Origin of the sequence: Paracoccus sp. PAMC 22219 (genome assembly GCF_000787695.1) — a bacterium.
GTDB lineage: Bacteria > Pseudomonadota > Alphaproteobacteria > Rhodobacterales > Rhodobacteraceae > Paracoccus.
The window spans coordinates 1-55,042 of the sequence record NZ_BBPH01000001.1; the positions used below are offsets into that span (position 1 = coordinate 1).

General features: G+C 67.7%; 55 protein-coding genes and 2 pseudogenes (1 of these 57 cut by a window edge). 21 read left to right on the forward strand and 36 right to left on the reverse strand.

Going from position 1 to position 55,042, the window contains the following annotated elements; translation table 11 throughout:
* Window positions 1–29 precede the first annotated feature (29 nt).
* The 5 genes from ispG to TY51_RS00025 form a co-directional block, all read right to left on the reverse strand.
* The gene (ispG, locus tag TY51_RS00005; RefSeq protein WP_042244348.1) at window positions 30–1,163 is read right to left on the reverse strand and encodes a flavodoxin-dependent (E)-4-hydroxy-3-methylbut-2-enyl-diphosphate synthase; all 1,134 of its coding nucleotides are present in this window, start codon (window positions 1,161–1,163) and stop codon (window positions 30–32) included.
* A 63-nt stretch (window positions 1,164–1,226) separates the two neighbouring features.
* Entirely contained in the window at window positions 1,227–1,898 is a 672-nt protein-coding gene (locus TY51_RS00010; protein WP_042244350.1) for a thiamine diphosphokinase, read from the reverse strand.
* Window positions 1,898–2,107: a DUF2842 domain-containing protein gene (locus tag TY51_RS00015; RefSeq protein WP_042244352.1), complete on the reverse strand. Its 210-nt coding sequence runs from the start codon at window positions 2,105–2,107 to the stop codon at window positions 1,898–1,900. The genes TY51_RS00010 and TY51_RS00015 overlap by 1 nt, the downstream gene beginning before the upstream one ends.
* Window positions 2,108–2,194: 87 nt before the next feature.
* Window positions 2,195–3,487, reverse strand: coding sequence for an adenylosuccinate synthase (locus TY51_RS00020; protein ID WP_042244353.1), 1,293 nt, complete (start codon window positions 3,485–3,487; stop codon window positions 2,195–2,197).
* A 102-nt stretch (window positions 3,488–3,589) separates the two neighbouring features.
* Window positions 3,590–3,805 (reverse strand): SlyX family protein, encoded by a 216-nt coding sequence (locus TY51_RS00025; RefSeq protein ID WP_042244354.1) that lies wholly within the window; start codon window positions 3,803–3,805, stop codon window positions 3,590–3,592.
* Window positions 3,806–3,863: 58 nt separating this feature from the next.
* Here TY51_RS00025 and hisS point away from each other — a divergent pair, with 58 nt between their 5' ends.
* The 3 genes and pseudogenes from hisS (at window position 3,864) to hisG (ending at window position 7,094) form a co-directional block, all read left to right on the forward strand.
* A complete protein-coding gene (gene hisS / locus TY51_RS00030; RefSeq protein ID WP_042244356.1) occupies window positions 3,864–5,345 on the forward strand; it encodes a histidine--tRNA ligase in 1,482 nt (493 codons plus the stop codon).
* Window positions 5,342–6,402 (forward strand): annotated as a pseudogene (locus TY51_RS00035) (ATP phosphoribosyltransferase regulatory subunit). The gene hisS and the pseudogene TY51_RS00035 overlap by 4 nt, the downstream one beginning before the upstream one ends.
* Window positions 6,399–7,094 (forward strand): ATP phosphoribosyltransferase, encoded by a 696-nt coding sequence (gene hisG, locus TY51_RS00040; RefSeq protein WP_042244359.1) that lies wholly within the window; start codon window positions 6,399–6,401, stop codon window positions 7,092–7,094. Before TY51_RS00035 ends, hisG begins: the two are co-directional and overlap by 4 nt.
* Window positions 7,095–7,182: 88 nt before the next feature.
* Here hisG and TY51_RS24180 read toward each other — a convergent pair whose 3' ends face one another.
* Genes TY51_RS24180 through TY51_RS00050 form a run of 3 tightly spaced genes read right to left on the reverse strand, consistent with a single transcriptional unit; the run spans window position 7,183 to window position 8,770 of the window.
* A complete protein-coding gene (locus TY51_RS24180) occupies window positions 7,183–7,479 on the reverse strand; it encodes a hypothetical protein (protein WP_307533580.1) in 297 nt (98 codons plus the stop codon).
* Window positions 7,431–8,108 carry a nickel/cobalt transporter gene (locus TY51_RS00045; RefSeq protein ID WP_307533583.1) on the reverse strand — a complete coding sequence of 226 codons (678 nt, stop codon included), beginning with the start codon at window positions 8,106–8,108 and terminating at the stop codon, window positions 7,431–7,433. Before TY51_RS00045 ends, TY51_RS24180 begins: the two co-directional genes overlap by 49 nt.
* A complete protein-coding gene (locus TY51_RS00050) occupies window positions 8,105–8,770 on the reverse strand; it encodes a DUF1007 family protein (protein WP_042244360.1) in 666 nt (221 codons plus the stop codon). Before TY51_RS00050 ends, TY51_RS00045 begins: the two co-directional genes overlap by 4 nt.
* Before the next feature lie 157 nt (window positions 8,771–8,927).
* Here TY51_RS00050 and TY51_RS00055 point away from each other — a divergent pair, with 157 nt between their 5' ends.
* From TY51_RS00055 to TY51_RS00070, 4 genes are all read left to right on the forward strand, one after another.
* Window positions 8,928–9,887 (forward strand): alpha/beta fold hydrolase, encoded by a 960-nt coding sequence (locus TY51_RS00055; RefSeq protein WP_231558826.1) that lies wholly within the window; start codon window positions 8,928–8,930, stop codon window positions 9,885–9,887.
* A gap of 60 nt (window positions 9,888–9,947) precedes the next feature.
* Window positions 9,948–10,607 (forward strand): glutathione S-transferase family protein, encoded by a 660-nt coding sequence (locus TY51_RS00060; RefSeq protein WP_042244364.1) that lies wholly within the window; start codon window positions 9,948–9,950, stop codon window positions 10,605–10,607.
* A 103-nt stretch (window positions 10,608–10,710) separates the two neighbouring features.
* The gene (gene parE, locus TY51_RS00065; protein ID WP_042244561.1) at window positions 10,711–12,672 is read left to right on the forward strand and encodes a DNA topoisomerase IV subunit B; all 1,962 of its coding nucleotides are present in this window, start codon (window positions 10,711–10,713) and stop codon (window positions 12,670–12,672) included.
* Entirely contained in the window at window positions 12,669–12,995 is a 327-nt protein-coding gene (locus tag TY51_RS00070) for a YnfA family protein (protein ID WP_197054582.1), read from the forward strand. Before parE ends, TY51_RS00070 begins: the two co-directional genes overlap by 4 nt.
* Before the next feature lie 10 nt (window positions 12,996–13,005).
* Here TY51_RS00070 and hemF read toward each other — a convergent pair whose 3' ends face one another.
* On the reverse strand, window positions 13,006–13,872 hold the full coding sequence (gene hemF, locus TY51_RS00075; protein WP_042244366.1) for an oxygen-dependent coproporphyrinogen oxidase: 867 nt from the start codon (window positions 13,870–13,872) through the stop codon (window positions 13,006–13,008).
* Between the two features lie 62 nt (window positions 13,873–13,934).
* Here hemF and TY51_RS00080 point away from each other — a divergent pair, with 62 nt between their 5' ends.
* Complete coding sequence (locus TY51_RS00080) at window positions 13,935–14,351, forward strand: hypothetical protein (protein WP_042244369.1); 417 nt, start codon at window positions 13,935–13,937, stop codon at window positions 14,349–14,351.
* Here TY51_RS00080 and TY51_RS00085 read toward each other — a convergent pair.
* The 3 genes from TY51_RS00085 to clpS are packed head-to-tail and all read right to left on the reverse strand — an operon-like array spanning window position 14,348 to window position 16,486.
* On the reverse strand, window positions 14,348–15,154 hold the full coding sequence (locus TY51_RS00085) for an SDR family NAD(P)-dependent oxidoreductase (RefSeq protein WP_042244371.1): 807 nt from the start codon (window positions 15,152–15,154) through the stop codon (window positions 14,348–14,350). The two genes, TY51_RS00080 and TY51_RS00085, sit on opposite strands and share 4 nt — an antisense overlap.
* On the reverse strand, window positions 15,151–16,164 hold the full coding sequence (locus tag TY51_RS00090; protein WP_042244373.1) for a class I SAM-dependent methyltransferase: 1,014 nt from the start codon (window positions 16,162–16,164) through the stop codon (window positions 15,151–15,153). Before TY51_RS00090 ends, TY51_RS00085 begins: the two co-directional genes overlap by 4 nt.
* Before the next feature lie 4 nt (window positions 16,165–16,168).
* Window positions 16,169–16,486: an ATP-dependent Clp protease adapter ClpS gene (gene clpS / locus TY51_RS00095; protein WP_042244565.1), complete on the reverse strand. Its 318-nt coding sequence runs from the start codon at window positions 16,484–16,486 to the stop codon at window positions 16,169–16,171.
* Window positions 16,487–16,758: 272 nt separating this feature from the next.
* Here clpS and TY51_RS24185 point away from each other — a divergent pair, with 272 nt between their 5' ends.
* From TY51_RS24185 to TY51_RS00120, 5 genes are all read left to right on the forward strand, one after another.
* Window positions 16,759–17,922 carry a D-alanyl-D-alanine carboxypeptidase family protein gene (locus TY51_RS24185; protein WP_307533594.1) on the forward strand — a complete coding sequence of 388 codons (1,164 nt, stop codon included), beginning with the start codon at window positions 16,759–16,761 and terminating at the stop codon, window positions 17,920–17,922.
* A 142-nt stretch (window positions 17,923–18,064) separates the two neighbouring features.
* On the forward strand, window positions 18,065–18,442 hold the full coding sequence (locus TY51_RS20655; protein ID WP_042244375.1) for a hypothetical protein: 378 nt from the start codon (window positions 18,065–18,067) through the stop codon (window positions 18,440–18,442).
* 143 nt (window positions 18,443–18,585) lie between these two features.
* On the forward strand, window positions 18,586–19,152 hold the full coding sequence (locus TY51_RS00110) for a GbsR/MarR family transcriptional regulator (protein WP_042244376.1): 567 nt from the start codon (window positions 18,586–18,588) through the stop codon (window positions 19,150–19,152).
* 4 nt (window positions 19,153–19,156) lie between these two features.
* Window positions 19,157–20,542 (forward strand): cytochrome ubiquinol oxidase subunit I, encoded by a 1,386-nt coding sequence (locus TY51_RS00115; RefSeq protein WP_042244378.1) that lies wholly within the window; start codon window positions 19,157–19,159, stop codon window positions 20,540–20,542.
* A gap of 3 nt (window positions 20,543–20,545) precedes the next feature.
* Entirely contained in the window at window positions 20,546–21,559 is a 1,014-nt protein-coding gene (locus TY51_RS00120; RefSeq protein WP_307533598.1) for a cytochrome d ubiquinol oxidase subunit II, read from the forward strand.
* Window positions 21,560–21,609: 50 nt separating this feature from the next.
* Here TY51_RS00120 and ychF read toward each other — a convergent pair whose 3' ends face one another.
* The gene (ychF, locus tag TY51_RS00125; RefSeq protein ID WP_042244380.1) at window positions 21,610–22,707 is read right to left on the reverse strand and encodes a redox-regulated ATPase YchF; all 1,098 of its coding nucleotides are present in this window, start codon (window positions 22,705–22,707) and stop codon (window positions 21,610–21,612) included.
* A 130-nt stretch (window positions 22,708–22,837) separates the two neighbouring features.
* Here ychF and trpA point away from each other — a divergent pair, with 130 nt between their 5' ends.
* The 5 genes from trpA to TY51_RS00150 all read left to right on the forward strand — a co-directional run bounded on the left by trpA (window position 22,838) and on the right by TY51_RS00150 (window position 25,910).
* Complete coding sequence (gene trpA / locus TY51_RS00130) at window positions 22,838–23,635, forward strand: tryptophan synthase subunit alpha (protein WP_042244382.1); 798 nt, start codon at window positions 22,838–22,840, stop codon at window positions 23,633–23,635.
* Window positions 23,632–24,192: a VOC family protein gene (locus TY51_RS00135; protein WP_042244385.1), complete on the forward strand. Its 561-nt coding sequence runs from the start codon at window positions 23,632–23,634 to the stop codon at window positions 24,190–24,192. The genes trpA and TY51_RS00135 overlap by 4 nt, the downstream gene beginning before the upstream one ends.
* Window positions 24,192–24,683: a GNAT family N-acetyltransferase gene (locus TY51_RS00140; protein ID WP_042244386.1), complete on the forward strand. Its 492-nt coding sequence runs from the start codon at window positions 24,192–24,194 to the stop codon at window positions 24,681–24,683. The genes TY51_RS00135 and TY51_RS00140 overlap by 1 nt, the downstream gene beginning before the upstream one ends.
* Before the next feature lie 141 nt (window positions 24,684–24,824).
* Window positions 24,825–25,490, forward strand: coding sequence for a molecular chaperone DjiA (locus tag TY51_RS00145; RefSeq protein WP_042244388.1), 666 nt, complete (start codon window positions 24,825–24,827; stop codon window positions 25,488–25,490).
* 48 nt (window positions 25,491–25,538) lie between these two features.
* Window positions 25,539–25,910, forward strand: coding sequence for a hypothetical protein (locus TY51_RS00150; RefSeq protein ID WP_052649615.1), 372 nt, complete (start codon window positions 25,539–25,541; stop codon window positions 25,908–25,910).
* On the opposite strand, the gene TY51_RS00155 is transcribed toward TY51_RS00150, so the two are convergent.
* From TY51_RS00155 to TY51_RS00200, 10 genes and pseudogenes are all read right to left on the reverse strand, one after another.
* Window positions 25,907–27,781 (reverse strand): 3'-5' exonuclease, encoded by a 1,875-nt coding sequence (locus TY51_RS00155; protein ID WP_042244392.1) that lies wholly within the window; start codon window positions 27,779–27,781, stop codon window positions 25,907–25,909. The genes TY51_RS00150 and TY51_RS00155 overlap by 4 nt on opposite strands.
* Window positions 27,781–28,143, reverse strand: a complete 363-nt coding sequence (locus TY51_RS00160) for a response regulator transcription factor (RefSeq protein ID WP_042244394.1) — start codon at window positions 28,141–28,143, stop codon at window positions 27,781–27,783. The genes TY51_RS00155 and TY51_RS00160 overlap by 1 nt, the downstream gene beginning before the upstream one ends.
* A complete protein-coding gene (locus TY51_RS00165; protein WP_042244396.1) occupies window positions 28,136–28,639 on the reverse strand; it encodes a hypothetical protein in 504 nt (167 codons plus the stop codon). Before TY51_RS00165 ends, TY51_RS00160 begins: the two co-directional genes overlap by 8 nt.
* Window positions 28,636–30,450 (reverse strand): DUF294 nucleotidyltransferase-like domain-containing protein, encoded by a 1,815-nt coding sequence (locus TY51_RS00170; protein WP_042244398.1) that lies wholly within the window; start codon window positions 30,448–30,450, stop codon window positions 28,636–28,638. Before TY51_RS00170 ends, TY51_RS00165 begins: the two co-directional genes overlap by 4 nt.
* Before the next feature lie 60 nt (window positions 30,451–30,510).
* Entirely contained in the window at window positions 30,511–32,418 is a 1,908-nt protein-coding gene (locus tag TY51_RS00175; RefSeq protein ID WP_042244400.1) for a sodium:solute symporter family protein, read from the reverse strand.
* 10 nt (window positions 32,419–32,428) lie between these two features.
* The gene (locus TY51_RS00180) at window positions 32,429–32,686 is read right to left on the reverse strand and encodes a DUF4212 domain-containing protein (protein WP_042244402.1); all 258 of its coding nucleotides are present in this window, start codon (window positions 32,684–32,686) and stop codon (window positions 32,429–32,431) included.
* A 118-nt stretch (window positions 32,687–32,804) separates the two neighbouring features.
* Window positions 32,805–34,760, reverse strand: coding sequence for an acetate--CoA ligase (acs, locus tag TY51_RS00185; RefSeq protein ID WP_042244403.1), 1,956 nt, complete (start codon window positions 34,758–34,760; stop codon window positions 32,805–32,807).
* A 178-nt stretch (window positions 34,761–34,938) separates the two neighbouring features.
* A complete protein-coding gene (locus TY51_RS00190) occupies window positions 34,939–36,474 on the reverse strand; it encodes a SulP family inorganic anion transporter (RefSeq protein ID WP_042244404.1) in 1,536 nt (511 codons plus the stop codon).
* 61 nt (window positions 36,475–36,535) lie between these two features.
* The gene (locus tag TY51_RS00195; protein ID WP_042244406.1) at window positions 36,536–38,830 is read right to left on the reverse strand and encodes a glycosyl hydrolase family 28-related protein; all 2,295 of its coding nucleotides are present in this window, start codon (window positions 38,828–38,830) and stop codon (window positions 36,536–36,538) included.
* Between the two features lie 154 nt (window positions 38,831–38,984).
* Window positions 38,985–40,570: pseudogene (locus tag TY51_RS00200) on the reverse strand (lysine--tRNA ligase).
* Between the two features lie 87 nt (window positions 40,571–40,657).
* On the opposite strand from TY51_RS00200, the gene TY51_RS00205 reads away from it, so the two are divergent.
* Entirely contained in the window at window positions 40,658–41,080 is a 423-nt protein-coding gene (locus tag TY51_RS00205; protein WP_042244408.1) for a tellurite resistance TerB family protein, read from the forward strand.
* Here the strand turns inward: TY51_RS00205 and TY51_RS00210 are convergent.
* The 3 genes from TY51_RS00210 to TY51_RS00220 all read right to left on the reverse strand — a co-directional run bounded on the left by TY51_RS00210 (window position 41,077) and on the right by TY51_RS00220 (window position 44,742).
* Complete coding sequence (locus TY51_RS00210) at window positions 41,077–42,462, reverse strand: D-alanyl-D-alanine carboxypeptidase (protein WP_042244410.1); 1,386 nt, start codon at window positions 42,460–42,462, stop codon at window positions 41,077–41,079. The genes TY51_RS00205 and TY51_RS00210 overlap by 4 nt on opposite strands.
* Window positions 42,459–43,052 carry a nicotinate-nucleotide adenylyltransferase gene (locus tag TY51_RS00215; protein WP_042244412.1) on the reverse strand — a complete coding sequence of 198 codons (594 nt, stop codon included), beginning with the start codon at window positions 43,050–43,052 and terminating at the stop codon, window positions 42,459–42,461. Before TY51_RS00215 ends, TY51_RS00210 begins: the two co-directional genes overlap by 4 nt.
* Window positions 43,053–43,140: 88 nt before the next feature.
* Entirely contained in the window at window positions 43,141–44,742 is a 1,602-nt protein-coding gene (locus TY51_RS00220; RefSeq protein WP_042244414.1) for a bifunctional UDP-sugar hydrolase/5'-nucleotidase, read from the reverse strand.
* A gap of 140 nt (window positions 44,743–44,882) precedes the next feature.
* Between TY51_RS00220 and TY51_RS00225 the strand changes: the two genes are divergently transcribed.
* Both TY51_RS00225 and TY51_RS00230 read left to right on the forward strand, forming a co-directional pair.
* Window positions 44,883–45,218, forward strand: a complete 336-nt coding sequence (locus tag TY51_RS00225) for a DUF952 domain-containing protein (RefSeq protein WP_042244416.1) — start codon at window positions 44,883–44,885, stop codon at window positions 45,216–45,218.
* A complete protein-coding gene (locus TY51_RS00230; protein WP_042244418.1) occupies window positions 45,215–46,273 on the forward strand; it encodes a quinone-dependent dihydroorotate dehydrogenase in 1,059 nt (352 codons plus the stop codon). Before TY51_RS00225 ends, TY51_RS00230 begins: the two co-directional genes overlap by 4 nt.
* On the opposite strand, the gene cysE is transcribed toward TY51_RS00230, so the two are convergent.
* The 10 genes from cysE to TY51_RS00280 all read right to left on the reverse strand — a co-directional run.
* A complete protein-coding gene (gene cysE, locus TY51_RS00235) occupies window positions 46,270–47,097 on the reverse strand; it encodes a serine O-acetyltransferase (RefSeq protein ID WP_042244420.1) in 828 nt (275 codons plus the stop codon). The genes TY51_RS00230 and cysE overlap by 4 nt on opposite strands.
* Before the next feature lie 77 nt (window positions 47,098–47,174).
* Window positions 47,175–47,885: a DUF2793 domain-containing protein gene (locus TY51_RS00240; RefSeq protein WP_042244422.1), complete on the reverse strand. Its 711-nt coding sequence runs from the start codon at window positions 47,883–47,885 to the stop codon at window positions 47,175–47,177.
* Window positions 47,875–51,756, reverse strand: coding sequence for a glycoside hydrolase/phage tail family protein (locus TY51_RS00245; protein WP_042244424.1), 3,882 nt, complete (start codon window positions 51,754–51,756; stop codon window positions 47,875–47,877). Before TY51_RS00245 ends, TY51_RS00240 begins: the two co-directional genes overlap by 11 nt.
* Before the next feature lie 24 nt (window positions 51,757–51,780).
* Window positions 51,781–52,206 (reverse strand): NlpC/P60 family protein, encoded by a 426-nt coding sequence (locus TY51_RS00250; protein ID WP_042244425.1) that lies wholly within the window; start codon window positions 52,204–52,206, stop codon window positions 51,781–51,783.
* Entirely contained in the window at window positions 52,199–53,032 is an 834-nt protein-coding gene (locus tag TY51_RS00255; protein ID WP_042244427.1) for a DUF2163 domain-containing protein, read from the reverse strand. Before TY51_RS00255 ends, TY51_RS00250 begins: the two co-directional genes overlap by 8 nt.
* Window positions 53,029–53,661, reverse strand: a complete 633-nt coding sequence (locus TY51_RS00260; protein WP_042244428.1) for a DUF2460 domain-containing protein — start codon at window positions 53,659–53,661, stop codon at window positions 53,029–53,031. The genes TY51_RS00255 and TY51_RS00260 overlap by 4 nt, the downstream gene beginning before the upstream one ends.
* A 13-nt stretch (window positions 53,662–53,674) precedes the next feature.
* Window positions 53,675–54,319, reverse strand: coding sequence for a phage tail tape measure protein (locus TY51_RS00265; RefSeq protein ID WP_042244431.1), 645 nt, complete (start codon window positions 54,317–54,319; stop codon window positions 53,675–53,677).
* Window positions 54,306–54,560 carry a rcc01693 family protein gene (locus TY51_RS00270; RefSeq protein WP_042244432.1) on the reverse strand — a complete coding sequence of 85 codons (255 nt, stop codon included), beginning with the start codon at window positions 54,558–54,560 and terminating at the stop codon, window positions 54,306–54,308. Before TY51_RS00270 ends, TY51_RS00265 begins: the two co-directional genes overlap by 14 nt.
* Window positions 54,557–54,871 (reverse strand): gene transfer agent family protein, encoded by a 315-nt coding sequence (locus tag TY51_RS00275; protein WP_042244434.1) that lies wholly within the window; start codon window positions 54,869–54,871, stop codon window positions 54,557–54,559. The genes TY51_RS00270 and TY51_RS00275 overlap by 4 nt, the downstream gene beginning before the upstream one ends.
* On the reverse strand, window positions 54,871–55,042 hold the final stretch of the coding sequence (locus tag TY51_RS00280; protein ID WP_042244436.1) for a phage major tail protein, TP901-1 family. It continues 242 nt past the right edge of the window; only the last 172 of its 414 coding nucleotides appear in the window; its start codon lies off the right edge, out of view; the stop codon is at window positions 54,871–54,873. Before TY51_RS00280 ends, TY51_RS00275 begins: the two co-directional genes overlap by 1 nt.

Sequence of the window (55,042 nt, forward strand, 5' to 3'; positions counted from 1 at the left end):
AGCGCCCCCGGCCGTCGCGGGACGCAATCCTACTCGGCGGCGGCTTCCGCGGCGCGCGCTTCAGCGTCCAGCACCTCGGCACGCTCCTCGACCAGCTGCACGATATGATCGACCATCTGGTCGTTGGACAGCTTGTGGCTCTGCTTGCCGGCCACATAGACCATCCCCGACCCCGCCCCGCCGCCGGTGAACCCCAGATCGGTCATCAGCGCCTCGCCGGGTCCGTTGACAACGCAGCCGATGATCGACAGGCTCATCGGCGTCTTGATGTGCTCCAACCGCTGTTCCAGCGCCTCGACCGTGCGGATCACGTCGAACCCCTGCCGCGCGCAGCTGGGACAGCTGATGATCTGAACGCCCCGCGTGCGCAGGCCAAGCGACTTCAGGATCTCGAACCCGACCTTGACCTCCTGCACCGGATCGGCGGACAGGCTGACGCGGATCGTGTCGCCGATGCCGTTCCACAACAGGTTGCCAAGGCCCACCGCCGACTTGACCGTGCCGCCGACAAAGCCGCCGGCCTCGGTGATGCCCAGATGGATCGGCGCATCGGTCGCCTCGGACAGCATCTGATAGGCCGCCGCCGACAGGAACACGTCGCTGGCCTTCACGCTGATCTTGAATTCGTGGAAATCGTTGTCCTGCAGGATCTTGATATGATCCAGCCCGCTCTCGACCATCGCGTCCGGGCAGGGCTCGCCGTACTTCTCCAGCAGATGCCGTTCCAGCGATCCGGCGTTCACGCCGATGCGGATCGAACAGCCGTGGTCCTTGGCGGCCTTGATCACTTCGCGCACGCGGCTTTCGTCGCCGATGTTGCCGGGGTTGATGCGCAGGCAGGCGGCCCCCGCCTCGGCGGCCTCGATCGCGCGCTTATAATGGAAATGGATGTCCGCCACGATCGGCACCGGGCTCTCGCGACAGATCTCGCGCAGCGCGTGGGTCGTCTCCTGGTCGGGGGCGCTGATGCGCACGATGTCGGCACCGGCATCGGCACAGGCGATCACCTGCGCCAGCGTGGCGCGCACGTCATGGCCGTTGGTGTTGGTCATCGTCTGCACGCTGATCGGGGCATCGCCGCCGACGGGGACTTTGCCCACCATGATCTGGCGCGACTTGCGACGCTCGATGTTGCGCCAGGGACGGATCGGGTTCAGCGACATGGACAGCCTCCGGGGGTTCGCCCTCTCAGATAAGCCATGCGGGCCGCAACGACAACCGCCCCCTCAGCGCTGCATCGCCGTCAGGACCGTTCCCAGACAGTCGCGGGGCAGCATCAACAGCATCGGCCCCTGCATCCGCAGGCTGACCAGCCCCACCGCCCGGTTCGACGTGCCGACACGGCTTCCCGGCGCGAACTCGATCCCGTCGATCGGCCATTCAAGCCCCTGACTGCTGCCGCGCGCGGGCCCCATCGGGTACAGCGACACCCGCGTTCCGGGCATCAGCGGCAGGGTCAACCGCGGCGGGCACACCACGACCACGTCGTCGCTGGCCAGCATGACGACCCGCGGCATGCCGGGCTGGACCATCACCGTCAGCGCGGCCAGCGTATGATCCAGGCGCAGCCCCGCAAAACCCACGGCCATCACCAGCGGCGCGTCGATTCGTCCCAGGCATTTCGCGAAATCCGTGCTGTCCTGCTCGGCCACCTCCAGCACGCGGGCGGCCGGAACAGACCGCCGCGCCGGGTCCGAGATGCTGTCCAGATCGCCGATCACCCAGTCAGGCGGGTGCCCCAATGCCAGTGCCCGGTCCGCCCCGCCATCCGCCGCGACCAGCAACGGCGCAACCGAAAGCGACACCGCCAGGTCCACGGGCGCCACCATGCCGCCGCCGATCACGGTGACCCCGCGCAGGTGGCGGACCGGTCGATGCTGGTCCGCCACCCCCGCCATCAGCCCTTGCCGACGCCGCTGAAGACGCGCTTGAACGGCAACGCCCACAACACGCCAAGCCCGACATAGATCAGCAGCTCGATCCAGATCGGCTGACGCCCGAACCGACCGTCAAGCCAGTTCATCAGCGACACCGCCACGATGACATAGATGGGCATCCCGATCACCAGGATCAGGATCGACAGCCGCTTGCGTGTCTTCAGTTCCATGTCGTCGGGCTCTTTCCTCGGTGTTCCCGTACGCCCCCCAAGGGGGTCCGGGGGACAGGATGTCCCCCGGCACGTCGCGGGACGCAATCAGTCGGCAAACGGGTCGGTCACCAGGATCGTGTCGTCACGTTCCGGGCTGGTGGACAGCATCGCGACGGGGCACTGGATCAGCTCCTCGACGCGCCGCACGTACTTGATCGCGGCGGCGGGCAGGTCGGCCCAGCTGCGCGCCCCGGCGGTCGATTCGTGCCAGCCGTCCATTTCCTCATAGATCGGGCGCACCTTGGCCTGCAGCGCCGCCGCCGTCGGCAGATAGTCATAAGTGACGCCGTCGATCTCATAGCCGGTGCAGATCTTCAGCGTGTCGAACCCGTCCAGCACGTCCAGCTTGGTCAGCGCGATGCCGTTGACGCCGCTGATCGCGCAGGTCTGGCGCACCAGAACCGCATCGAACCAGCCGCAGCGCCGCTTGCGGCCCGTCACGGTGCCGAACTCGTGGCCCCGCTCGCCAAGGCGCTGGCCGTCGGCGTCCTCCAGTTCGGTCGGGAACGGACCTTCGCCCACACGGGTGGTATAGGCCTTGACGATGCCCAGCACGAAGCCGATCGCGCCCGGTCCCACGCCCGTCCCGGAGGCCGCGGCCCCCGAGGTCGTCGTGGAGGACGTGACATAGGGATAGGTCCCGAAATCGATGTCCAGCAGCGACCCCTGCGCACCCTCGAACAGGATGCGCTTTCCGGCCTTGCGGGCGTCGCCCATGATCTTCCAGACGGGCTGGGCATAGGGCAGCAGCTTTGGCGCCACTTCCATCAGCTTGGCCTTCAGCTCGGCGCGGTCGATGGGCGTGGCGCCCAGACCGGCGCGCAACGCGTCGTGATGGGCCAGCAGGCGGTCCAGGCGGCTGTCCAGCGTCTCCTCGTCGGCCAGGTCCGCGACGCGGATCGTGCGGCGGCCGACCTTGTCCTCATAGGCGGGGCCGATGCCGCGGCCGGTGGTGCCGATCTTGGCCTTGCCGGCGGCTTCCTCGCGCAGCTTGTCCAGGTCCTGGTGCAGCGGCAGGATCAGCGGCGTGTTCTCCGCGATCATCAGGTTCTCGGTCGAGATGGCGACGCCCTGCCCCGCCAGCTTGTCGATTTCCGAAAACAGCGCCCAGGGGTCCAGCACGACGCCGTTGCCGATCACCGCCAGCTTGTTCTCGCGCACGATGCCCGAGGGCAGCAGCGACAGCTTGAACACCTTGCCGCCGATGACCAGCGTGTGGCCGGCATTGTGACCGCCCTGAAAGCGCGCGATGACGTCGGCGCGTTCCGACAGCCAGTCGACGATCTTGCCCTTGCCCTCGTCGCCCCACTGGGCTCCGACAACCACAACATTGGCCATGAGCGATCCTTTTCGTTGTCCGAAGTTCTTTTCAGCCCGGCATTAGCGCATCGCGGGGGTCGGGGAAAGCCGCTTTGTCCGCACCCCGCCCGGCAGCCCGGATCAGTAGTGCGGCGGCCGCTGGTCGGCCAGGGCGACGCTGCCCGCCGCATCGGCCTGACGCTCGGCCTCGGCATGGGTCAGGCGGTCGACGCGTCCGGTCAGGCGGATCAGGTCGCGGTCCTGGCGGGCGATCACCTCGGACAGCTCGTCCGTCAGGCGGGTCAGGTGGGCCAAAGCCTCCTCCAGCTGATGCAGGCGGTCCTGCTGCTTGTCCATGTCGTCACCTTCCGTTACAGCGGCGCCTGAATATGGGCCCGAAAAGGCGACTGATACCATGGCAAAAGACAAGAAGCAGCCCCGTCCCAAGGCCGAGACGCCCAAGGGGTTCCGCGACTATTTCGGGCAGGACGTGACCGAACGGCGCGACATGCTGGACCGCATCGCGCAGGTCTATCACCGCCATGGCTTCGACCCGCTGGAGACCAGCGCCGTCGAGACGGTCGAGGCCCTAGGCAAGTTCCTGCCCGACGTGGACCGCCCCAATGCCGGCGTCTTCGCCTGGCAGGAGGAGGCGGTGCCCGGCGGCGGCACCGCGGGCGACTGGCTCGCGCTGCGCTATGACCTGACGGCACCCTTGGCGCGTGTCGCGGCGCAGTACCGCAACGACCTGCCCAGCCCGTACCGCCGCTTTGCGATGGGTCCCGTCTGGCGCAACGAGAAACCGGGGCCGGGTCGGTTCCGCCAGTTCTATCAATGCGACGCCGACACGGTCGGATCGGCATCAGTGGCGGCGGATGCCGAGATCTGCGGCATGCTGGCCGACGCGCTGGAGGCCGTGGGCATCGACCGCGGCGACTATCTGGTGCGGATCAACAACCGCAAGGTCCTGAACGGTGTCTTGGAAGCCGCCGAGGTCCGCGAGGATCAAGCCGAAGACGTGCTGCGCCAGATCGACAAGTTCGACAAGGTCGGCCGCGACGGCGTGCTGGCCCTGCTGACGACGGGCCGCCTGGACGACAGCGGTGCCCGCATCGACGGCGTGGGCCTGTCCGAGGGACAGGCGGCCCCCGTGCTGGCCTTTCTGACCTCCAAGGGCACGGACAATGCCGCGACCCTGGAGAACCTGTCGGCAGCGGTCGGTGGATCGGCCATCGGCGCCGAAGGCGTGGACGAGTTGCGCCAGATCGCCGCGATGCTGGCCGCGATGGGCGTGGCCGAGGATCGCGCCGTCATCGACCCCGCCGTCGTACGGGGCCTGGGCTATTACACCGGCCCGGTCTTCGAGGCCGAACTGACCTTCGAGATCCTGGACGACAAGGGCCGCAAGCGGCAGTTCGGGTCGGTCGCGGGCGGCGGCCGTTACGACGGCCTGGTCGAGCGTTTCACTGGGCAAAAGGTCCCGGCCACGGGCGTCAGCATCGGCGTCGACCGCCTGCTGGCCGCGCTGCGCGCCAAGGGTCTGGCCGGGGCGCAGGTCGCCGGCCCCGTGGTCGTGACCGTGATGGACCGCGACCGCATGTCGGATTACCAGGCCATGGCCGCAGACCTGCGCGCCGCCGGCATCCGGGCCGAGGTCTATCTGGGCAACCCCAAGAATTTCGGCAACCAGCTGAAATATGCGGACAAGCGCGGCGCGCCCGTCGCGATCATCCAGGGCGGGGACGAGGCCGAACGCGGCGTAGTCCAGGTCAAGGACCTGATCCTGGGCGCAAGGATCGCGGCCCAAGCCTCTGTCGAGGAATGGAAATCCCAGCCCGCCCAGACAGAGGTCGCGCGCGCCGACCTGGTGGCCGAAGTCCGCAGGATCATCGGATGATCCCCAAACAGGCCAAGCAGGCGGTCGGACAGCGGCTGCTGTCGCGGTTCCGCGACGCCGGCGCGACCGAGATCGCGCCCGACATCCTGCTGCCCGCGGGCGACCTGCTGGACCTGTACGGAGAGGACATCCGCGCCCGCGCCTATGTCACCCCCGACCCGATCCGCGGAGAGATGATGCTGCGCCCCGACTTCACCGTGCCGGTGGTCCAGGCGCATATGCAGAACGGCGCAGACCCCGCCCGCTACTGCTATCTGGGAGAGGTGTTCCGCAAGCAGGACACGGGCGACACCCGCCCCGCCACCCCGCGCGACCACGAATACCTGCAATGCGGGTTCGAGCTGTTCACCCGCGACCCCCAGGCCGATGCGAGGTGTTCGCCCTGTTCCACGACGCGCTGGCACCCCATGGCCTGCAGGCGCGCATGGGCGACATGGGACTGCTGCTGGACGCCGTGCGGGGCCTGCCGTTGACCGAGGCGCGGTCCGCGGCGCTGATCCATCACATCTGGCGTCCGGGCCGGTTCGCCCGGCTTCTGGCGCGGTTCTCGGCCCCGTCGATCGCGCGGGAGTTTCCCGACGGAACCGCGCCCTGGGCCGGGATGCGGACCGAGGAAGAGATGATCCGCCGCATCGTCCGCCTGCAATCGGATGCCGCGGTGCCGCCGCTGGCCTTGGTCTGGACCGACCGCCTGGACCGCCTGTTCGCGCTGCGGGCCCCGGCCCCGCAGGCCCTGATGGCGCTGGCCGATCTGGCCCGCGACATGCCGGCCATCGCCCCGGCGGTCACCCGCATCCGCGCGCGGCTGGATACCATCGCCGCGCGCGGGATCGACCTGCAGACGGTGATCTTCGACGCCAGCCACGGGCGCACCACGATGGAATATTACGACGGTTTCACCTTCACCTTTCAGGCGGACCGGGCCGGGTGGCCGCCCGTCGCGTCGGGCGGGCGCTATGACGCACTGACCCGCGTGCTGGGCCGGGGCCGGGAAATTCCCGCCGTCGGCGGCATCATCCGCCCCGGCCTGGTGGCCGAACTGGAGGCGCGGGCATGATCCGTCTTGGCGTGCCGTCCAAGGGGCGGCTGATGGAACAGACGTTCGACTGGTTCGCGGATCGGGGCGTGCGCCTGTCGCGGGCCGGATCGGACCGCGAATATGCGGGCCGGGTCGAGGGGGTGGACGGGGTCCAGCTGGTCCTGCTGTCCGCCGGAGAGATCCCGCGCGAACTGGCCGCGGGCCGGATCGAGCTGGGCGTGACCGGGACCGATCTGGTGCGCGAAAAGCTGGCCGGATGGTCGTCGGACCTGGTCGAACTGGCCCCGATGGGGTTCGGGCATGCCGACCTGATCCTGGCCGTGCCGGAGTGCTGGCGCGACTGCACAGACCTGGACGATTTCGCCGCCATCGCCCGCGATTTCCGGGCCGAACACGGGTTCCGCCTGCGCATCGCCACGAAATACCACCGCCTGGTCCGCGCCTGGCTGTCCGCGCACGAGGTCGCGGACTATCAGCTGGTCGACAGCCAGGGCGCGACCGAGGGCACGGTCGCCAACATGACCGCCGAGGCGATCGCCGACATCACCTCGTCAGGCGAAACGCTGCGCGCCAACAACCTGCGCATCCTGAACGAGCCCCCGATCCTGCGGTCGCAGGCGACGCTGTTCGCCAACCGCGCGGCGATGGGTCCGGCGATGGACGCGCTGATCGCCCGGCTGGCAGCGCCGGAGGCCGGTCGGTCCGCCTAGTGCTGCAGCAGGATCGGGTGAGATCGGGGCAATGACGTAAGACGCGCCGGTATTTCGCCTGTAGCGGCACCGCCGGCGCAGGACGGGATCAAACCCAAGGCAGCAGCACCGCGACTGAGATCGCGGCGATCAGTGCCCCTGCGCCCAGCTGCATCGCGCCGGGCAGCCAGCGCGCGGCGCCCGCCCAGGGGCCGTGCTCTGGCAACAGGGCAAAGCTGCCCCGCCGCGCCCACACTGCCAGACCTGCCACCGCCACGGTCACCACGGCGGTGCCCAGCCCCATGGCCACCGTCCCCAGGATGCCCATCCCGAAGATGCCCATCCGCCAGGTCAGGATCAGCAGGAACAGCGCCCCGGTGCAGGGCCGCAGCGCGATGCCCGCCACGACCAGCACCCCGTCTCGCAGGGACCGCGTCTGCGCCACCTGCCAGGCGTGGGGCCATGCGCGTGCCCGCAGCCGCAGGCGTCGCCGTGATGATGGTGATGGTGATGGTGATGGTGATGGTGAGAATCCGCCCGCGCCTGCGCGCGCAGCATCGTCACGCCGCGCCATGCCAGCCACAGCCCGACCAGCGCGACCAGGGCGGTGCTAGCTTGGACCATCGCGACCTCTGACAGGTCGGTCAGGGTCTGGCGTCCCAGGTCCAGGACGGTGATGCCACCCCAGACCAGCGCGACCGCCGTGCCCGCCTGCGCCAGCGATGATGCCACCGACAGCCCGGCCAGCCGTGCCAACGGCACCTGCGCGCCGAAACCATAGCTGCCGATGATCACCTTGCCATGCCCAGGCCCCACCGCATGCGCGACACCGTAAGCAAAGCACAGGCCCAGCAGCGACGCGACCGCCCCCGGCTGGCCGGACCGCAACGCCCGCAGCGCGCCCGCCATCGCGTTCTGAACCGCACGCTGCTGATCGGTGGCCCACCGCTCGATCCCGGCCAGACCGCCGCCCAACCACAGCGCCACCAGCGCCAGTCCGACGACCAGGCCTGTCAGGGCAACCGCGCGTCTCATGACTGCGGACCGCAGCGGACCTGTACCGAATCCGCGCCGGTGGCGCCGATGTCCACGGTGATCAGGTCGGCCTCATCGGCGCTTTGTCCGTCGCCCAAGGCCTCGCCCACGGCGCGGGCATAGGCGTCGGCGGCGGCATAGGGGTCGCCCATGCGCAGATCGGCGGTGCAATCCGCCCGTGCGATGGCGGGGGGTTCGGGTATGCTGAACTGCACGTAATATTCAGGGTCATAGACCTGGATCGTCAGCGGCTCGGCCCCGTCCAGCGGTTCGGCCAGCGGCCGCACATGGGCCGAGATCAACCGCCCATCCTCATAGCGCGCGGCAAAGTCCTGCGGTCCGTCCAGGGTCAGCCGGCGACCGCCCGCGTCCAGGAACAGCCGCCCGTCGAAACCCGGCTCCCAATCCGCGTCAAAGCCCTGCAGCGCCGCCTGTTCGTCTGGCGTCAGGACGCCGTCGCCATCGGGGTCCAGGCCCAGATCCTCGATGATCAGCAAGGAATAGAATTCGTCATAGGCCCATTCGACCGCCACATGCGTCAGCGCCCCGGACGCGTCATGACGCAGCGACAGGCCCGCGTCGATGAACACATGCGGGTGGGCCAGCGCGCCAAGCGGCATGGCGATCAGCAGGGCGGACAGGCAGGACACGCGCGGCGACATCGGCAGGGCACCTTGGCAAGGACGGCGGTTCCAGTTACCCGCGTGCGGTCCGGCTTGCAAATCACCGCTTTGCCAGCCCGGCGAAAAACGACGCACGCAGCGCAACCCCGGCGCGGGTTCGCGCGTGTCTGGGTTCGAACGAACGAGGGATGACGGGATGAAACGACGGGCATTCACGATGGCGGGGCTGGCCTTGGCGCTGACCGGCTGCGGGCGGATCGTCGATGCCCGCGCCACCGCACGCGAAACCGCATTCGAGGCGCAGTTCCCCCCGACCGGCCAGCTGATCGACGTCCAGGGACGCACCGTCCACGTCGACATCCGCGGCAGCGGCCCCGACCTGATCCTGCTGCACGGGGCCAGCGGCAACAGCCGCGATTTCACCTTCGCCCTGGCCGACCGCCTGGCCGCGCGGTACCGCGTGCTGGCCTTTGACCGGCCCGGGCTGGGATGGACCAACGATATCGGGCCGCAGACCGACAACCCCATCGCCCAGGCCGAACTGCTGCGTGCTGCCGCCGGCCAGCTGGGCGTGCGGCGCCCCGTCGTGCTGGGGCACAGCTATGGCGGCGCAGTCGCGATGGCCTGGGGCCTGCGCGCGCCGAGCGACACGGCGGCGCTGGTGATCGTGTCGGGCGCGACGATGCCTTGGCCCGGCGATCTGTCGGGCTGGTTCGCGTTTCTGGACACGCCGCTTGGCGACCGGGTCGGCCCGCCGCTGCTGACGGCCCTGGCGCCGGTGTCGCTTGGCGACCGGATCATGGCCGACATCTTCAAGCCGCAGGCGGTGCCCGCAGGCTATGCCGATTACATCGGCGTGGGGCTGGCCGCACGGCGCGGCAACTATCGCGCGAATGCGGCGCAGATCACCGGGCTACGCCCCTATCTGCGCGTCATGGCGCCCGGCTATCCGCAGCTGACCCTGCCGGTCGAGGTGATCCACGGCGGCCGCGACACCATCGTGCCGGCCGGCATCCACGCCCTGCCCCTTTCCGACGCGCTGCCCAATGCCGCGCTGACGATCCTGCCCGATCAGGGCCACATGCCCCAGCATGGCGATCCACAGGCGATCATCGACGCCGTCGACCGCGCCGCGGCCCGCGCCGGCATCCGCTAGGGGGTTGCGGGTCGCGGGCCTGCGTCCCAAGGTGGCCGCCAGATCAATCCGGGGGCCATCATGCTGACCATCCACGGCGTCACCCGCTCGCGCGCATCGCGCGTCGTGTGGCTTTGTCACGAACTGGACCTGCCCTTCCGGCAGGTGCCCGTCATTCAGGCCTATCGCATCGGCAATGCCGACGCGCCCGACGCTGCCCCCAACACCCGCAGCCCCGATTTCCTGGAACTGTCCCCCGCGGGCGCCATTCCGGTGATCGAGGACGAGGGGCTGGTGCTGTCCGAATCGCTGGCGATCACCCTGCACCTGGCGCGCAAGCACGGCGGCCCGACCGGGCCCCAGGACTATGCCGAGGACGCGCTGATGACCCAGTGGTCGATCTATGGCGCGACCGCGATCGAACCCGACGCGCTGACCATCCTGATGCTGCACAACCGCGGCACGCTGCAATCGGCCGATGACGTAGGCATCGTGGCGGACGCGTCCGAACGGCTGGTCCGGCCGCTGAAGGTGCTGGAGGATCATCTGGCGACCCACGCCTATCTGGTCGGCGGCCGGTTCACCGTGGCCGACCTGAACCTGGCCGAGATCGTGCGCTATGCCCAGGGGCACGGCGCGTTGATGGAGGGGTTTCCTGCGATCCGCGCCTGGCTGTCGGCCTGCCAGGATCGCCCGGCGTTCCAGGCGATGTGGGCCGCCCGCATGGCAGAGCCCGAATAGGCGGCGCAATCCTTGGGGTCGGGGCGCGCGGGGGACACAACCCCTTGCCGCCCGCCCCCGCCCCATGAGATAAGCGCCCCGACCCAGATCAGTGAGCGACCCCATGGCCGACGACCTTCTTTCCGGCAATGCCGCCAGCGACGCCTATTCCGCATCCTCGATCGAGGTGCTGGAGGGGCTGGAGCCCGTGCGCAAGCGTCCCGGCATGTATATCGGCGGCACCGACGAGCGCGCGCTGCACCACCTGGTCGCCGAGATCCTGGACAACTCGATGGACGAGGCCGTGGCGGGCCACGCCACCCGCATCGAAGTCGAGCTGATGGCCGATTTCAGCGTCGTCGTGCGCGACAACGGTCGCGGCATTCCCATCGACCCGCACCCCAAGTTCCCCGGCAAATCCGCGCTGGAGGTGATCCTGTGCACGCTGCATGCAGGGGGCAAGTTCTCGGGCGACACCTATCAGACCTCGGGCGGGTTGCACGGGGTCGGCGCATCGGTCGTGAACGCCCTGTCCGACTTGATGGTCGTGCAGGTCGCGCGCAACAAGGAGCTGTTCGAGCAGCGTTTCTCTCGCGGCATCCCGCAGGGGCCGGTGGCCAAGATCGGCGCGGCCCCGAACCGGCGCGGCACCACCGTGACCTTCCACGCCGACGAGGAGATCTTTGGCCATCACCGCTTCAAGCCCGCGCGGCTGATGAAGATGGTGAAATCCAAGGCCTACCTGTTCAGCGGCGTCGAGATCCGCTGGAAGACAGAGATCGACGACGGCGAAACCCCGCGCGAGGCCACGTTCCATTTCCCCGGCGGCCTGGCCGATTACCTGACCGAGACTCTGTCCGGGGCCAGTACCTATTCCGACCGCCCCTTTGCCGGCAGCATCGATTTCAACGCCAAGTTCGGCGTGCCGGGCAAGGTGGACTGGGCGATCAACTGGACGCCCGCGCGCGACGGCTTCATCCAGTCCTATTGCAACACGGTCCCCACGCCCGAGGGCGGCACGCATGAGATGGGATTCTGGGCCGCGATCCTGAAGGGCATCCGCACCTATGGCGAGCGCGTCAGCAACAAGAAGGCCGCCCAGATCACCCGCGAGGATCTGATCATCGGCGGCTGCGCGCTGGTCAGCTGTTTCATCCGCGAACCGGAATTCGTGGGTCAGACCAAGGACCGCCTGGCCACGACCGAGGCTGCCCGTCTGGTCGAGGGCGCGGTGCGCGACCATTTCGACACCTGGCTGGCCTCGGACACGAAATCGGCCGGCGCGATCCTGGATTTCCTGGTGCTGCGCGCCGAGGAACGCCTGCGCCGCCGTCAGGAAAAGGAAACCGCCCGCAAGACGGCCACGAAAAAGCTGCGCCTGCCCGGCAAGCTGGTCGATTGCAGCGCCACGAACCGCGACGGGACCGAACTGTTCATCGTCGAGGGTGACAGCGCCGGCGGATCGGCCAAGATGGCCCGCGACCGCACCAAACAGGCGCTGCTGCCCTTGCGCGGCAAGATCCTGAACGTGCTGGGCGCGGCATCGTCCAAGATGGGCGCCAACCAGGAAATAAACGATCTGTGTCAGGCGCTTGGCGTCAGCATGGGAACCCGTTTCAACGTCGATGACCTGCGTTACGACAAGATCATCATCATGACCGATGCCGATGTCGACGGCGCGCATATCGCTTCGCTGCTGATGACGTTCTTCTTCACGCAGATGCGGCCGATGATCGACAAGGGGCACCTGTATCTGGCCTGCCCGCCGCTGTACCGGCTGACCCAGGGGGCGCAGCGGCTGTACGTGTCCGACGACGCGGAAAAGGAAAAGATGATGGCCAAGGGCCTGGGCGGTCGCGGCAAGATCGACGTCCAGCGCTTCAAGGGTCTGGGAGAGATGGACGCCAAGGACCTCAAGGACACGACCATGAACCCGCTGACCCGCAAGCTGATCCGCGTCAGTATCGACGACGACGAGGGCGGCGAGACGGGCGATCTGGTCGAACGTCTGATGGGCAAGAAGCCCGAATTGCGGTTCGAATACATCCAGGAAAACGCCCGTTTCGTCGAAGAACTGGACGTGTGATCCAAACCATCGGCCTGTATGTCGCGGCGGCCCTGGCCGAGATCGCGGGCTGTTTCGCCTTTTGGGCGTGGTTGCGGCTGGATCGGTCGGCGCTGTGGCTGGTGCCCGGCATGGTCGCGCTGGCGCTGTTCGCATGGGCGCTGACGCGGGTTCAGGTTGATTTCGCGGGACGCGCCTATGCGGCCTATGGCGGCGTCTACATCGCCACGTCGCTGGCGTGGCTGTGGCTGGTCGAGGGTCAGACCCCCGGCAGGCTGGACCTGCTGGGGGCGGGATTGTGCATCGCGGGGGCCGCGGTGATCCTGGCGGGCGCCAGGGCGTGAGGGGTCGCGCCTAGACCCATTTTGCCAAGGGCGGCAGGCTCATCAGCACGGCATCGGCGTTGTGCCCCGTCTCCAGCCCGAACTTGGTGCCGCGGTCATAGACCAGGTTGTATTCCGCATAGAGCCCGCGATGGATCAGCTGTGCGTCGCGGTCTGCCGCGTCGAACGCCTGCGTCATCCGCGCCTCTGCCAGCGGCAGGAACGCGGGCAGCAACGCCGCACCCACATCGCGGGTAAAGGCAAAATCGGCCTCCCAGTCCCCGGTGTTCAGATCGTCATAGAATATCCCGCCGACGCCGCGTGCCCGCCCGCGATGGGGGATGAAGAAATACTCGTCCGCCCAGGCCTTGAAGCGGTCATAGTAGTCCGCCCCGTGCGGCAGGCAAGCATCGCGCAGCGTGTTGTGGAAATGCGCGGTGTCGTCGGCGTATTCGATGCAGGGGTTCAGGTCGGACCCGCCCCCGAACCACCATGCACCGGGGGTCCAGAACATGCGGGTGTTCATGTGTACGGCGGGCGCGTGCGGGTTCTGCATATGCGCGACCAGGCTGATGCCCGACGCCCAGAACCGCGGATCGTCCTCCATGCCCGGGACGCCGCGGGCGGCCATCGCGGCCTGCGCGCGAGGGGCCAGCGTCCCGTGCACCTCGGACCAATTCACGCCCACCTTCTCGAAGGCGCGGCCGCCGCGCATCACCGACATGATGCCGCCGCCGCCATCATCGGCGCGTTCGGTCGGCGTCACCTCGAACCGGCCCGCGGGTGCGTCGCCGGGGGCGCGGTCCTCCAGCGCCTCGAACGCGGCGGTGATGCGGTCGCGCAGGTCGCGGAACCAAACTGCGGCGCGGTGGCGTTGTTCATCCATGGCGGGCCTCATTCGTGATTTGCCAGCCCCAGGCATCGCGACTAGCATCGCCTGCGTCCATAAAGAGAGCCGCCATGCGCCGCAACACCGCCCTTGCCCTTTGTCTTGCCCCCGTCATGGCGCTTGCAGCGTGTGGCACGCCACAGGAACGCTGCATCAGCCGCAACACCAGCGAATACCGCACCGTCAGCAGCCTGCTGGCCGAGGTCGAGGGCAATCTGTCGCGGGGCTATGCCTGGGACGAACGCCAGGTCGTGCGGTCACGCTTTGCGCAATGCGAACGCGTCACCCGCGACCGCGAGGGAAAGGCCCAGATCAGCACCTATGGCTGCTGGCGCGACTATGTCGATGTGGAGCGTTTCCGCGTGCCCATCGATCCGGCCGCGGAAACGCGCAAACGCGACGGGTTGGTGGAACGCCAGGCGGCCCTGACGCGCGGCGCGAATGCCGCCGTGGCCGCCTGCCGCGCCGCCTACCCCGAGGAAACCTAAAGCACCTGTGAGGTCACGGGGTCGGCCAGGCTGCGGCCACCGTCGACGGTGACGATCTGGCCGGTGACAAAGCGCGCGCCGTCGCTGACCAGGTAATGCACCGTCTCGGCCAGTTCCTCGGCCGGGGCGATGCGACCCAGGGGGGTGCCCGCGATGATCTGCGCCCGCTGGTCGGGATTGTCCTTCAGCGCGCATTGCAATTCGTGCGACATCACGCTGCTGAAGCTGACGCCGTTCACGCGGATGCGGTGCGGCGCCAGGGCCAGCGCCAGCCCGCGCGTCGCCTGCTCCTGCGCCGCGCAGGCGATGGAATAGCCAAGCATAGACGGGATCGGCCGCCGCGCCGCCAGGGTCGAGATATTGACGATCGCCCCGGTCTGGGCGCTTGGCCCCTCGCCCTCGGCCTGGCGGATCATGCGTTTCGCGACCATCTGCGACAGGCGCAGACCGGCCAGCATGTTCTGGCGCAGCATCTCCTCCAGCGCGTCCATGTCGGTGTCCAGCGGGTCGCTGCCCCGCACGAAGCGGTGGGCGTTCACCAGGATGTCGACACGGTCGAACGCGTCCAGCGTCGCCGACAACAGGTTCGCCATCGCCAGCTTTTCCGACATGTTGCCGACGAAATGGCGCACCAGGCTTTCGTCGTCGGCATAATCCGATACAGCCGACTGCAGCGCCTGTTCATCGCCGTCGGCGAACATGACCGACGCGCCGCGTTCGGCCAGATGCCGCGCAATGGCCAGGCCCACGCCGCGCCCGGCCCCGGTGACGATGGCCGTCTTGCCCTGGATCGACAGCGTCACCGCCGCTTCCCCTTGGTGCGGACCGTGGCAGTGCCCTTGCCCGCCGCGGTCGCCTCGATCACCTTGAAGCGGGTGTCGCCGGCGATCTCGTGGACCTGACCGAAATGCTGGGCCAGGACCGATTCGTAAGGCAGGTGCCGGTTGGCGACCATCCACAGCCGGCCCGCGCCGGTCAGAATGCGCGCCGCGGTGGCGATGAAATCGGCGCCAAGCCGGGGGTCGGCCTGCCGCCCCTCGTGGAACGGCGGGTTCATGATCACGCCGTTGACCGGTTCGCGCAGGTTGAAATCGCGCGCATCCGCCCAATGGAACCGCGCCCGCGGATCGGTCACGTTCTGCCGGGCCGAGGTCAGCGCCGCGTGGTCGGCCTCGACCAGATGCAGTTCCGCGATGCCCGGACGGGCCAGCGCCTGCGCGGACAGCCAGCCCCAGCCTGCGCCCAGATCGACCACGCGGGTCGGCATCTTGGGCGGCAGGTTGTCGGCCAGCATCTTCGATCCCGGATCGATCCCGTCGGCCGAAAAGACACCTGGCAGGGTCACGAACCCTGGTTCGACCAGACGCTCGGTCGCGGTCCAGTCGGCAGGCAGACCCGCATCGGGCAGCGTCACCTGAAAGATCTTGCCATGCGCCTTGCTGATGACGTCGCGCACCTCGGCATGGCCGCGCAGCTCCTTGAGCAGGGAATCGACGCCGTCGGTCTTTTGCCCATCGACCCACAGGGCCGCGCCGGGCGCCAGATGCGCCGCGGCCAGCGCAAGGCGGGCGCGCGCCGCAGCCTTGGCCCGCGGCAGCCGCACGATGGCCGCGTCGAAACGGCCCGTCGCGTCGGTCTGCACGTCGAAACCGCGGGCGGTCAGGCCGTGATGGTCGGGGAAATTCCCCTGGACGATGGTCAGCTGATCGGGGTCGAGGGGGGACAGGTCATCGGCGGCGGTGGCGCCGATGAACAGCACCCGGCCTCCGGGATGGCCGTCCGGAAAGGCCAGATCCAGTCGTGATTGGGTCACGCGATTACTCTTTTTCCATGGTGCATTGCAGGGGATGCTGCTGGCGGCGGGCCAGCTCCATCACCTGGGCGACCTTCGTCTCGGCCACCTCGTGTGAAAAGATCCCCACGACTGCCAGACCGCGGCGGTGCACGGTCAGCATGATCTCTATGGCCTGCGCGTGGGTCATGTGGAACAGCCGCTCCAGGACATGCACGACGAATTCCATCGGCGTGAAGTCGTCGTTCAGCAGCAGGACCTTGTACATCGGCGGCCGCTGCGATTTCGCGCGGGGCTTGACCGCCAGATCGGATTGGTCATCGGGATTGTCGGGTGCGGTCATCCAGTGCGTCATCGGGCTGCGGTCGTTCCTGAATGCTGAGGCGAGGGAGGTGGGCGCTGTCGCCATCACCGGAAATATAGCGCAATCGCGCCCGGATGAAAGCCCCCCGCGCGGATGCGCCGCGACCCACACCAAAAGGGGCCCGCCAACGGTACAGACAAAATTAGCGCGATTGCCCGGTTTCAAGGATAAAAGACCCGTGCTATTATAGGTTGATTAACGACGGACGTGCGACAAACGACGCGTCCGCTTGAGGCAGAGAGACAGCGACAGTGACCCGATTTACCCATGCCTTCCGGCTGCTTTGTCATGCCGTCCTGGCCGTTGCCCTGTTGGGCCTGCCGGCCGCCGCGGCACCTTTCGCGGCCTATGTGATGGACGCCCGGACGGGCCAGCCCATCTATCGCCAGAATTCGGATACGCGACTGCATCCTGCCTCGCTGACCAAGATGATGACGCTGTACATGGCGTTCTCGGCCATCGAACGCGGACAGGTCCGGCTGGATTCGAAATTCACCATCTCGACCAAGGCCGCGAACGAGCCGCCGTCCAAGCTGGGCCTGCGCGCCGGACAACAGATCGAGCTGCGCTATCTGCTGCGCGCCGCGGCGATCAAGTCGGCCAACGACGCCGCCACCGCCATCGGCGAAGGGCTGGCAGGGTCCGAACAGGCCTTTACCCAGCAGATGACGCAGATGGCACGCGCAATCGGCATGAACAACAGCCAGTTCCGCAACGCCCACGGCCTGACGGCCGAAGGCCACTTCTCGACCGCCCATGACATGAGCGTTCTGGGACGCCACCTGTTCTATGATTTCCCTCAGTATTACAACCTGTTCTCGCGCCGTTCGGCCGATGCGGGCATCGCGCAGGTCGCATCGACCAATCGGCGGTTCCTGGACGCCTATTCCGGCGCCGACGGGATCAAGACGGGCTATACGCGGGCGGCGGGTTTCAACCTGACGGCCTCGGCACAGCGCGGCAACCGCCGCCTGATCGCAACCGTCTTCGGCGGCACCTCCACCGCGCATCGCAACCAGGTGATGACGGAACTGCTGGACAGCAGCTTCACCCGCATCCCCGATCGCGTCCGCGAGGTGCGTCCGCAGGCGCCGCGCATGCTGGTGCAGGCGACGACGCGCCGCGCCCAGGTCGCCGCCAGCCCGGCGGCAACCCAAGCCGAACCGCAGCGTCTGGTGCTGCAGGCATCGCCCCCGCCCACAACGCGTCCCGCCGCGGCCGCATCGACCCTGGTCGCCGCAGCCCCGCAGGTCGACCTGACAGAGGCGCTGCGCCGTGCCGGTGCCACCGACGCGCCCGCAGCACCGCCGGGCGTCGCACTGGCCAGCAGCCAGCGCCCGCGCGCCCGCCCCGGTTCGGCGGCCCCTGCCGCGAGGCGATCCAGCAGGCGCTGCGACCGCCGTCGCGTCGGATGATGCACCGGCGCAGCAAGCCAGCCTTGCCGCACCCGTGCTGGCCGGATCGGCACGCCCGGCGCCCTCGCCGCGGCGCACGGCCAGCATCGCCGCAGTCGCTCAACCAGAGCCCGCAGCCGTTGCCGCCGCTCCGGAACCGCAGATGCGCGCAGCACCCGGCACGCTGTCGCTGGACAGCTCCACCGCGCCCAAGCCCCGGTCCGAAACCGTGATCCTGGCGGCGATGGGCGAAGGCGACCTTGGCAACCCCGAGGCACTGGAAGTCGTCCGTCGTCCCACCGACAGCGGCCGCAACTTTGGCGTCAGCCTGGGTCTCTACACCTCCCAGGCCGAGGCTGACCGCCTGCTGCTGGGCCTGGCCCTGCAGGACGGAAACCTGTTCGGCGCCGCACGCCGCAACGTCGCCAACACCAATCGCGGTTTCGAACCGCAGTTCGGCAACCTGTCCAAGGGCCATGCCGAACTGGCCTGCGAGCGGATGCAAAGCCGGTCCCAGCCCTGCCAAGTCATCGGCAACTGACACACCGCAAAATCTGACACGACGTCCCCGCCCCCAAAGGCGGGGGCGTTCGCATGTCCGCATGCGACAACCCGCCCGGTTGGCCTGTCAGACGCCTGACTTATGTTGTTTTCAGAAATTACTGAAACAACGGGAACAAGCGAATGTCAGTCTCGGCCTTGCGGCAGGAGTTCATCCTGCATTTCGGCGAAATGGGATCGCGGTGGGGCATCAACCGCACCGTCGGTCAGGTCTATGCCCTGCTGTTCCTGGCCGACGAACCGTTATGCGCCGATGACATCGTGGCCGCCTTGGGCTTTTCGCGGTCGAACGTGTCGATGGCGCTCAAGGAGCTGCAAAGCTGGAACCTGGTCCGTCTGCGGCATCAGCAGGACGACCGGCGCGAATTCTTCACCACGCCCGACGACTTTTGGGAGATCGTGCGCACGCTGATCAACGAACGGCGCAAGCGCGAGATCGACCCGACCCTGACCAAGCTGCGCGAGCTGTCGATGGCCGAACCGGACCCCACCGACCGCGCGGCCCATGCCCGGATCGCGGAACTGCGCCAGCTGATCGAGCAGATGACCCGGTTCCACGACGACCTCGCCCGGTTCGAGACCGAGCGCCTGGTCGCGATCCTGAACATGGGCGCCCGTCTTGGCCGCCTTGTCGACGGCGCGGGCAAGCTGATCCCGATCCGCCGCAGCAAACCTCAATCGAAAGGCTGAACCCATGGACCCGCTGATTCTGTCGCGGATTCAATTTGCCGCGAACATCTCTTTCCACATCCTGTTTCCTACCATCACCATCGCGCTTGGCTGGGTGCTGTTGTTCTTCAAGCTGCGCTTCAACCGGACGGGCGACGAAAAATGGATGGACGCCTATCGCTTCTGGGTGAAGGTGTTCGCCCTGTCCTTTGCGCTTGGCGTCGTGTCGGGCATCACCATGTCGTTCCAGTTCGGCACCAACTGGCCCGGCTTCATGGAGGCTGTGGGCAACGTCGCAGGACCGCTGCTGGCCTATGAGATCCTGACGGCCTTCTTCCTCGAGGCCGCGTTCCTGGGCATCATGCTGTTCGGCTTTCGCCGCGTGCCGGGCTGGCTGCACACGACGGCCACGGCGCTGGTGGCATTTGGCACGACCCTGTCGGCCTTCTGGATCCTGGTCCTGAACAGCTGGATGCACACCCCCGCGGGGTATGAACTGCGCGACGGCGTCGTCCATGCGACCGACTGGTTCGCGATCGTCTTCAACCCGTCGATGCCCTATCGCTTGGCGCACATGCTGCTGGCCTCGGGTCTGACGGTATCCTTCCTGATCGCCGGTTTCTCGGCCATGCGCTGGCTGTGGGGCGACCGCAGCGCGGAGGTCCGCACGACGCTGCGGTTCGGCGCGACGCTTGGCGCGATCCTGATCCCGATCCAGATCTATGCCGGCGACATGCACGGCCTGAACACGCTGGAGCATCAGCCCGCCAAGGTCGCCGCGATGGAGGGCAACTGGGAGACGCAGGGCAACGTGCCCCTGGTCCTGTTCGCCATCCCCGACCAGGAAGCGCGCGAGAACCGGATGGAGATCGCCATCCCCAGTGTCGCCTCGCTGATCCTGACGCACAGCCTTGACGGCGAGGTGCCGGGCCTGAATGATTTCGTGGCCGCTGACGGCACCGTCGAACACCCGCCCGTGGCGCCGGTCTTTTACGCCTTCCGCGTGATGGTGGGCCTGGGCTTTGCGATGCTGGCGCTGTCCTGGTCGTCGGTCTGGCTGATGCGCCGCGGCCGCGGCGTCGAGGGGCTGCCCCGCCCGTGGATCTATGCCTTTGTCGGCATGGCCTTTTCGGGCTGGGTCGCGACCCTGGCCGGTTGGTACGTCACCGAGATCGGGCGCCAGCCCTGGCTGGTTACCGGCGTGCTGACCACCAAGGAGGCCGTCGGTCCGGTGACGGGCGGCATGGTCGCCTCGACCCTTGCGGCCTATCTGCTGGTCTATGCGGGGCTGATGGCCGCCTATCTGGGCACGCTGACCTATCTGGCGCGCAAGGCAGCCCGTCACGACCCGCTGACCCCGGATGTCCCGAAACCCGATGCGGGCATCCGCGTCCTGCAGCCCGGAGAGTAAGCGATGATGGACCTGTTCGGCGATCCCGCCCTCTGGCTGCCCTTCGTCTTTGCCGGCCTGATGGGCACCGCGATCCTGATCTATGTGATCCTGGACGGGTTCGACCTGGGCGTGGGGCTGCTGTTCCCCTTTGCCAGCCCGACCGAGCGCGACCGCATGGTCGCCTCGATCGGCCCCTTCTGGGACGCGAACGAGACCTGGCTGGTGCTGGCGATCGGCATCCTGCTGGTGGCGTTCCCGGTGGCGCATGGGGTGATCCTGACCGCGCTGTACCTGCCGGTGGCGGTGATGCTGGTCGGACTGATCCTGCGCGGCGTCGCGTTCGAATTCCGCGTCAAGGCCCCGACACGCCACCGCGGTGCCTGGAACAAGGCGTTCTTCGCCGGCAGCCTGGCCTCGACCCTGTCGCAGGGCTTCATGCTGGGCATGTACGTCACCGGGCTTCAGTTCACCTGGGCCAACATCGCCTTTGCCACGCTGACGGCGGTGTTCCTGACGGTGGGCTTCAGCTTCATCGGCGCGGTCTGGCTGATCGGCAAGGCCGATGGCGTGCTGCAGGCCAAGGCGATCCTCTGGGCGCGGCGCGGCATCTGGGGGCTGATCGCGGGCATCGTGGCCATCTCGGCGGCCTCGCCCCTGGTCAGCGCGCGGATCTGGGACAAGTGGTTCAGCTGGCCTGAAATCGCCTGGCTGGCACCGCTGCCCGTCCTGTCGGCGGTGCTGGTGCTGGCGCTGTGGCGGGTGCTGCACCGCCTGCCGCTGGATGGCGACCGGCTGGCTTGGGCGCCGTTCTGGATGGCGTCGGCGCTGTTCGTGATGGCATTCGGCGGGCTGGCCTATAGCTTTTATCCGTATGTGGTCCCCGAACAGATGACGATCTATGAATCGGCCGCGGCGCCCGAAAGCCTGATCATCATCCTGGTGGGCACGATGGTCGTGCTGCCCATCATCATCGCCTATTCGATCCTCGCCTATACGGTGTTCCGCGGCAAGGCGACCGAACTGACCTATTACTGAACGACAAAGGCGGGCCCCGCGGCCCGCCTTTCCACCATTGTCAGGGGCCGTCAGCTGCTGAACAGGAAATGCAGGACGTCGCCGTCCTTGACCTCATAGGTCTTGCCCTCGACGCGCAGCTTGCCCGCCTCGCGCGCCCCGGCCTCTCCCTTGCCCGCGACGTAATCGTCATAGGCGATGGTCTCGGACCGGATGAAGCCCTTTTCGAAATCGCCATGGATCACGCCGGCCGCCTGCGGGGCCAACGTGCCCTTGGTGATGGTCCAGGCGCGCGCCTCCTTGGGGCCCACGGTGAAATAGGTCTGCAGGCCCAGCAGGGTGTAGCCGGCGCGGATCAGGCGATCCAGGCCCGGCTCCTCCAGCCCCATCTCGCCCAGGAACATCTGGGCCTCCTCGGCGTCCAGCTGGCTGATCTCCTCCTCGATCCGGGCAGAGATCACGACATGGCCCGCGCCCTGCGTCTCGGCCATCTCGCGGACCTTCTCGGACAGGGCGTTGCCGTTGGCGGCATCGTCCTCGGCCACGTTGCAGACGAACAGCACGGGCTTGGCGGTCAGCAGCTGCAGCATGTCCCATGCGCGGCGGTCATCCTCCGACACGGTGATCGTGCGCGCGGGACGGCCCTCGTTCAGCGCGGCCAAGGCCTGCTGCAACAGGCGCTGCTGATCGGCCGCGTCCTTGTCGCCGCCCTTCAGCTTGCGCGCCAGGTTGGCCAGGCGGCGTTCGATGGATTCCATGTCGGAAATCATCAGCTCGGTCTCGATCACCTCGGCGTCGGCCAGCGGATCGACGCGACCCTCGACATGGGTGATGTCGCCGTCCTCGAAACAGCGCAGGACATGGGCGATGGCGTCAACCTCGCGGATGGTCGCCAGGAACTGGTTGCCCAAGCCCTCGCCCTTGGACGCACCCTTCACCAGACCGGCGATGTCTACGAAGGTGATGCGCGTCGGGATGATCTGCTTGCTGCCCGCGATGCTTGCCAGCGTATCCAGCCGCGCATCGGGAACCGCGACCTCGCCCACGTTGGGCTCGATGGTGCAGAACGGGAAATTCGCGGCCTGTGCGGCGGCGGTTTTCGTCAATGCGTTGAACAGCGTCGACTTGCCCACATTCGGCAAGCCCACGATCCCCATGCGAAAGCCCATGACAGCACCCTTTCCCGTCTGAATATCCCGCGCCTGTTACGCGCCCCGCGCGGCCAAGTCCAGCCTTGCCCCGGATTGCACCCACCCCCCATGCGCGCTAGGGATTGTGACAAGGAATGCAGGGACGGACATGACCAGAATCGACGACAGGTTTGCGGCACTCAAGGCCCAGGACAAGAAGGCCTTCGTGGCCTACATGATGGCATCCGACCCCGACGATGCCACCGCGTTGCAGATCATGCGCGGCCTGCCCGAAGCGGGCGTCGACATCATCGAACTGGGCATGCCCTTCACCGACCCGATGGCGGATGGCAGCACCATCCAGGCGGCGGGTCAGCGCGCCCTGGCCCAAGGCGGCAGCGTCAGCCGCACGCTGGACATCGTGCGGGAATTCCGGCGCGACGACACCACGACGCCCATCGTGCTAATGGGCTATTACAACCCGATCTACGCCCGCAAGGGCGGCGTGACCCAGTTCCTGACCGACGCGGTCGAGGCCGGGATCGACGGCCTGATCGTCGTCGACCTGCCCCCCGAGGAGGACGCCGAATTGTGCGTGCCCGCCACGGCCGCGGGGTTGAACTTCATCCGGCTGGCGACGCCCACGACCGATGACCGCCGCCTGCCCGCGGTGGTCAAGAACATCACCGGCTTCGTCTATTACGTCAGCGTCATGGGGATCACCGGCGCCGCCGCCGCCAATGCCGCCGACGTCGCCCCCGAGGTCGTGCGCATCCGCGCCGCCGCCGGCCTGCCGGTCGTGGTCGGTTTCGGCATCTCGACCCCCGAAGCGGCCGAGGCCATCGCGTCGGTCGCCGACGGCTGCGTGGTGGGCAGCGCGATCGTCAAGCAGATCGGCGAGGGTCGCCCCGTCCCCGAGATCCTGGCCTTCGTGGCCGATCTGGCCGCCGGCGCGCATCGCGGGTGAGCCTGACGTTCGATCACGTGGCCATCGCCGCCCGCACCCTGGACGAGGGCGCGGATTGGCTGGCAACCCACGGCCTGATCCTGGAACCCGGCGGTCGCCATCCCGGCATGGGCACGCACAATCGGCTGATGTCTCTTGGGCCGGGGGAATACCTGGAACTGATCGCGCCCGATCCGGAGGCCGATTTCCGCCCCTGCTGGTTCGGGCTGGACGGGTTCGACGGCCCGCCGCGCGTGGCGGGCTGGGTGATGCGCGCGACGCCGCTGATCGCACCCACGGGCACGCGCGTCGTGCAGGCCCGTCGCGGCGATCTGTCCTGGCGGATCACACTTCCGCTGGCGGGTCAGATGCCGCGCGACGGGGCTCAGCCGATGCTGATCGACTGGGGCGACGGGCCGCATCCGTCGGACCGCCTGCCCGACCGCGGAGTGCGCATGGCGCGGCTGACGCTGCCGCTGGACCGGCTTGACCTGGACGACCGCCGCCTGATGCTGACCGGGGCGGGCACGCCGATGTCCCTGACCCTGACCAGCCCCGACCGGGACATCACGCTGTGATGCTGCGCGACGCCACCGCGGACGATGTCGCGCAGATCGCGGCGATCTGGAACCCGATCATCCGCGACACCGTGGTGACCTTCTGGCCCACCGAACGGTCGGAGCCGGAGATCGCAGCCTTCATCGCCGACCGTCAGGCGGCGGGGCACGCATTCGTGGTGGCGCAGGATCACGACGGGGTCGCGGGCTTTGCCACCTATACCCAGTTCCGCGGCGGCCCGGGTTATGCGCACAGCATGGAACATTCCGTCCATGCCCATCCCGACCGGCGCGGCCAGGGTCTTGGCCGCCTGCTGGTCCGCGCCGTCGAAGACCATGCCCGCATCCGCGGCCATCGGCTGATGATCGGCGGCATCACGGGGTCGAACGCGGCCTCGATCGCGTTCCACACGGCCTTGGGCTATGCCGAATGGGGGCGCATTCCGGCAGCGGGATGGAAATTCGGGCAGTTTCACGACCTTGTGCTGATGGGGCGCGATCTTTCGGCCTAGGTTGCGGCGGGGGGCGGCAATGCGCCCCTATCGCTTGGCGGGTTTCGGCGCTAACCTTGTGGCATGGATTGCTGCACCACACCCGAGACTTGCACGGGCCCCTGCCCCGACCTGCCAAGGCCCCGCAGCTTCTGGCAGCGGATGGCCGATCGCATCACCGTGTTCCTGTGGACGAATCGTCCGGCCACGCCGCCGGAACGGTCGGTCGCCTTCACCATCGCGGTGATCGCGCTTGGCGCCAAGCTGGCCAAGGTCGACGGCACGGTCGAGCGGTCGGAGGTCGCCGCCTTTCGCCGCGTGTTCATCATCCCCCGGTCCGAGGAAAAGAACGCCGCCCGCGTCTTCGATCTGGCGCGCAAGGACGTCGCGGGCTTTGATGCCTGGGCGCACAAGATGGCGTCGATGTTCCAGCCCGGCGATCCGGTTCTGTTGGACGTCATGGAGGGGCTGTTCGTCATCGCGGTGGCAGACGGCGCGCTGCAGCCCGCCGAAATCATGTTCCTGGATGAGGTCGGGCGCATCTTCGGCCTGGCCCCAGCCCAGATCGCCGCGATCCGGCGGCGTCACGACAAGGGCGCCGGCTGCCCCCCGTGCGAGGTTCTGGGCGTCGCCCCGGACACCCCCCTGCCCGAGGTCAAGCGCCGCTGGCGCCAGCTTCTGCGCGAGAACCATCCCGACCACGCCATCGGCCGCGGCCTGCCCCCCGAGGCGATCCGCCTGGCCGAGGCCAAGACCCGCCGCCTGAACGAGGCTTGGGACAGCTATCGCAGCCTCTATCGCGGCAATCTGCAGGCGGGCGCGGCCTAAGCCTTGCGCGGCGGGCGGGCACTGCCCATCTCATGGCCCATGACACGCATGCTGACCCCCGCCGCCCTGTGCCTTGCCCTCCTGTCCGCCCCCGCCATCGCGCAGGAGGCGCCGGAGGAACCGGGCTTTCTTGAACGCGGCCTGGGCGCGATCATGGGACAGTTGTGGGGCGAAGAAGACCCCGACGCCGCATCGCCGCTGGCGCAGGACCTGGCCGGCGCGCTGCGCCAGATGGGCCCGGTGCTGCAGGATCTGGCGGCGCAGGTCGATGACATCCGCAACTATCAGGCGCCGGAACGGCTGCCCAACGGCGACATCCTGATCCGTCGCCGCGACGATGCGCCCGCGCCACCGCCCCTGGGCGAGACGCTGCGTCCCGACGAAGACCCCGCCACGGACCAGCCGCAGATCGCGCTTTAGCGGTTTGCGTCGCCGATCAGGGCGCGGTGGTCGCGGGCCTTGGCCACGACCTCCTCGAACCGGGTGATGCCCTTGGCCTCCAGCGCGGGGATCAGGGCCAGATAGGCTTGCGCCGTGGCGATCGTGTCGCCCATCGCGGTGTGGCGTGCATCCGGTGGAATGGTGATGCCAAGCCGTTCAGTCAATGCGTCCAGTGTATGGACCGCCGACTGACCCCAGACCATCGCTGACAGCAGCACCGTGTCCAGCACCCGGTTGTCGAACCGCGCACCGGTCTGCGCCTCGGCCCGTCGCAGAAAACCCATGTCGAAGGGCGCGTTATGCGCGATCAGGACGCTGTCGTCGCAGAAATGCCGGAATGCGGTCAGCGCGGCGGTCAGGTCTGGGGCATCGGCCACCATGGCGTCGGTGATGTGGTGGATCGCGGTCGAGGCCGGGGGAATGGGGCCGCCGGGGTTCACCAGCGTGTCGAACCGCTCTCCGGTCAGGCGGCCGCGGGCCAGGCGCAGGCCGGCGATCTGAACGATCCGGTCGCGATCCGTCAGGCCCGTCGTTTCGGTGTCGAAGACCACGCAGGTCAGGTCCGCCAGCCGCGACGACGCCGCGCCACGCGTCGCCAGCGCGAAATCATAGGTGACGCCCAAGCCGTCCGCGATGCCCTGCGCCAAGGCCAGCGGCATGACCAGCCGCGCCGAGCCGCCCTCTGTTTCCGGCCAGATGCCCGTGCCGTGGCGGGCCAGGATCTCTGCCCCCGTCAGGTCGGGCTGGCCGGGATCGGGGGTGGCGGTCAGCCAGCCCTCCAGCAGGTCGATGGGCACGGGCGTCCCGCGCCAATCCAACGTCAGGCGCATCTGGTCATCCGGGTCCGGATGCACCGACAGCACCGGCGCATGACCCAGGGCGCGCAGCCGTGCGTCCAGCATCAGCAGCAGCGCGTTCAGGCTGGCCGCCTGCGCGCGGAATGCAAGCCGGGGCAGGTCGACCGCGTCCAGACCCGCCGCCAGTTCCGTCAGCCCCGCCACGTCGCCGGGCGCATCGCTGGCCATGATCTGCGACAGGCGGCGGGTGGCTGTGGCCAGGCCCTGCCCCTCGGCCCGGATGGCCTGCGCCAGCGCGGGCGGGATCGGCCCGTCCAGCGCGTCCAGCATCGGGACCAGGGTCGAGGCGTGGCGGCGCAGCGCCTCCAGCGTGTCGCGGGGGGCCGGACGCTGGATCGCGCTGTCGCGCAGGATCAGCAGCAGCCCGTCCTCGATCGCGCGCAGGCGGCCCGACAGGCGCACCCCGCCCACGGTCAGGCAGGTCAGGTCCGTTGCAGCAGCCCCCGCCGCCAGCCGCATCTGCGCCGCCCGCAACGCGCCGGGCGTCAGGTGCCCGTCCAGCGCCCGGTCCAGCGCCAGCCCCGGCAGCAGCCGCGCGGCGCTGGCGTTGTAGAACACCACCCGCCCCCGCGCATCGGCCATGACGGCGCCCGCCCCGAAATCGGCCAGGATCGCCTCAAGGCTGGCCTTTTCGCGCAGGGTTTCGGCGGCATGATCCTCCAGCGCCTGCGCCAGCGCCTGATCGGACCGCTCCCGCGCCAGTGCCGCGTCGCGGGCGGCGGGGCCCAGATCGGCCAGATGGCGCGCCTGTTCCAGGTCGGGCACGCGCCCGGTCCGCAACGCCCCGGCCAGCGATTCCAGCGGGCGGGCCAGATGGCGGTCGAACAGGAACCACAGCGCGGTCATCAGGCCCAGCAGGCCAAAGCCCGCGATCATCGCGGCCTGGATCACCGCATCCTGACCGCCCTGCGTCAGCCGCCACAACGCCAGCCCGGACAGGGCCAGCGACGCGACCAGCGCAGCCAGAAACAGCAGCAGGATGCGGCGGCGCATCAGGACAGCAGGCGGGCCATCTCGGCCCGCAGTTCGGCCAATTCGAACGGCTTGGCGATGAAGCCGTCGGCGCCAAGCGCCAGCCCCTTGCGGCGTTCGACCACCGATCCGCGCGCGGTCATCATCAGCACCCGCACCCCGGCCAGGTCCGGGTCCGCGCGCACGTCCTGGACGATCTGATAGCCCGATACCTCGGGCAGCATCACGTCCAGCAGGACCAGATCGGGCCGCGTCTGGCGGATGCGGTCCACGGCGCCGCGGCCCGTGGCGATGCGGTCATGGCGGTGGCCGTCGCGGGTCAGCAGGAAATCCAGCGCGGTGGCGATGTTGTCCTCGTCCTCGATGACCAGGATGTCAGCCATTGGACCCTCCATTCGGGCAGACGGTTGCAAAGGCCGCGTCGTCGCCGGCGGGCATCCAGTCGGCACGGGCGGGACGGATGCGAACACCGGCACAGTCAAAGTCCTGCGGCACGATCACGGTCTGGCCGCGCCGTTCGATCAGCATGATCGGCGCGCGGCGGGTGCCATCCGCGCCTTGGGTGATCTGCGCGGGGTCGATGGCGGCAAAGCGGGTTTCCACCGGGACCAGATAGGTCCAGGGCGCCCAGGGCTGGCTGTCACGCCCCACGACCAGCACCTGCGACCCGGTGGGCAGGCTGGCCTGCGCGCGGTCGAACCACGCGTAATCGTTCCATACCGAATAGGCGACCATCGACAGCCCGATGCCCGCTGGCAGCAGCCAGGCTGCGGGCGACAGGCCCAGCTTGCGCGCCAGATGCATCCCGGCATACAGCACCGCCGCCGCCCCGATCGCCACGGCGATCACTCCGATCAGATCGCTTCCGATCCCTGTCATCCCAGCATCCCCTTGCCATGTCCCACCGCCGACTGCATCCCGCGCACGACGACAAAGGCGTCGCGCAAGTGGCTGCGTTCGAAATCCGACAGATCCGTCGGTGAGAGGTAATTGTCCGGCTTTCGCCCCGCCCTGACCAGATGCGCCTGATTTTCAAGCCGCACCGTCTGGATCATGTCATAGGCCGCGATCAGGTCGCGCCCCCCCGTGGCCGAGATCACGCCCCGCGCCTCGGCATCCTCCAGCCGGGCACGGGTGTTGACCGCCCCGATGCGCCCCTGCAGCGCATAGACGCGGGCAAGGTCGGCGACCGGAACCACGCCGTTGTGCTTCATGTCGATATGGTGGCGATGCTCTCCGTGACGGATCGTGGCAAAGCCGCCGATCAGGCCAAGCGGAGGCCGATGTTTCATTGAATTTCCAACCATATGCGCGATGAATATCGAATTTTTCGAAGCCGCGTCCAGGGTCCCGGCCTGCAGGTCGTTCAGCAGCGTGGCGTCGCCGCCGATAGCGCGCAGGTCGAACATCACCGATGCCAGCATCTGCGCCTCGGGGCTGGGATGGATGATCCAGTCGCGGAAATAGCCTTGCCAGACGTCCAGCGGCTGGCACCAGCGCGGGTTGGTGGCCATCATGTCGCCCGGACAATGAACATAGCCGCAGGCATTCAGCCCGTCGCTGACCCGCCGCGCCAACGCCGTGAACCACGGGTCGCGCGGATCGGCGCCAGGCGCCAGGATCAGGCAGTTGTCCTGATCGCTGACGCCGGTCTGTTCCTGGCGGCCCTGGCTGCCGCAGGCCGCCCAGCACCAGGCGGCGGGCGCGGGCCCCAGATCGGCGGCAGTCAAGTCCAGCAGGCGGCGCGTGACCGCGTCGGCGATGTCGGTGATCATGCGGGTGATGATCTCGTGCCGCTGCCGGGCCTGGACCAGTTGCGTCAGCAGTTCGGGAATATGCGCGGTGATGGCGGCCATCTGCGCGGTGTCGCGGGCCTTGGCGACCTGCCGGATCAGACCGGCGGCGGAAATCGCCTGAACCCGCGTCAGGTCGGTCTGGCTGATCATGCCGACAAAGCGGCCGTCATCCACCACCGGCAGGTGACCGATGCGGCGCTCCAGCATGATGTTCAGCACGTCATAGCCCAAGGCCGTGGGCGCCAGCGTCACCGGGTCGGGCGTCATCACGGCGCTGACCGGCTGGCGCATGTCGCGCCCCTCGGCCACGACGCGGTTCGACATGTCGCGGATGGTGACCAGGCCGATCAGGCGACCGCCCTGGGTGATGCCCAGGCTGCTGACGCGGGCGTCGCGCATCTGGCGCGCGGCCTCGATGATGGGGGTGTCGGGGGTGCAGCTGACCGGCTTGCCGGACAACAGTTCGCCGACCTTGAGCCGGGCCAGGTCGCCGCCGCGGTCGGAGGGTCCGCGACCCCGGTCAAAGAACCGGGCGACGGCGCGGTGATCGGCGATCAGGCGCGTCACCTCTGCCCGCGGCAGCATCAGGATCACCGCGGGCTGGTCCATGACGCGGGCCGAGGTCACTGCCACGCCGTCGCGCAGCAGCCCGCGTTCGCCGAACGAATTGCGCGGCCCCAGCTGGGATACGCTGTCGCCGTTGCGGTCGGTGACCGCGACGTGACCGCTTTCGATCAGGTACAGGCCCGGCAGGCGGTCGCCGAATTGATAGATCAGGTCGCCAGGGGCGAATGTCCTGCGGCTGAAGGAGGTGGCGACGCGCGCCAGCTCGTCCCGCTTCAGGCTGTCATAGGGATGCACGGTGGCGATGAAATCGACAATGCTGTCGGGCATCCGGGGTGACCTTGTGGGAAGGAAGGCGCCGCGCCCCCGGTCGGGGACGCGGCAGGATTGTCAGTGCGCGACCGCACCGCCCGCACCGCGCGGGACGCGGATCGATTCGACCAGCTCCTGCACATGGGCGGGGGGGCGCTGGCTGACGGCCGAGACGCCGAAGGCCACCGCAAAGTTGATCACCGCGCCGATGGTGCCGAAGGATGCCGGCGAGATGCCGAACAGCCATGCGTCGGGCGTGTCGGGGAACATGTTGGTGCCCGCGACGAAGAACCAGCCCTTGTAGGCGAAGATGTACAGGATCGTGGACAGCATGCCCGCGATCATGCCTGCAATCGCGCCTTCCTTGCCGACGCGCTTGGAGAAGATCCCCATCATCAGCACCGGGAAGATCGAGCTGGCGGCAAGGCCGAAGGCCAGCGCCACGGTCTGCGCCGCAAAGCCCGGCGGGTTCAGACCCAGCAGCGTCGCCACCAGGATGGACGCCGCCATCGAGACGCGGGCCGCCATCAGTTCGCCCTTTTCGCTGATGTTCGGGCGCAGCGTGCCCTTGATCAGGTCGTGGGACACGGCACCGGAAATCGCCAGCAGCAGACCCGCTGCGGTGGACAGGGCCGCGGCCAGGCCGCCGGCGGCGACGATGGCGATGACCCAACCCGGCAGGTTGGCGATTTCGGGGTTGGCCAGCACCATGATGTCGTTGTTCACGGTGGTCAGCTCGTTCCCGGCCCAGTTCTGCTCGACCGCCGGGGCGCCCGGCAGAGCCGCGTGGGTTTCGGCCAGACGTGCGTCATAGGCGGCCTGGGCCGTGTCGATCGCGGCCTGGTCGCCGCTGGTGCGGGCCGCGGCCAGCGCAGTCGCCTGAGCGGCGGCGCCATCGTTGTAGTACTGGATCAGGCCGTCGCCGTTCTTGTCTTCCCAGTTCAGCAGGCCGGTGGTCTGCCAGTTGCGCATCCAGGCCAGATCCTCGCTGGTCTCGATGTCCGCCAGAGAGACGGCGGGCTGGCTGAACGTCTCGCCCTGTTCGGCGCCCGGCCACATGGTTGCGGTCAGGTTGAAGCGTGCCATGGATCCGACTGCCGGGGCGACCGTGTACAGCAGTGCGATGAAGACCAGCGCCCAGCCCGCGGATTTACGCGCGTCCGAGACCTTGGGAACCGTGAAGAAACGGATGATGACGTGCGGCAGACCCGCGGTACCGATCATCAGCGCCATCGTGAACAGCACCATGTCCAGGGTCGAGTTGTGGTGTTCGGTATAGGCACGGAAGCCCAGATCGGTCACCAGACCGTCCAATTGCGCCAGGAACGCCACGCCCGATCCCTCATGCGTGCCGAACAGGCCAAGGGGCGGCAGGAAGTTGCCCGTCAGCTGCAGCGAGATGAACACCGCCGGGATGGTATAGGCGATGATCAGCACGACGTACTGTGCGACCTGCGTGTAGGTGATGCCCTTCATGCCGCCAAGAACGGCATAGCAGAACACCAGGCCCGCACCGATCCACAGGCCGGTCGCGTTCGACACCTCGAGATAGCGGGAGAAGGTGACGCCCACGCCGGTCATCTGGCCGATCACGTAGGTGATCGAGACGATCAGAAGGCAGATCACGCCGATGATGCGCGCGGTCGGCGAATAGAAGCGGTCGCCGATGAATTCCGGCACGGTGAACTTGCCGAATTTCCGCAGATAAGGCGCCAGCAGCAGCGCCAGCAGCACATAGCCACCCGTCCAGCCCATCAGGTAGGTCGAGTTGTCATAGCCCGTGAAGGCGATCAGACCCGCCATCGAGATGAAGGACGCCGCCGACATCCAGTCGGCCGCGGTCGCCATGCCGTTCATGACCGGACCCACGCCGCGGTTGGCAGCATAAAATTCGGCCGTGGATTTCGCCCGGCAATAAATGGCGATGCCGATATACAGCGCGAAGGACGCGGTGATGACCAGAAGGTTCAGGGTGAATTGGCTCATGGCTGGGTCCTCACTCGTCCACGCCGTGTTCGGCGTCCAGGCGGTTCATGCGCCAGGTGTAGAAGAAGATCAGCGCGATGAAGCACAGGATCGATCCCTGCTGCGCGAACCAGAAGCCCAGGTCCGTGCCGCCGACCGAGATGCCCGACAGCAGCGGCCGCAGGATGATCCCGAAGCCGTAGGACACCAACGCCCAGATCGCGAGGCAGATATAGATGATGCGTAGATTGGCCTGCCAATAGGCATTCGAGGATTGTCTGTCACTCATGTCCCTAGGTCCCTCCCTGTTCAGACATGTCTGTCACTCCGCCCTAGTGTTCTTCCAAGCCCGTCCCCGGCGATGGGCGCAGGCAGGTTTGCGGGGGCGCAAGGCCCCCGGCCGGTCGTCAGCCGCGGTTCATGCGGTTGGCGATCAGATCGTCCACGACCTCGGGTTCGGCCAGGGTCGACGTGTCGCCCAGGCTGCCGTGGTCGTTCTCCGCGATCTTGCGCAGGATACGGCGCATGATCTTGCCGGAACGTGTCTTGGGAAGGCCCGGCGCCCACTGGATCAGGTCCGGCTTGGCGATCGGGCCGATTTCGGTGCGGACCCATTTCTCCAGATCCGCGCGCAGCTCATCCGACGGGTCGACGCCGTTCATCAGGGTGACATAGGCATAGATGCCCTGCCCCTTCATGGCATGCGGATAACCCACGACCGCAGCCTCGGCGACCTTCTCATGGGCGACCAGCGCGGATTCGACCTCGGCGGTGCCCATGCGGTGGCCGCTGACGTTGATGACGTCGTCGACGCGGCCGGTGATCCAGTAATACCCGTCCTCGTCCCGGCGGCAGCCGTCGCCGGTGAAATAGTACCCCGGATACTGCTGGAAATACGCCTCCTCGAAGCGGGCGTGATCGCCCCACAGGGTCCGCATCTGGCCGGGCCAGCTGTCGCCGATGCACAGCACGCCCTCGGCCGGGTCGCCCTGCTGCACCTCGGCGGTGGCGGCGTCCAGGATCACCGGGACCACGCCGAAGAAAGGCACGGTGGCCGATCCGGGCTTGGTCTCGATCGCGCCGGGCAGCGGCGTGATCAGGTGACCGCCGGTCTCCGTCTGCCACCATGTGTCGACGATGGGGCAGCGGCCCTTGCCGACATGTTCGTCGTACCAGTTCCAGGCCTCGGGGTTGATCGGCTCGCCCACGGTGCCCAGGATGCGCAGCGACGACAGGTCATGCGCCGCAACCGGTTCCGGGCCCTTGGCCATCAGCGCGCGGATGGCGGTGGGAGCGGTATAGAACTGGGTCACCTTGTGCTTGGCACAGACCTCCCAGAAGCGTCCGGCATCGGGCCAGGTCGGCACGCCCTCGAACATCACGGTCGTCGCGCCATTGGCCAGCGGGCCATAGACGATATAGCTGTGGCCGGTGACCCAGCCCACATCCGCCGTGCACCAGAAGACGTCGCCGTCCTGATAGTCGAACGTGTACTGATGCGTCATCGCCGCATAGACCAGATAGCCGCCAGTCGTGTGCACCACGCCCTTGGGCTTGCCGGTGGACCCGGAGGTGTACAGGATGAACAGCGGATCCTCGGCTCCCATCGGACGGGGCGGACAGTCGGGGGCGACCTGTTCCATCTGCGCCTTGACGTCGATGTCGCGGCCGTCGACCCAAGTGGTCTGATCGCCGGTATGCTTGACCACCAGGCAGCGCACCTTGTCGGAACAGTGCAGCAGCGCGGCGTCGGCGTTGGATTTCAGGTTGGTGCGCCGGCCGCCCCGCGGGGCGGTGTCGGCGGTGACCAGCACCTTTGCCCCGCAATCGTTGATCCGGTTGGCCAGCGCATCCGGCGAAAACCCTGCGAAGACGATCGAATGGATCGCCCCGATCCGCGCGCAGGCCAGCATGGCATAGGCGGCCTCGGGGATCATCGGCAGATAGATCACCACGCGGTCGCCGCGCATCACGCCCTGGCTCAGCAGGACATTGGCGAAACGGTTCACCTTTTCGGACAGCTGGGCATAGGTGATGTGCTGGGCCGGGGTCTGCGGATCGTCGGGTTCAAAGATGATCGCGGTCTGGTCGGCGCGGGTCGGCAGATGGCGGTCGATGCAGTTGACGGACGCGTTCAGCACCCCGTCCTCGAACCACTTGATGCTGACCTGACCCAGGGTGAAGTCGGTATCCTTGACCTTGGTATAGGGCGTCATCCAGTCCAAGCGCTGCCCCTCGCGGGACCAGAAGCCCTGCGGGTCGCGGATCGATTCGTCGTACAGGCGCGTGTAATCCTCGGGCCCGGCATGAGCGTTTTCCAGACCCGCCGGAATGGCGTGTTTGCGAATGTTTTCAGCGGTCATGACTTTCCCCCTCGTCGTCGCCATGCTGCAGCCCGGCCGCGACGACCCCTGACAGGGCGTGGGCGCAACGCTGCGTCGCACCATGTTAATCACAAATGACGCAACAAGTTAACTTGTTTTTTATAAAGGAAAATTTTGTAAACGAATTGACTTTTATCGGGGATAAAATGTCAACGCTTCACAAAGCTGCGCCGTCGGCGGCAATCGCCACGCTGCCCTGCAGCCCCGCCCGCAGCGCAGGTCTGGCATGGACCGCCATCACGGTGGTGCCCCGCGGGGCCAGGCGATCCGACAGGTCCCGGATCATCTGCGCGCCGCTGCGGTCGATCAAGGTCACCTGCGACATGTCCAGCAGCAGCAGACGGGGATGCGCATCGATGCGCGCCAGCGCCCCTTCGATCCGCGCGACGGACCCGAAGAAGACCGGCCCGGACAGGTGGATCACCATCCGGTCCGACGGGCCGTCGGGGTCCGTCACCGGGGCGTGGGCCGTTCCCGCGCGCGACATGCGCGCGATGAACAGCATCGCGGTCAGCGCCATGCCGATCAGGATGCCGATGGTCAGATCGTGCAGAACCACGCCCAGGAAGGTCGCGGCCATCACGCCGGCCTCGGCCCGGTCCATGCGGGTCAGGCTGATCATGGCGTGCCATTCTATCATCTTCCAGCTGACGATCATCAGCAGCCCGGCCAGACCGGCCAACGGAATGGCCCCGACCAGCGGCGCCGCGACGATCAAAAAGCCCAGCAACAGGGCAGCATGGATCATCCCCGACGCCGGGCCGCGGCTGCCGGCCTTCACGTTGGTCGCCGTGCGCGCGATGGTGCCGGTGACGCAGAACCCGCCGAACAGCCCCGCGCCGATATTGGCAAGCCCCTGCCCGATCAGTTCGTCATCGGGGCGCATGCGGGTACCGGCCATCTGGTCCGCGACCATCGCCGACAGCAGGGATTCGATTGCCCCCAGCAGGGTAAAGGCCACCGCGAAAGGCAGCGCCGCCTGCACCGCCGCCCAATCCAACACAGGCAGCACTGGCATGGGCAGGCCGGCGGGCAACGCGCCAAACCGGTCAAAGACCGATGGCGCGTCCAGCACCTGCGCCGCCAGCGTCGCCGCCACGATGCCCAGCAGCAATGCGGGCAGGCGCGGGGCCAGCCGCTGCACGGCGACGATCACCACCACCGTCAACAGCGCGACGCCCGCGACCTGCGGGCTGAGGGTCGCGCGCGCCTGCCACAGGGACAACAGCTTTGGCAAAAGGGCCGCAGGCTCTGGCGCGGACAGGGTCAGGCCCAGCAGGTCGCGCAACTGGCTGGCGGCGATGATGACGGCGATCCCGGCGGTGAACCCCAGGATCACCGGATAGGGCACCAGCCGGATCGTCCCGCCAAGGCGCAGCAGACCAAGGGCCGCCAGCATCACGCCCGACAACATCGTGGCCAGGATCAGCCCGTCGATGCCGATGGCCGCGACGCAGCCCGCGACCAGCACGATGAACGCGCCGGCCGGGCCACCGATCTGGTGGCGGGTGCCGCCCATGGCGCTGACCAGAAAACCGCCCACGATGGCCGTGACCAGCCCGCGATCGGGTCCGACCCCACTGGCAATGGCGATGGCAAGCGACAGCGGCAGCGCCACGATGGCCACCGTAAGTCCAGCCTGCAGGTCCCTGAGATCGAACGAAAGATCAAGAAAGGCGGGGCGATAGCCCATGGACCCTCCCTGCGTGGCCGGGGCCGAGGGTGCGCCCGCACCCCGGCCCCTGTCAACACCGCTATTGCGGGCGGTCCATCCGCGCATAGATACAGACCCGACCGCGCAGGGGCTGTGCCCAGGTCAGCCGGATCTGGCGTCGCGACGCCCCGGATTCCGGGACGACCGTTGGACTTGCATCGACGCGGGCGCCGGTGGTCGATTGCAGCGCAACCTCGGTCACGACGGACTGGACGGACCGCGCCCAGCCCTGGAACGGCAGGCCTGTCAGCACCGGGGTGGTCCAGGTCGCCGTGGTGGTGTTTTGCGTCAGTTGGATCATCAGCGGGTTCGACACATAGGTGTTGATGCCGTTGAAGGTGTTCGCCTCGAACTGCAGGTTGCGCATGTTGGTATAGTTCAGGTCCGCGATCGAAGTGTCGACCCGGTCGATCCGTTCGACATTGCCGAACAGCGCCTTGAAAACGTTGCCCACGACGTTCAGTCCCTGGATGAAATGGCCCGAGCCATAAGGCTTGACCGTGATCCAGGTGAACCACGCGGCGGTGTTCGAACACAGGAAGGTGTTGCCCGTCAGGGTCAGCCCGCCAAAGCTGAATTCCGACCCGGTGAAGTTGGGGATGGCGCTGTGTTCGTTCGTCCACTCGATCGAGGCGTTGTCTACATAGTTGCCCGACACCGTCGTCTGCACGTTGGGTTGGGTCAGCACCAGGCCCGCATAGCGCAGCCCCTGCCCCGACCCGTCGCCCTGGAACCAGTGGTTGCCGCTGATGATGTGGCCGCCGCCGTTCGCGACCATGAAATGGGCAAAGCGCACGAAGCGGTTGTTGCGGATCTTGATGTCGTTCGCATTCACGTTGATCGCGACCGTCGTGCGCTGCTGCGCCGGCAGGTCGATGTCGTTCGAGATGAACTGGCAGTTGTCGACCAGCAAGTCTTGGCACCCGCGCCCGATCGAGGTGATCGCCCGGTCCATCGGCCGCGTGAAATAGCAGTCCGAGAACTGGATCATCTCTCCCTGCGGGGGCAGCATCACGCCACTGGAGATGCGGTCGCAGCCGAAATCGACCTTGGAGAAGTTCAGCCGGCTGAGTTCCCGCACGCCCGAAAAGTCGAACAGATAGCGATAGCGTTCGAAACTGTAGAGCCGCGTGCCAGCACCGCCGTACAGGGGCTGCGACAGGGTCAGCGTGCCTTGGGCCACGTTCCTGGCGTTGACATAGACCTCGCGGCCCACGCCGCTGCCGATGATGCGGCTGCCGACTTCGATGGCGGCGACGTTGGCGACGTTGGTCAGCAGATAGGGCTGGGCGGGGTTGTAGGTGCCGGGGCTGGTCGCGCGGCCGGTCTGCCATGCCGGACCGGGCTTCGCTTGGATGGAGCCGTTCTGGATCACCCGGCGGTTCGCGAACCCCTCCAGCGTGGGGGCCAGATCGGCCAGCATCAGCGGCTCGTCCAGGTCGACCCGGCGCCCGCCGAGGTCCAGCGAGATGTGGTCTGTATAGCCCAGCAGCGCCTGCAGCGCCTTCTTCATGCCAAGCGTTTCGTCGCCGAAGGCGTCCGCATAGGTCGGGAAATCAAAGCTGCGCAGCAGCGAGACGCGCGTCGCGGGCGGGGTGGTGATGCGGCCCTTGAACCGGATGCGGCTGTTGATCGACAGATCGCCCGAAATGAAGAATGTCCCGGCGGGCACCACGATGGCCCCGCCCGCCGCGGCCTGATCCGCGGCCAGGAACGCGGCGCGGTCGTTCGTGACGCCGTCGCCCACCGCGCCGAAATCGCGCACGTCGACCCAGTCCAGCAGCGACGGGACAAAGGCCGCGGTGATGTCGTCGATGCGGATCGATTCGACCCGGAACGCCCCGCCATTGGCGCCCACCAGGTCCAGACCGAAATGCCCGTAGACCGCGCGCGTGCCCCAAGGCATGTCCACGCCCGGACGGTTGCCGACGCCGACGATGGCGCTGACCTCGACCACCTCGCCATAGTTGCGCAGCGCGACCGTGGTGCCGTTGGTGACCAACCCCGTGACGGCGTTGCGCGACCCGTCGCCCGCCCAGCCCGCGATGCGCACGCTGGCCAGCGGGCCCGCCACGATCTTGACCCGCGCCGACACGCGCAGATAGACGCCGGGGATCATCGGCGTCTCTCCCATGAAGCGCAGGCTGGTGGTGGTCTGCTGCTTGACGACCTCGAAGCAGGGGCCGAAATCCTGATCGGCGGGGACGATGCCGGCATTGCCCGCGTCTCCCCAGGTCGGACTGCCCGAGGTGCCATCGCTGCGCGACCAGACGCCAAGGCCCGCCCTGAAGGCGGGTGGCGTCAGCAAAAGCCCGTTGGTGATCGCAATGTTCATCGACTATCCCTTCCGTATCGGCATGGCGGCCGGGTCCGGGAAGACCCGCCGTGATGCGGACAGGAATAGTTGATGAAAGGTTAACGGGGCCTGAAGACAGCGCGCGCTGCAACGGCGCGCGCCGCAACATCGAGGGTCGCGCGCGCGGCAGCCCTCAGCCCTGGTTGAACACCAGCTTGCCGTCCAGCGCGTCCAGGATCAGGCCGCGCGTCTCATCGACCCCGTAAAGCGCGATGAAGCCGCCAAAGCGCGGACCCTGATCGGCACCCAGCAGCACCTGATACAGCGCCGCGAACCAGTCGCGCAGCGGCTCGAACCCGTGTTCCTTGCCGACGGCAAAGACCATGGATTGCAGCGTCTCGGGGTCGGCGGGCTGGTCCCATGCGGCCAGCCGGTCGGCCAGGTCCTGCATCGCCGCGCGTTCGACATCCGTGGGCGCGCGGAACTGACGCGAGGGGGCCACGAAATCGGTGAAATAGCGCAGCGCAAAGCCCGCCGCCTGATCCAGGCCGGGATGCGTCTCGGGGCTGGCCTCAGGCGCATAGCGCCGGATGAAGCCCCACAGCCCGTCCTTGTCCGCGCGCCCGCGACGGAGGCCAGGTTCAAGAGCATCTGGAACGGGATCGCCATGTCGGAGGCGGGAACGTCGCCGCCATGAATGTGCCAGACCGGGTTCGCCAGCTTCTGTTCCGGCGTCTGGTCGGGATAGGCGCGCAGCTGCTGGTGGTATTCGTCCACCGCCTTGGGGATCACGTCCAGATGCATCCGCTTGGCCGTCTTGGGCTTGAGATACATGAAATAGGACAGGCTTTCCGTGGACGCATAGGTCAGCCAGTCGTCGATCGACAGTCCGTTGCCCTTGGATTTGCTGATCTTCTGGCCGTCCTGATCCAGGAACAGCTCATAGGTGAAATGCTCCGGTTTGCGGCCACCCAGGATCTCGCAGATCTTGTCATAGATCGGCGTGTTGGTGCTGTGGTCCTTGCCGTACATCTCGAAGTCGACGTCCAGCGCGGCCCAACGGGCGCCGAAATCGGGCTTCCACTGCAGCTTCACGTTGCCGCCGGTGACCGGCAGGGTGATCTCCTCGCCGTCCTCGTCAAAGGTGATGGTCCCGGCATTGGGATCGACGTGCTTGATCGGCACATACAGTACGCGGCCGGTCTTGGGGCTGATGGGCAGGAAGCAGGAATAGGTCTGCTGACGCTCTTCGCGCAGGGACGCCAGCATCACGGCCATGATCTCGTCATAACGTTCGGCAGCGCGCAGCAGCACGGCGTCGAACTGCCCGGACTTGTAGAATTCGGTCGCGCTGACGAATTCGTAATCGAAGCCGAACGTGTCCAGAAAGCGGCGCAGCATGGCGTTGTTGTGGTCGCCAAAGCTGTCGAACTCACCGAACGGATCGGGGACCGAGGTCAGCGGCAACTGCAGATGCTCCTTGAGCATCTGCTGATCAGGGACGTTCTCGGGGACCTTGCGCATGCCGTCCAGGTCGTCGGAAAAGCAGATCAGCCGCGTCGGCAGGTCGCTGATCTCCTGGAATGCGCGACGGATCATCGTCGTGCGCGCCACCTCTCCGAAGGTACCGATATGGGGCAGGCCAGAGGGGCCATAGCCGGTCTCGAACAGGACATAGCCCTTTTCGGGGGGCTGCTTTTCGTACCGTTTCAGCACCCGGCGCGCTTCTTCGAACGGCCAGGCCTTCGATTGCATTGCGGCGTCGCGCAGGGTTGTCATGGTCGGATCTCCTGTTGAGGTCCGGAACGCTTATTGAAAGCGTCGCAGATCGTCAATAATTTGCACCCGAACGAACCGGAGAGTGCCATGACCATCGACCTGCCTTCCCTGTCCCCCTGCGACGCGCTTGTCGCGGTGATGGTGGCGGTGTCCTGCTCGGACAGCACCATCCGAACGTCCGAACTGGTGGCGATCCAGCGCATGGTGGACCACGCGCCGGTCTTTGCCTCCTATGACGACGACCGCATCCGGCCCATCAGCCAGACCGTGATGACGCTGTTCGAGGAGGAGGATGGCGTGGACGCGCTGTTCGGCCTGATCCGCGACGCGCTGCCCGAGAAGCTGTTCGAGACCGCCTATGCGCTGGCCTGCGACGTGGGGGCCGCCGACGGCCGCCTGTACGAGGGAGAGGTGATGATGCTGGCCGAGATCCGCGACCAGCTGAACATCAGCCGCCTGCACGCCGCCGCGATCGAGCTGTCGGCCCGCGTGCGCCACATGACGGTCTAGGCCAGGCGGCCCGCGAAACTGTTCAGCAGTTCGGCCTGCAGCGCCTTGGCCTGCCGGGTCCAGGTGCTGACGCCGGCGGGCTGTTCCTCTCCGATGGCGGCGCTGCGCCGTTCGGCATCGGCGCAGAAGATCGCAAAGACGCCTTCGGTCCCTGACGGCCCGGTGACGTAGCCCGCGAGGTTCGACACGAAGTTCAACGTGCCGGTCTTGGCCGCGACCGGCGCCATGACCGGATGGTCGTCGTCGGCAAGCGGGTTGCGGCGCATCAGCCGCGACAGCAGCAGATCGCGCCCCGGCCCCGCCAGGATGCGCGTCATCGCATAGGGGCTGATCCGGCTGGCATCCGACAGGCCCGAATGATCGGCCAGACGCATCCCCTGCCCCAGCCCGTCCAGCCAGCCGCGCATCGCCTGCGCCGATTGCACCAGATCGGAGGCGCCGCTGGCGTGCAGGCCAAGCGCCTCGGCGGTCAGGTTGGTGGAGTATTCCAGCATGTCGCGGACCAGCGCCTCAACCGGGGGACTGTCGTGATGCGCGATGTCCTGGCCCTGCGGCAGACGGTCGATCACCTCTGGCGCGGGCAGGACCAAGCCGCGGGCCCGGCACAGCGTCTGGAACACGTCCGCCGCATAGAGTTCGGGCAGGCGCACCGGCAGCCAGCGGCTGCCCGACCGGCCCATCGCCGCGCGCGACACCGTCCAGTATTCCCGCTCCAGATCATGGCGATAGGTGAACAGGTCCGACTGGTCGCCCGGCATCGCCGTGATGGTATAGGCACGGGGCGAATGGCTGGCCGCGCGCGCCTCGACGCTGATCTGGTGGTCGACGCCGACGCGGGTCCATCCCAGGTGGACGCGGTTGAAATTCAGCATCAGCCCGGAAATGGCGGGATTGTACGGTAGGTGATCGTCCTGTTCGGCGGCGATCTCCGGGATGGCAGGCAAGGCCCTGCCCCAGACCGCAAATCGCGCAGGGCTTGCGGTCCTCAGCGCCGCAAGTTCGTCGGCAAGCTGCGCCAGATCGTCCGTGGTCAGCACCGGGTCGCCGCCGCCCGCCAGGATCAGCGTGTCGCCCGCCCGGATCACCCGCGTCCGAAAGCGGTGCGCGGGGCCAAGACGGTCCAAGCCGTAAAGCGCGGTAATCGCCTTCATCGTGCTGGCCGGGGCCAGCAATGCCGCAGCCTGGCGCAGCGCCAGCGGTTCGGTCCCGTCGGTCAGCGCAAACGCCACCCGACCAGGCAGCCCGGACCGCGCCACCAGATCGCCGGGTTCGGGGATGGGTCGCGGCCGGGGGCGCATGTCCAGCCCCTGCGCCGACAGAGACCCCGGGGCCAGGGTGGCTGCTGCCATCATGGTCAGCATGCGGCGTCGGCTCAGCGTCATGGCAGCCCCCTGCGCAGTTCTGTCGAGGACAGGCCGGACATCGGAAGGTTCAGCAGCACCCAAGCCGGCGGCTTGGCCTGTGCCAGCAGGGCGGCGCGCGTTTCGGGCAGGCGCGCACGGCGCAGGATTGTGGCCGCGACAGCGTGGCGCGCGGCCAGCCGCGATCCGGGTCTGGCCATGACGGCAATCGGCACCTGCGCCGCGATGGCGCGCCAGCGGTCCCAGTGATGGAACTGCACCATGTTGTCCGACCCCATCAGCCAGACGAACCGCACCCCCGGATACAGGCGCGTCAGCGCGAGCAGCGTGTCCGCCGTCTTGCGCAGGCCCAGCCTAGCCTCAACGTCGGTGACAAGGATGCGGGGATCGCGAGCCAATGCGCGGGCGGCGGCCATGCGCGCGTCCAACGGCGCCGGGCCATGCGCCTTGAGCGGATTTCCGGGAGAGACCAGCCACCAGACCCGGTCAAGACCCAGCCTGCGAAGGGCGACCTGGCTGATCAGCAGGTGCCCCTGATGGGCCGGATCGAAGGACCCGCCCAGAATGCCGATGCGCTGGCCTGGCCGCGCGAGGGGGAAGCCCATTCGCATCCCGTCCGATTAGCGCAAGGCAGCGAGCGCGCCAAGCGCGGGAATGGGAAAAAGGGATGCCGGACCAGCGGCCCGGCATCCCGATGCGTCACTTGACGGTGATGCGACCGTCCTCGTAGGGGGCATAGCCGTCCTGCTGCGCACCCAGATAGGCCGCGACCACTTCGGCCAGATCGGGGCCGAAGTCATACGCGTTCTGGCCGTTCGTCGCGAAGACGTCGTATCCGTCGCCGCCACCGCGCATGTAGTTGTTGGTGGCCACGCCATAGGTCGCCGCGGGATCGATGGGCACCCATTCGCCATCCTGCTGGACCATCACCTCGCTGATGCGGGCGCCAGATCCAGCCGCCGGATCGACCGTGTATTTCAGACCCGCAACCTGCGCAAAGCGGCCAGCGGCCTCCTCGTACTGGCTGGCGCCGTTCTCCAACGCGGAGACGACATCGGCGCCGGTCAGCTGGAACGTCGCCAGGACGTTCTGGAACGGCAGGACGGTATAGACCTCGCCCATGGTCACCTCGCCCGCGTCGATCGACGCGCGCAGCCCGCCGCCGTTCTGGATGGCGATGGTCACGCCCTGATCAGCGACACGGTCCAGCATCGCGTCGGCCACCAGATTGCCCATCTCGCATTCCTTGGCGCGGCAGACATCGCGATCTCCGTTGATCGGGGCCGAGGTGCTGGCCACAACCTCCTCGCGCAGCGCGGCAATGGGTTCGGCCATCTCGGCCACGCGGGCGGCGATCGCCTCGTCCTCGGCGACCGAGGCGTCCAGCAGGATGGGTTCCCCCTCGACCGACGTCAGGACCCCCGCATCGTCGAAGGTCAGCGTCAGATGGCCCAGGTACTTGCCATAGGCATAGACCTGCGCCACCGGCACCTGCGCGCCGTCTGCCCCGTCAACCATGGTCGGATAGGCCGCTGTCGCGCCCTCCATGTCGCCCAGCAGGGTGTGGGAATGACCGCCGATGATCGCGTCGATCCCCGGCACCTCGGCCGCCAGTTCCAGGTCGCGAAGATAGCCCACATGGGTCAGGGCGATGACCTTGTCGACACCCTGATCGGCCAGTTCCGCCGCGGCTGCGGCAAGGCTGTCGGCGTCGTCCTGAAAGATCACGTTTGGACCGGGGGATGCGGTCTCGGGCGTGTCCATCGCCAAGGCGGACACGATGCCGATCTTCTGGTCGCCGACTTCCAGGATGGTGTGCTTGGCGACCTTGTCGGCCAGCACGTTCGATTGCGACACGTCGATGTTGCTGGAAAGGACCGGAAAGTCGACGCCATCGGTCAGGACGGCCAGGCCTTCGGGACCGTCGTCGAATTCGTGGTTGCCCACCGCCATCGCGTCATAGCCGATGGCGTTCATGAACTCGACCACCTCGGTGCCCTTGTAGGTCGTGTAGAACAGCGATCCCTGATACTGGTCGCCCGCGTCCAGCACGATGACGTTTCCGCCCTCGGCGGTGATCTGGTCGCGCAATTCATTGATCTTGGTGGCGATGCGGGCCATCCCGCCAAAGCATTCGCCCGCGGCGGTCTGTTCCGCGTCGCAGGTGCTGTCGCGGTCGCTGATCGGCTCGATCCGGCTGTGGACGTCATTCGTGTGAAGAATGTGCAGAACGGTTTCGGCCTGCGCTGTTCCTGCGAACAGCGCGATGGCGGATGCGGCGGCAAGAAGGCGTCGTGTCATCCCTGATTCCCTATGTGGCCCTGTTGGTTGGCCCCGGCAGCTTGGCGCAGCCGGCACGGCGGGTCAAACCTTCAGGTCCAAGGGATGCCGGAAGACGATGACGTCTTGACCCACCGCCCCGTGCAGAGGCAAATGCGGCCATGCAGATCTTCAAGGTATTCCGCGCGGCCGAATGGGCCCAGATGCAGCAGGACGGCCGCACCCTCGGGGCGCCTATTGATCTGGCCGATAGCTACATCCATTTCTCGACGGCCGAGCAGCTGCCTGTGACGCTGTCCAAGCACTTTGCGAACGAGGATGGGCTGGTCCTGCTGGCCTGCGATCCCCACGCCATGGCGCCCGATCTTCGGTGGGAACCGTCGCGCGGCGGGGCGCTGTTCCCGCACTTGTATCGCGCGTTGACCCTGTCGGACATCCTGTGGTCGCGTCCCATTGCACTGACCGACGACGGCCACGTTACGGGGATCGCGCCATGAGCATGATCGAAAAGCTGGGGCTTGCCGCGCTGCACCGCATGGACCCGGAACGGGCGCATGACCTGTCGATCGCGGCGCTGGAACGCGGCGTGGTGCCATTGCACGGGGCGGCGGTCACGTCCGACCGGTTGAAGGTCTCGCTGGCCGGAATGGCGCTGCCCAACCCGATCGGCCTTGCGGCGGGATATGACAAGAATGCGCGGGTCATCGCGCCTCTGATGCGGTCGGGCTTCGGGTTTCTGGAGGTCGGCGCCGCGACCCCGCGCCCGCAGCCGGGCAACCCCAAGCCGCGTCTGTTCCGACTGACCGGGCAACAGGCCATCATCAACCGCTTCGGCTTCAACAACGAGGGTGCGGCGGTGATCAGCCAACGCCTGGCCGCGCGGCCTGCGGGCGTGCCTGTGGGTCTGAACCTTGGGGCCAACAAGGACAGCGAGGATCGAGCCGAGGATTTCGCCCAAGTCCTGCGAATGGCCGGTCATTCAGCCGATTTCGTGACCGTCAACGTGTCGTCGCCAAATACGGAACGACTGCGCGACCTCCAGGGTGCGGACGCGCTGTCTGCCCTGCTGGACCGGGTGTTGGCCGCGCGGGACGGCCTGGCACTGCGCGTGCCGGTCTTCGTCAAGATCGCACCGGACCTGACCGACGCGGAAATCGCCCAAGTCGCCTCGGTGGCCATGAATGCCGGTCTGGACGGGATCATTGCGACCAATACGACCCTGTCCCGCGATGGCATCACCGGACCGCATGCTGCACAGGGGGGCGGGCTGTCCGGGCGACCGCTGTTCGCCAGATCGACCCGGGTCCTAGCCCTGCTGCACCGCGAGACGAATGGCACCATGCCGCTGATCGGGGTCGGCGGCATCTTCGGTCCCGACGATGTCTGGGAGAAGGTGCGGGCGGGCGCCACGGCGGTGCAAGTCTATTCGGCGATGATCTATCAGGGACTGTCGATCGCACCCCGCCTTGCGCAGGCGGTGGACGACCGGCTGGCACATCAGCGCATCACACTGGACGAGCTGAGGGGCAGCGGCAGCGCTGACTGGATCTAGGTATAATCCTCGACGCCCAGCAACTGGTTCATGCTGTGCGACGGCTCTGGGCAGCCGGCATCGCCGATCACGCGTGCGGGAACGCCCGCGACGGTCTTACAGGACGGCACCTCGTGCAGGACGACTGAACCGGCAGCGATCCGCGAATGGTGGCCCACGCGGATATTGCCCAGAACCTTGGCACCCGCGCCGATCAGCACACCGTCGCCGATCTTGGGATGGCGGTCGCCATCCTCCTTGCCGGTCCCGCCAAGCGTGACCGAATGCAGCATCGACACGTCATTGCCGACCGTCGCGGTCTCTCCAATGACGATGGAATGCGCGTGATCCATCATGATCCCGGTACCGATGCGCGCGGCCGGATGGATATCCACGCCAAAGCATTCTGAACACCGCATCTGCACGAAATAGGACAGATCCTTGCGGTCCTGCTGCCACAGCCAATGCGCCATCCGATAGGCCTGCAGCGCCTGGAACCCCTTGAAGAACAGCAGCGGCTGGATCAGCCGATGCGTCGCCGGATCGCGGTCATAGACGGCCATCAGATCGGCCCGGGCGGCGTCGCCCAGTTCGGGGGCGTTGGCATAGGCGTGATCCGCGATCTCGCGCAGGATCTGTTCGCTCATCTCGCCGGAGGCCAACTTCAGCGACAGCCGATAGGCCAGCGCGGCCTCCAGGCTCTTGTGATGCAACAGGCCGGCATGGATCAGCGCGCCCAGCAACGGCTCCGCGGCGGCGGCCGCACGTCCTTCGTCGCACAGCTGCGCCCAGATCGCGTCCCGGTCCAGCGACAGCGGTGTCTTTTCGGTGTGCAGCATGTTCATCTTGGGCCCGCCCGGTCTGTCAGACCCCTTACATAGGGCAGAATGCGGTCCGGGAAAAGACGGGCGGGCCCGGTCGATCAGCTTGGCAGGCGCATTTCCAGCCAATGCACCGCCAGAGAGATGCGGCCGCCGGTAAAGTTGCCCCCCTCTGACGTCACGATCAGCGGTTCGGCCTGGTAATAGGCCATGGGCGACCCCAGTATCCCGCGCGCCCAGGAATCCTGCTGCTTGCCCAAGCCCTGTCCGAACCGGTTCAGCGCCCCCGCCGTGCCAAGACGCCAACCGGTCAACGGACCTGTCAAGGCGGCAGTAACCCGCCCGACCGCACCGATGACCAGCGCGCCGGCCGGGATGAATACCCCGGACACCATGCTGTTGCCCGTGCCCAGCACGACCTCTCCCTCGGCCATGCCCGCGACCAGGCCCGACCCCCGGCTGCCCACGCTCAGCGCACCGACGATCCAGGCGGTGCCGTCGTGGATGGCCTCGACCCCTCTGTCCGCGACAAAGCCGCACATGCCGCGGGCGGGCGGCAGGAAGACCCACCCGCCGTTGGATCCGATGGCGATGCGTCCTGCCTGCCCCACCCACGCCCCGGAGGGCGCGGCGGGAACGCCCCAGCACTGGCCGTCCAGCACCGCCAACGGGGGCGCCGATGTCGACACGCTTTGCAGCACAAGGTTTACCATGCCGTCCAGCCGCATCAGCGCCTCGTTGACGGTGACATGCTTCTGGGCCTGGGCAGGCTGCAGCAGCGACATCTGAAGGCGGTTGGTCTCACTGGGCATCGAAGTCTCTCCTTGCAAAGGGGCCGCGCCCGAAGGTCTGCGACAATTGGGCCACCTCGATCGTGACCTGTCCTGGCTGCAACTGGTCACGGACCGCCGCGGGGATGGTCCATGACGGGGTCTGCGTCTGCGTCTCGGCGATGACCTGTCCAGCTTGGATCAGGCGCAACAGGTAGCGTTCCGAATCCTCGCCCAACGGGATGTCGGCGCCGTCCCAGCCATCGCCCTCGATCCGGCTGCGCCGGATCCAGGTGATGTCATTGCCCTGCCTGCGCAGGTGACAGGGAGCATAGGGCCGCAGCCCGATCCCCGGCGCCACCGTCATGCGGCTGCGATAGCTTGCGTCATCCGGCGCACGCAGGGCCGGACCGATCCGCCAGAACCGCTCCTGCCCGCGGGTGGAAGGCGGCAGATCGACCTGACGTGGGCCGCCATCCAACAGGACGACCAGGCTGCCGGCGGGCCAGACATCCGGCATGACCGCATCGGTACCGGCCTGTCCGCGCAGCCTGCGGCTGATCTGCCAGGTATCGGGGGCCACCAGTTCGGCACCCGCGAACTGGATGATCTCCCACCGGTTCAGGGTGCCGTCACCGATGGCCATCGCGTTGGCCCCAGACAACAGCGCCCGTTCAGTCACCGACCGCAGCGGGTCGCGGATCATCCGCAGACGCAACGGATCGCCCCGGTCGATCAGGCCGGGACTTGCCCGCCCCAACGGCGTCAGCGTGCGACCGATCAGCGCCCGGCGCTGCAGCATCAGGTTCAGGTCGAACCCACCCTCGGCCTCGGCCGATCCATACACCGCGACGGATCCCGGCCAGGGATGGGCCGCGACCGCCAGCCACGGCGCATGCGGTACCTCGTCCCCGCGCAGCAGCGGCAGGTCCATGAAGACCGGAAAGACGGGCATCGGTGGCAGATAGCGCCCGATCCCGTCTTGGTCCTCATGGGCCAGGCGCGGCGTGTATAGGCCTGGATCCACGCGCACCGCGTCAACGGTGATGGCACCTGCCCGTTCGACTCGGTCGATCCGCCACCGGCGGCTTTCCTGACCCGGCATCCGCGTCACGATGACGTCGCCCGGACCAAGGTCGGCACACGACGGCGGCAATGCGAACCGCGCGGTGTCACGCGCCACCTCGGCTTCGGCGATCCAGCGGTCCGTGATGGCGCGCCCTTCGGGCCGGGTCAGCACCATGGCCAGTTCGCTTTCCGACACCGCGCGACGGTCCGCATCGGCCAGGCTGGCCTCCGCAGTCGCAACCGCGTAATCACCGCCTGCCGCGACATGGCTCAGACGCAGGTGACCGATATTCGCCGATTCCATCTGGCGGACTGTTTCGAACCCGGTCACCTCTCCCGCAATGGCAAGGTCGTCCGGGCCGATCTGGACCCGCGCCAGCCCGTCGCGGGCGACGAACTTCAGCACGCCGTCACGCTCGACCGCGTCGAACCCATGCGCCAACATCAGCGGCTGCAACGCCGCCCGTCCGGACTCCGACCCCTGCAGCGCATAGCCGCGCACCACCCCCGATATTCCCGACACATCGACGGCGGTCAGCCCGGCGCCCCGGCAGATGTCCGTCACCACCGCGCGCAGCGTGACCGCACCCGCGCGCCCGTTCAGCCAGTGACCGCGATCCCACGCGGGACCGTCCGACCACAGGTCACCCCGCCCCGGAAAGGCCGGATAGGGGCGCGCGTCCCAGCACCAGACATGCGCGCGGTCTACATCCAGCATCCGCATGCCATCGGCATTGACCGGATTGTTCGCCGGATCGCGCCAATGCGACATCGTCGCCTCGACATAGGCGGCCTGGATCGCGTCGTTTCGTGTGCCGTTGGAAAAATGCGGCAACATGCTTTCGGACGACATTGCGTCCAGGAACTTGTTCGGCTGGTTCGTCGCCTTGTCCAGGGCGGCGCACCCGAACTCGGTGAACCAGATCGGCTTGGACCCCGGCACCCAGGCCGTGGCCTCTCTCTGTCGGACGCCACCAGGACGGTTGTAGTGCAGGTTCTGCCACCATGCCGTCAAATCCTTGTACCGCCAGACCCAGGCCTCGTCATAGGCGCCGTCGGTGATGGGCGTACGGTTCTGCGCCAGACGGTCCGCATCGCTGGCATAGAACCAGTCGTACCCTTCGCCCCCCGCGACGTTGGCACGCAGATAGGCGATGTTGTCGATCCGACCCCAGGATGCATCCAGATGATCGTCGCCATCGCGCCAGTCCGACAGCGGCATATAGTTGTCGATGCCGATGAAATCGATGTTCGGATCGGCCCACAGCGGGTCCAGGTGAAAGAACAGCTCTCCGTTTCCTGGATGATGGCCGAAGTATTCGGACCAGTCGCTGGCATAGCCGATCTTGACGTTCGGCCCCAGGATGGTGCGGACATCGGCGGCCAACCGGCGCAAGGCGGCGACGGCGGGATAGCTGTTTCCAGGACCGCGGATCTGGGTCATCGCGACCATCTCCGATCCGATCAGGAAGGCGTCGATCCCCCCCGCCGCCGCGCAGACATGGGCATAGTGCAGGATGAACCGGCGATACGACCATTCGGATGGGCCGGAATAGGTGACGGTTTCTCCGTTGCGTGCGAAATCACCAGGCGCGGCCGAACCGAAGAATGCCGCGACCTGATCGACCGCAGCCGCCGTGCCGTCTGTCGTACCGGGTCGGCCCGGCGCGACGCTGGTCGTGATGCGACCGCGCCAGGGCATGACCGGCTGTTCGGTCGCGCCATAGGGGTCGGCCAGTCCGTTGCCGCCCAGCTGCTCCATCAGGATGAACGGATAGAAGATCGCCTTGCGACCTGACGCCGACAGCGCCCGCAGCCCCTCGATCACCGACCGGTCAGATGGCGTGCCGCCATAGATCGGACGTCCATCCTTGCGCGATACCTCGGCCGCGTCGGCGCGCGCGATGCCGCCGGCGCGCCACAGCATCTCGGCCCCGTCGACCTGACGATATTCGACCTTGGGTTCGACCTTGCATTGACCGATCCGCAGGTCGCTGCCGAACCATGACACGATCAGCGACACCGACCCCACGTTCGGCAACTCGCGCCCCAGCACATCCAGCGAGGCGCGAAAATCGGTCCCGCCCATCGGCGTGTTGATGTTGAAGCTGCGGCTTTCACCCAGATCGCCGCCTTCGGTAACGGGCGTGGTGGCCAGCGAATACTCTCCGGTGCCGGGAATCAGGGCGACGGCGCGCACATCACGCGACAGGCCGCTGCCGTCACGCGCCGGGCACGTCACCTCAAAGCTCAGCTGCGGCATGCGGTTGCCCCAACGCTCCAGGCCCAGGTTCTCCAGGACGACATAGGCCGTCCCGCGATAGGCGGGGGCCGCATCGCCCTCGATGGCGGCGATGACGGGGTCGGGCATCTGCGCCTCGCCGCCGCGATAGATGCGCATGTTCATATCGGCCTGCGCGATCTCCTCACCATCGGCCCAGACCCGGCCCACGGACAGGATCGGACCCTCGGCCAGCGCCACGGCCACAGACAGGCGATAGCTGATCTGGGTCACCTGAGTGCTGGGGGCGCCCTTGCCGCCGCCCGCGTTTTCGGTTCGCGCGACCTCCTCCAGGTCGGATGCCCAGATGACATGACCTGGCACGCGCATCTGACCCCAGATCCGGGGGATGGCCATGCCCTCTCCGGCGGTCTGGATGCGCAGGCGGTCGATGCGACCCGTCTCGACGGCCTTCGCCCCCCCGCCCAGCAGACGCTGGTCGATGGCGCGGCCCAGAACGGCACCCGCCGCGCGGCCCAGAACGGCACCCGACAGCCCAAGGACCGCCCCTCCGAAACCTCCGCCAAGCGATGCACCCACGGCAGACAGGACAATCGTGGCCATAAGGGCCTCCTTCGTTCGAATTGGTCAGGGAAAGCGGAACCGCGCCACGATCCTGGATTGCCACGGCGGGGTCAGCGGACTGTCGATGACGCCGTGGCCGGTATAGGCATGCACAAACCGCGGGGCGTCACCGGCGGCGGACAGGATGCCCAGGTGCTTGGCGATCGCGCCCTGTCGCATCCGAAACAGCAGCACCTGCCCCGGTAACCACTCGGCATTGTCGACCGGGCACAGATGGCGCATGGCCGCGGACAGCAGCACTTCGGTGCTGCCGCACTCGGCCCAATCCGCGGTATAGGCGGGGGGCACTTCGGGCTCAGCCCCGTGCAGGTCCCGCCAGACCCCGCGGATCAGCCCAAGGCAATCGGCACCGCAGCCCCGTACGCTGGCCTGATGGACATAGGGCGTGCCCAGCCACAATCGGGCCGCGTGGACGACCGCGCTATCCATTCCGGCGCCCGGCCTGGGGGGCCATCAGCCAATCCTCGGACGGCAGATGCGGGAAGCCGCGGAAGTTCAGATGGTTGCGGAACTTCAGCCGGCACGTGGATGCCGCCTTGTCGCAACCGGCTGTCAGCCGGATCTGGTCGCCCGTGGCGGGCAGGATGCCCAAGCCGGACCACAGCTCGATGATCCTTTGACCGCCGGGACGTGCGGTGTCGTTCTTGATCGCACCGTGCAGACCCTGCGCTGCCCCCGACAGGACCTCCAGCCGACCATGGTCGAACCACGAGGCGTCAAAGGCCGGAAACGCAGTGAACGTAAAGACGCGCCCCTCGTCCATCCCCTGAACCTGGCGCAGCACGCTCAGGGTTTCAGAGGCCAGGTCGACCTTGCAGGCGCCATCCCCAAGACGCGCGCTGCACCGGGGGTGATAGACCCGCCCCTGCGGCGCATTCAACGCCTCGGACAGGCCGCGAAGCTCGGTCCGGAACGCGCCGTTCGCGCGAGAGACCTCGCCCAACGACCCGCGGAACACCAGCTTGCGGCGGGCGACGTCGCTCCAGTCGACCTCCCACATGCGCAGTTCGGCCTGATCCCACCGGCCCGCCATCAGGTCGCGCTCGGTGATCGCGTCGTCGTTCAGGGCGCCGACGGCCTCCGAGTTGTCGACCGACAGACCCGTACCCTGCACCAGCGCCCGCGCGGTCAGGCCACGATCGGGACGAAAGGTCACCCCGCCAAAGGCCAGCCGCTGGTCATGATCGGTAAACCCAAGCGTCAGCCCGTCGGCGCGGCGTACGGACCATGCCCGTGCAAGCGTCGTGGTCGTCATACCCGCACCTCCACGACCGGAATGTCCGGCACCTGGCCCGCCTGGAACGACGCGACGGAAACCGCGATACTATCGGTATCGAACCGCACCGGAACGTCGAACTCGAACCCGGCAGAGATGTCCGCTCCTGCCTCCGGTGCCTCGTCAAAGATGACGCGTCCGGTCAGATGATCGACGGCATAGTTGATGCCGACGAACACTTCGGCACCGCCGATCCCCGCGCGCACCGATCCCTGGACCGGCTTGGTCACCGGACGACGATAGACCGTCGCACCGGACCGATAGGCTTTCGACAGCGGGAACGCGCGCGTCCGACCGTCGCCAACAGCGATCACTTGATCGCCGAATGCCGGGGCCGCGGAAGGCAGGCAGCTCTTGTAGTCGGACCAATCCTTCCACCGGAACCCGTGCAGCTGTCCCGCCCGCGCCTCGAAGAACGCGATGACGTCGGACAGGTCGTCCAGCGACCGCAGCCCCATTCCCGCGTCAAAGCGACGAAGAGCGTGCGTCCAGGGCGTGTTGCGTTCTTCGAACCCGCTGGCCAAGGCCACGATCTCGGTGCGCCGCTCAGGCCCGCCGCTGGCGCCGAATGACAGGTTCGTCGGAAATCTCACCTCGTGAAAGGCCATCTGTCGCCTCCTCTCAGCTGTTGCGGTCGCCGCGTGCCAGCACGCGCGACATCTGCGCCGCGATCTGCGACTGGCTGCGCTGGAACCCGGCCACATCGGGGGTCTGGATGTTGAACGTCACGTTCACCGATCCCCCGCCCCCGGCCGAAGCGACGCCCAGCTTGCCATCCGGACCGCGCCGCAGCGGCATGATCGCCTCCGGCCCGGCCTCGCCCATCAGCCCCTGTCCGCCGCGCATCGGAAATGCGGTCGGACCGGACACCACGTCTCCGGCCATCGCACGGCCGTTTGCGAATGCCCCGCCCTTGGCAAAGGGCATCACCCCGCCCAGCATTCCCCCGATGCCGCCAGCGATGGAACCCGCAAGCGCGTTCTCGACCGGTTTCATCGCAATCCCGTACACGGTGTCGGCCAGCGACTGGCCGATCGATTTCAGCGCATCCGACAGCTTGCCGCCGTCCAGGACCAGACCGTCGATGGCCCGCCCCAACCCGCGCTCCAGCCCTGACGACAGGGTGCCGACTTCGCGCGTGGTGAACATCATCGACTGGCGCAGCCGGCCCAGTTCGGCCTGGAATTCCTGCGTCATGCGGGAATTGCGGCCCAGATCCTCGTCCATTTGGTCCAGCGCAGCGCCGGTCCCGTCACGTGTCGTCATCTCGATGGTCCCCCGTCGTTTCAGCCAAGGACGCGCCCGCCGGTGCGGGCGCGTCGGGATATCGGGCCGCCAGATCGTCCAGCCGGTCGCGGGTCATGCGGGGGGCCGTCGGGCTAATGCCCAGCATCAGCCCCAACTCCGCCGGGGTCAGCGCCCAGAACTGGTCGGGATGCAGGCGCAGGCCCTGCAGGCCGGCCCGCATCAGACCGGCCCAGTCCAGCCCCCCCCCACGCCCGGTCATGCAGGCGCCCGAAAGGCCAAGGCCAGCAGGCGCGCGGCGATACGGGCGGCCTCCAGCGGACCGCCGTCGATCTGCACCGCCGTCAGGTCGCCCGCCTGCCCGGTCCAGCCGCCGCCACGCAACCCGGCCACCAGGACGGCCAGGATCTCGCGGCTGGAAAACCGCCCGGAATCCAGACGCGCGACCAGCCCGGTCAGCCCATCCGCCTCCAGTTGCGATTCCAGCTCGGCCAGGGCGCCAAGGGTCAGCCGCGCGACATGCGGCCGGCCGTCCAGCATCAGCGACACCTCGCCGCGCATGGGATTGGCCATCACAGCGCCACGAAGGTCAGCGCCCCGGCCGAGGACAGCGACATCTCGTACGTCGCCTCTCCGTCGTGGCTGCCGGCGTATTCCAGACCGGTGATCTGGAACCGTCCCTCGACGGTGCCGAAATCCGGGATGATGACCTGGAACAGCGGGATCTCGCTGTCAAAGAACGCC

Excerpts from the sequence above, each read along its gene's own strand:
- ispG (WP_042244348.1), bottom strand. The coding sequence starts at position 1,163 with ATGTCGCTGAACCCGATCCGTCCCTGGCGCAACATCGAGCGTCGCAAG.
- TY51_RS00010 (WP_042244350.1), bottom strand. The coding sequence starts at position 1,898 with ATGGCGGGGGTGGCGGACCAGCATCGACCGGTCCGCCACCTGCGCGGG.
- TY51_RS00015 (WP_042244352.1), bottom strand. The coding sequence starts at position 2,107 with ATGGAACTGAAGACACGCAAGCGGCTGTCGATCCTGATCCTGGTGATC.
- TY51_RS00020 (WP_042244353.1), bottom strand. The coding sequence starts at position 3,487 with ATGGCCAATGTTGTGGTTGTCGGAGCCCAGTGGGGCGACGAGGGCAAG.
- TY51_RS00025 (WP_042244354.1), bottom strand. The coding sequence starts at position 3,805 with ATGGACAAGCAGCAGGACCGCCTGCATCAGCTGGAGGAGGCTTTGGCC.
- hisS (WP_042244356.1), top strand. The coding sequence starts at position 3,864 with ATGGCAAAAGACAAGAAGCAGCCCCGTCCCAAGGCCGAGACGCCCAAG.
- hisG (WP_042244359.1), top strand. The coding sequence starts at position 6,399 with ATGATCCGTCTTGGCGTGCCGTCCAAGGGGCGGCTGATGGAACAGACG.
- TY51_RS00045 (WP_307533583.1), bottom strand. The coding sequence starts at position 8,108 with ATGAGACGCGCGGTTGCCCTGACAGGCCTGGTCGTCGGACTGGCGCTG.
- TY51_RS00050 (WP_042244360.1), bottom strand. The coding sequence starts at position 8,770 with ATGTCGCCGCGCGTGTCCTGCCTGTCCGCCCTGCTGATCGCCATGCCG.
- TY51_RS00055 (WP_231558826.1), top strand. The coding sequence starts at position 8,928 with ATGAAACGACGGGCATTCACGATGGCGGGGCTGGCCTTGGCGCTGACC.
- TY51_RS00060 (WP_042244364.1), top strand. The coding sequence starts at position 9,948 with ATGCTGACCATCCACGGCGTCACCCGCTCGCGCGCATCGCGCGTCGTG.
- parE (WP_042244561.1), top strand. The coding sequence starts at position 10,711 with ATGGCCGACGACCTTCTTTCCGGCAATGCCGCCAGCGACGCCTATTCC.
- hemF (WP_042244366.1), bottom strand. The coding sequence starts at position 13,872 with ATGAGGCCCGCCATGGATGAACAACGCCACCGCGCCGCAGTTTGGTTC.
- TY51_RS00080 (WP_042244369.1), top strand. The coding sequence starts at position 13,935 with ATGCGCCGCAACACCGCCCTTGCCCTTTGTCTTGCCCCCGTCATGGCG.
- clpS (WP_042244565.1), bottom strand. The coding sequence starts at position 16,486 with ATGACCGCACCCGACAATCCCGATGACCAATCCGATCTGGCGGTCAAG.
- TY51_RS20655 (WP_042244375.1), top strand. The coding sequence starts at position 18,065 with ATGCGCGCAGCACCCGGCACGCTGTCGCTGGACAGCTCCACCGCGCCC.
- TY51_RS00110 (WP_042244376.1), top strand. The coding sequence starts at position 18,586 with ATGTCAGTCTCGGCCTTGCGGCAGGAGTTCATCCTGCATTTCGGCGAA.
- TY51_RS00115 (WP_042244378.1), top strand. The coding sequence starts at position 19,157 with ATGGACCCGCTGATTCTGTCGCGGATTCAATTTGCCGCGAACATCTCT.
- TY51_RS00120 (WP_307533598.1), top strand. The coding sequence starts at position 20,546 with ATGATGGACCTGTTCGGCGATCCCGCCCTCTGGCTGCCCTTCGTCTTT.
- ychF (WP_042244380.1), bottom strand. The coding sequence starts at position 22,707 with ATGGGCTTTCGCATGGGGATCGTGGGCTTGCCGAATGTGGGCAAGTCG.
- trpA (WP_042244382.1), top strand. The coding sequence starts at position 22,838 with ATGACCAGAATCGACGACAGGTTTGCGGCACTCAAGGCCCAGGACAAG.
- TY51_RS00140 (WP_042244386.1), top strand. The coding sequence starts at position 24,192 with ATGCTGCGCGACGCCACCGCGGACGATGTCGCGCAGATCGCGGCGATC.
- TY51_RS00145 (WP_042244388.1), top strand. The coding sequence starts at position 24,825 with ATGGCCGATCGCATCACCGTGTTCCTGTGGACGAATCGTCCGGCCACG.
- TY51_RS00150 (WP_052649615.1), top strand. The coding sequence starts at position 25,539 with ATGCTGACCCCCGCCGCCCTGTGCCTTGCCCTCCTGTCCGCCCCCGCC.
- TY51_RS00155 (WP_042244392.1), bottom strand. The coding sequence starts at position 27,781 with ATGCGCCGCCGCATCCTGCTGCTGTTTCTGGCTGCGCTGGTCGCGTCG.
- TY51_RS00160 (WP_042244394.1), bottom strand. The coding sequence starts at position 28,143 with ATGGCTGACATCCTGGTCATCGAGGACGAGGACAACATCGCCACCGCG.
- TY51_RS00165 (WP_042244396.1), bottom strand. The coding sequence starts at position 28,639 with ATGACAGGGATCGGAAGCGATCTGATCGGAGTGATCGCCGTGGCGATC.
- TY51_RS00170 (WP_042244398.1), bottom strand. The coding sequence starts at position 30,450 with ATGCCCGACAGCATTGTCGATTTCATCGCCACCGTGCATCCCTATGAC.
- TY51_RS00175 (WP_042244400.1), bottom strand. The coding sequence starts at position 32,418 with ATGAGCCAATTCACCCTGAACCTTCTGGTCATCACCGCGTCCTTCGCG.
- TY51_RS00180 (WP_042244402.1), bottom strand. The coding sequence starts at position 32,686 with ATGAGTGACAGACAATCCTCGAATGCCTATTGGCAGGCCAATCTACGC.
- acs (WP_042244403.1), bottom strand. The coding sequence starts at position 34,760 with ATGACCGCTGAAAACATTCGCAAACACGCCATTCCGGCGGGTCTGGAA.
- TY51_RS00190 (WP_042244404.1), bottom strand. The coding sequence starts at position 36,474 with ATGGGCTATCGCCCCGCCTTTCTTGATCTTTCGTTCGATCTCAGGGAC.
- TY51_RS00195 (WP_042244406.1), bottom strand. The coding sequence starts at position 38,830 with ATGAACATTGCGATCACCAACGGGCTTTTGCTGACGCCACCCGCCTTC.
- TY51_RS00205 (WP_042244408.1), top strand. The coding sequence starts at position 40,658 with ATGACCATCGACCTGCCTTCCCTGTCCCCCTGCGACGCGCTTGTCGCG.
- TY51_RS00210 (WP_042244410.1), bottom strand. The coding sequence starts at position 42,462 with ATGACGCTGAGCCGACGCCGCATGCTGACCATGATGGCAGCAGCCACC.
- TY51_RS00215 (WP_042244412.1), bottom strand. The coding sequence starts at position 43,052 with ATGCGAATGGGCTTCCCCCTCGCGCGGCCAGGCCAGCGCATCGGCATT.
- TY51_RS00220 (WP_042244414.1), bottom strand. The coding sequence starts at position 44,742 with ATGACACGACGCCTTCTTGCCGCCGCATCCGCCATCGCGCTGTTCGCA.
- TY51_RS00225 (WP_042244416.1), top strand. The coding sequence starts at position 44,883 with ATGCAGATCTTCAAGGTATTCCGCGCGGCCGAATGGGCCCAGATGCAG.
- TY51_RS00230 (WP_042244418.1), top strand. The coding sequence starts at position 45,215 with ATGAGCATGATCGAAAAGCTGGGGCTTGCCGCGCTGCACCGCATGGAC.
- cysE (WP_042244420.1), bottom strand. The coding sequence starts at position 47,097 with ATGAACATGCTGCACACCGAAAAGACACCGCTGTCGCTGGACCGGGAC.
- TY51_RS00240 (WP_042244422.1), bottom strand. The coding sequence starts at position 47,885 with ATGCCCAGTGAGACCAACCGCCTTCAGATGTCGCTGCTGCAGCCTGCC.
- TY51_RS00245 (WP_042244424.1), bottom strand. The coding sequence starts at position 51,756 with ATGGCCACGATTGTCCTGTCTGCCGTGGGTGCATCGCTTGGCGGAGGT.
- TY51_RS00250 (WP_042244425.1), bottom strand. The coding sequence starts at position 52,206 with ATGGATAGCGCGGTCGTCCACGCGGCCCGATTGTGGCTGGGCACGCCC.
- TY51_RS00255 (WP_042244427.1), bottom strand. The coding sequence starts at position 53,032 with ATGACGACCACGACGCTTGCACGGGCATGGTCCGTACGCCGCGCCGAC.
- TY51_RS00260 (WP_042244428.1), bottom strand. The coding sequence starts at position 53,661 with ATGGCCTTTCACGAGGTGAGATTTCCGACGAACCTGTCATTCGGCGCC.
- TY51_RS00265 (WP_042244431.1), bottom strand. The coding sequence starts at position 54,319 with ATGACGACACGTGACGGGACCGGCGCTGCGCTGGACCAAATGGACGAG.
- TY51_RS00270 (WP_042244432.1), bottom strand. The coding sequence starts at position 54,560 with ATGACCGGGCGTGGGGGGGGGCTGGACTGGGCCGGTCTGATGCGGGCC.
- TY51_RS00275 (WP_042244434.1), bottom strand. The coding sequence starts at position 54,871 with ATGGCCAATCCCATGCGCGGCGAGGTGTCGCTGATGCTGGACGGCCGG.